At 65.3% G+C, this 55530-nt stretch carries 58 protein-coding genes (1 of these 58 only partly in view); 32 read left to right on the top strand and 26 right to left on the bottom strand.

What is annotated here, in order from left to right; all coding sequences use genetic code 11:
• The 9 genes from IC66_RS0112305 to IC66_RS0112345 form a co-directional block, all read right to left on the bottom strand.
• Positions 1 to 569: hypothetical protein (locus IC66_RS0112305; RefSeq protein ID WP_440588117.1), on the bottom strand; the 569-nt coding region annotated here is incomplete at its 3' end.
• 38 nt (positions 570 to 607) lie between these two features.
• A complete protein-coding gene (gene scpA / locus IC66_RS0112310) occupies positions 608 to 2764 on the bottom strand; it encodes a methylmalonyl-CoA mutase (protein ID WP_038947823.1) in 2157 nt (718 codons plus the stop codon).
• Between the two features lie 22 nt (positions 2765 to 2786).
• Positions 2787 to 3251 carry a GFA family protein gene (locus IC66_RS0112315; protein WP_028142936.1) on the bottom strand — a complete coding sequence of 155 codons (465 nt, stop codon included), beginning with the start codon at positions 3249 to 3251 and terminating at the stop codon, positions 2787 to 2789.
• Positions 3248 to 5119 (bottom strand): methylmalonyl-CoA mutase family protein, encoded by a 1872-nt coding sequence (locus IC66_RS0112320; protein WP_038947824.1) that lies wholly within the window; start codon positions 5117 to 5119, stop codon positions 3248 to 3250. Before IC66_RS0112320 ends, IC66_RS0112315 begins: the two co-directional genes overlap by 4 nt.
• A gap of 81 nt (positions 5120 to 5200) precedes the next feature.
• A complete protein-coding gene (folK, locus tag IC66_RS0112325) occupies positions 5201 to 5692 on the bottom strand; it encodes a 2-amino-4-hydroxy-6-hydroxymethyldihydropteridine diphosphokinase (RefSeq protein ID WP_028142938.1) in 492 nt (163 codons plus the stop codon).
• A complete protein-coding gene (gene folB / locus IC66_RS0112330) occupies positions 5692 to 6060 on the bottom strand; it encodes a dihydroneopterin aldolase (protein ID WP_027533885.1) in 369 nt (122 codons plus the stop codon). Before folB ends, folK begins: the two co-directional genes overlap by 1 nt.
• Positions 6057 to 6917, bottom strand: coding sequence for a dihydropteroate synthase (folP, locus tag IC66_RS0112335; RefSeq protein WP_028142939.1), 861 nt, complete (start codon positions 6915 to 6917; stop codon positions 6057 to 6059). The genes folB and folP overlap by 4 nt, the downstream gene beginning before the upstream one ends.
• 265 nt (positions 6918 to 7182) lie before the next feature.
• A complete protein-coding gene (locus IC66_RS0112340; protein ID WP_028142940.1) occupies positions 7183 to 7590 on the bottom strand; it encodes a DUF4332 domain-containing protein in 408 nt (135 codons plus the stop codon).
• Positions 7591 to 7616: 26 nt separating this feature from the next.
• Positions 7617 to 7982, bottom strand: coding sequence for a hypothetical protein (locus tag IC66_RS0112345; RefSeq protein WP_018315753.1), 366 nt, complete (start codon positions 7980 to 7982; stop codon positions 7617 to 7619).
• A 351-nt stretch (positions 7983 to 8333) separates the two neighbouring features.
• Between IC66_RS0112345 and IC66_RS0112350 the strand changes: the two genes are divergently transcribed.
• The 3 genes from IC66_RS0112350 (at position 8334) to IC66_RS0112360 (ending at position 12831) form a co-directional block, all read left to right on the top strand.
• Positions 8334 to 9956, top strand: a complete 1623-nt coding sequence (locus tag IC66_RS0112350) for a helicase HerA-like domain-containing protein (RefSeq protein WP_028142941.1) — start codon at positions 8334 to 8336, stop codon at positions 9954 to 9956.
• Positions 9957 to 10082: 126 nt separating this feature from the next.
• Complete coding sequence (locus IC66_RS0112355; RefSeq protein WP_028142942.1) at positions 10083 to 11411, top strand: glycosyltransferase family 87 protein; 1329 nt, start codon at positions 10083 to 10085, stop codon at positions 11409 to 11411.
• Between the two features lie 25 nt (positions 11412 to 11436).
• Positions 11437 to 12831 carry a M20/M25/M40 family metallo-hydrolase gene (locus IC66_RS0112360; protein ID WP_028142943.1) on the top strand — a complete coding sequence of 465 codons (1395 nt, stop codon included), beginning with the start codon at positions 11437 to 11439 and terminating at the stop codon, positions 12829 to 12831.
• A gap of 235 nt (positions 12832 to 13066) precedes the next feature.
• Here IC66_RS0112360 and IC66_RS0112365 read toward each other — a convergent pair whose 3' ends face one another.
• Both IC66_RS0112365 and IC66_RS0112370 read right to left on the bottom strand, forming a co-directional pair.
• Positions 13067 to 13846: a class II aldolase/adducin family protein gene (locus tag IC66_RS0112365; protein WP_028142944.1), complete on the bottom strand. Its 780-nt coding sequence runs from the start codon at positions 13844 to 13846 to the stop codon at positions 13067 to 13069.
• Positions 13847 to 14032: 186 nt separating this feature from the next.
• A complete protein-coding gene (locus IC66_RS0112370) occupies positions 14033 to 15682 on the bottom strand; it encodes a glycosyltransferase family 39 protein (RefSeq protein ID WP_038947825.1) in 1650 nt (549 codons plus the stop codon).
• Positions 15683 to 15994: 312 nt separating this feature from the next.
• Here IC66_RS0112370 and IC66_RS0112380 point away from each other — a divergent pair, with 312 nt between their 5' ends.
• Together IC66_RS0112380 and IC66_RS0112385 are read left to right on the top strand one after the other, a co-directional pair.
• The gene (locus IC66_RS0112380) at positions 15995 to 16888 is read left to right on the top strand and encodes a hypothetical protein (RefSeq protein WP_038947826.1); all 894 of its coding nucleotides are present in this window, start codon (positions 15995 to 15997) and stop codon (positions 16886 to 16888) included.
• Between the two features lie 136 nt (positions 16889 to 17024).
• Entirely contained in the window at positions 17025 to 17441 is a 417-nt protein-coding gene (locus IC66_RS0112385) for a MucR family transcriptional regulator (protein WP_028142947.1), read from the top strand.
• 120 nt (positions 17442 to 17561) lie between these two features.
• Here the strand turns inward: IC66_RS0112385 and IC66_RS0112390 are convergent, their stop codons facing one another.
• Together IC66_RS0112390 and IC66_RS0112395 are read right to left on the bottom strand one after the other, a co-directional pair.
• Positions 17562 to 17990 carry a SufE family protein gene (locus IC66_RS0112390; RefSeq protein WP_028142948.1) on the bottom strand — a complete coding sequence of 143 codons (429 nt, stop codon included), beginning with the start codon at positions 17988 to 17990 and terminating at the stop codon, positions 17562 to 17564.
• 67 nt (positions 17991 to 18057) lie between these two features.
• Positions 18058 to 18492: a DUF5330 domain-containing protein gene (locus IC66_RS0112395; protein WP_038947827.1), complete on the bottom strand. Its 435-nt coding sequence runs from the start codon at positions 18490 to 18492 to the stop codon at positions 18058 to 18060.
• 411 nt (positions 18493 to 18903) lie between these two features.
• On the opposite strand from IC66_RS0112395, the gene IC66_RS0112400 reads away from it, so the two are divergent.
• The 4 genes from IC66_RS0112400 (at position 18904) to IC66_RS0112415 (ending at position 22226) form a co-directional block, all read left to right on the top strand.
• The gene (locus IC66_RS0112400) at positions 18904 to 20769 is read left to right on the top strand and encodes a sensor histidine kinase (protein WP_038947828.1); all 1866 of its coding nucleotides are present in this window, start codon (positions 18904 to 18906) and stop codon (positions 20767 to 20769) included.
• Positions 20762 to 21472 carry a peptidoglycan-binding domain-containing protein gene (locus tag IC66_RS0112405; RefSeq protein WP_038947830.1) on the top strand — a complete coding sequence of 237 codons (711 nt, stop codon included), beginning with the start codon at positions 20762 to 20764 and terminating at the stop codon, positions 21470 to 21472. The genes IC66_RS0112400 and IC66_RS0112405 overlap by 8 nt, the downstream gene beginning before the upstream one ends.
• Before the next feature lie 146 nt (positions 21473 to 21618).
• A complete protein-coding gene (locus tag IC66_RS0112410) occupies positions 21619 to 21828 on the top strand; it encodes a hypothetical protein (protein ID WP_028142952.1) in 210 nt (69 codons plus the stop codon).
• Positions 21829 to 21881: 53 nt separating this feature from the next.
• A complete protein-coding gene (locus IC66_RS0112415; RefSeq protein WP_028142953.1) occupies positions 21882 to 22226 on the top strand; it encodes a DUF1491 family protein in 345 nt (114 codons plus the stop codon).
• A 203-nt stretch (positions 22227 to 22429) separates the two neighbouring features.
• Here IC66_RS0112415 and IC66_RS0112420 read toward each other — a convergent pair whose 3' ends face one another.
• Positions 22430 to 23407, bottom strand: coding sequence for a DUF2336 domain-containing protein (locus tag IC66_RS0112420; protein ID WP_038947831.1), 978 nt, complete (start codon positions 23405 to 23407; stop codon positions 22430 to 22432).
• A gap of 253 nt (positions 23408 to 23660) precedes the next feature.
• Between IC66_RS0112420 and IC66_RS0112425 the strand changes: the two genes are divergently transcribed.
• On the top strand, positions 23661 to 23849 hold the full coding sequence (locus tag IC66_RS0112425; protein ID WP_018315770.1) for a hypothetical protein: 189 nt from the start codon (positions 23661 to 23663) through the stop codon (positions 23847 to 23849).
• 15 nt (positions 23850 to 23864) lie between these two features.
• Positions 23865 to 24626, top strand: coding sequence for a hypothetical protein (locus tag IC66_RS0112430; protein WP_038947832.1), 762 nt, complete (start codon positions 23865 to 23867; stop codon positions 24624 to 24626).
• A gap of 44 nt (positions 24627 to 24670) precedes the next feature.
• Here IC66_RS0112430 and IC66_RS0112435 read toward each other — a convergent pair whose 3' ends face one another.
• Positions 24671 to 25588 (bottom strand): LysR substrate-binding domain-containing protein, encoded by a 918-nt coding sequence (locus IC66_RS0112435; RefSeq protein ID WP_049801714.1) that lies wholly within the window; start codon positions 25586 to 25588, stop codon positions 24671 to 24673.
• 133 nt (positions 25589 to 25721) lie between these two features.
• Here IC66_RS0112435 and IC66_RS0112440 point away from each other — a divergent pair, with 133 nt between their 5' ends.
• The 5 genes from IC66_RS0112440 to IC66_RS0112460 all read left to right on the top strand — a co-directional run bounded on the left by IC66_RS0112440 (position 25722) and on the right by IC66_RS0112460 (position 31428).
• Entirely contained in the window at positions 25722 to 26483 is a 762-nt protein-coding gene (locus IC66_RS0112440) for an SDR family NAD(P)-dependent oxidoreductase (RefSeq protein ID WP_038947833.1), read from the top strand.
• A 17-nt stretch (positions 26484 to 26500) separates the two neighbouring features.
• Complete coding sequence (locus IC66_RS0112445) at positions 26501 to 27346, top strand: transketolase (protein ID WP_038947834.1); 846 nt, start codon at positions 26501 to 26503, stop codon at positions 27344 to 27346.
• Positions 27343 to 28353, top strand: coding sequence for a transketolase family protein (locus tag IC66_RS0112450; RefSeq protein ID WP_038947835.1), 1011 nt, complete (start codon positions 27343 to 27345; stop codon positions 28351 to 28353). The genes IC66_RS0112445 and IC66_RS0112450 overlap by 4 nt, the downstream gene beginning before the upstream one ends.
• A 160-nt stretch (positions 28354 to 28513) precedes the next feature.
• A complete protein-coding gene (locus IC66_RS0112455; protein WP_038947836.1) occupies positions 28514 to 29539 on the top strand; it encodes a TRAP transporter substrate-binding protein in 1026 nt (341 codons plus the stop codon).
• On the top strand, positions 29536 to 31428 hold the full coding sequence (locus tag IC66_RS0112460; protein ID WP_038947837.1) for a TRAP transporter large permease: 1893 nt from the start codon (positions 29536 to 29538) through the stop codon (positions 31426 to 31428). Before IC66_RS0112455 ends, IC66_RS0112460 begins: the two co-directional genes overlap by 4 nt.
• Before the next feature lie 18 nt (positions 31429 to 31446).
• Here the strand turns inward: IC66_RS0112460 and IC66_RS0112465 are convergent, their stop codons facing one another.
• The 3 genes from IC66_RS0112465 to IC66_RS0112475 form a co-directional block, all read right to left on the bottom strand.
• Positions 31447 to 32028 carry an amino acid synthesis family protein gene (locus IC66_RS0112465; RefSeq protein WP_038947838.1) on the bottom strand — a complete coding sequence of 194 codons (582 nt, stop codon included), beginning with the start codon at positions 32026 to 32028 and terminating at the stop codon, positions 31447 to 31449.
• Between the two features lie 7 nt (positions 32029 to 32035).
• A complete protein-coding gene (locus tag IC66_RS0112470) occupies positions 32036 to 32899 on the bottom strand; it encodes a fumarylacetoacetate hydrolase family protein (RefSeq protein ID WP_038947839.1) in 864 nt (287 codons plus the stop codon).
• A 92-nt stretch (positions 32900 to 32991) separates the two neighbouring features.
• Positions 32992 to 33693: a GntR family transcriptional regulator gene (locus tag IC66_RS0112475; protein WP_038947840.1), complete on the bottom strand. Its 702-nt coding sequence runs from the start codon at positions 33691 to 33693 to the stop codon at positions 32992 to 32994.
• Between the two features lie 112 nt (positions 33694 to 33805).
• Between IC66_RS0112475 and IC66_RS0112480 the strand changes: the two genes are divergently transcribed.
• The 7 genes from IC66_RS0112480 to IC66_RS0112510 all read left to right on the top strand — a co-directional run bounded on the left by IC66_RS0112480 (position 33806) and on the right by IC66_RS0112510 (position 42465).
• Complete coding sequence (locus IC66_RS0112480) at positions 33806 to 34798, top strand: zinc-dependent alcohol dehydrogenase family protein (protein WP_038947841.1); 993 nt, start codon at positions 33806 to 33808, stop codon at positions 34796 to 34798.
• Between the two features lie 16 nt (positions 34799 to 34814).
• Positions 34815 to 35717 (top strand): VOC family protein, encoded by a 903-nt coding sequence (locus IC66_RS0112485; RefSeq protein WP_038947842.1) that lies wholly within the window; start codon positions 34815 to 34817, stop codon positions 35715 to 35717.
• A 72-nt stretch (positions 35718 to 35789) separates the two neighbouring features.
• Positions 35790 to 36791, top strand: coding sequence for a tripartite tricarboxylate transporter substrate binding protein (locus tag IC66_RS0112490; RefSeq protein ID WP_038947843.1), 1002 nt, complete (start codon positions 35790 to 35792; stop codon positions 36789 to 36791).
• A 131-nt stretch (positions 36792 to 36922) separates the two neighbouring features.
• Complete coding sequence (locus IC66_RS0112495) at positions 36923 to 37288, top strand: hypothetical protein (protein ID WP_028142969.1); 366 nt, start codon at positions 36923 to 36925, stop codon at positions 37286 to 37288.
• 101 nt (positions 37289 to 37389) lie between these two features.
• Positions 37390 to 37782, top strand: a complete 393-nt coding sequence (locus IC66_RS0112500; RefSeq protein WP_038947844.1) for a FixH family protein — start codon at positions 37390 to 37392, stop codon at positions 37780 to 37782.
• Positions 37783 to 37861: 79 nt separating this feature from the next.
• The gene (locus IC66_RS0112505) at positions 37862 to 39280 is read left to right on the top strand and encodes an efflux RND transporter periplasmic adaptor subunit (RefSeq protein WP_038947845.1); all 1419 of its coding nucleotides are present in this window, start codon (positions 37862 to 37864) and stop codon (positions 39278 to 39280) included.
• On the top strand, positions 39277 to 42465 hold the full coding sequence (locus IC66_RS0112510; protein WP_038947846.1) for an efflux RND transporter permease subunit: 3189 nt from the start codon (positions 39277 to 39279) through the stop codon (positions 42463 to 42465). The genes IC66_RS0112505 and IC66_RS0112510 overlap by 4 nt, the downstream gene beginning before the upstream one ends.
• A gap of 23 nt (positions 42466 to 42488) precedes the next feature.
• Here IC66_RS0112510 and IC66_RS0112515 read toward each other — a convergent pair whose 3' ends face one another.
• Both IC66_RS0112515 and IC66_RS46195 read right to left on the bottom strand, forming a co-directional pair.
• A complete protein-coding gene (locus IC66_RS0112515) occupies positions 42489 to 43565 on the bottom strand; it encodes a Cj0069 family protein (protein ID WP_028142973.1) in 1077 nt (358 codons plus the stop codon).
• Between the two features lie 262 nt (positions 43566 to 43827).
• A complete protein-coding gene (locus IC66_RS46195) occupies positions 43828 to 44001 on the bottom strand; it encodes a hypothetical protein (RefSeq protein ID WP_157158048.1) in 174 nt (57 codons plus the stop codon).
• On the opposite strand from IC66_RS46195, the gene IC66_RS0112520 reads away from it, so the two are divergent.
• Together IC66_RS0112520 and IC66_RS0112525 are read left to right on the top strand one after the other, a co-directional pair.
• The gene (locus tag IC66_RS0112520; protein WP_028142974.1) at positions 43985 to 44218 is read left to right on the top strand and encodes a hypothetical protein; all 234 of its coding nucleotides are present in this window, start codon (positions 43985 to 43987) and stop codon (positions 44216 to 44218) included. The two genes, IC66_RS46195 and IC66_RS0112520, sit on opposite strands and share 17 nt — an antisense overlap.
• Positions 44219 to 44255: 37 nt before the next feature.
• Positions 44256 to 45143: a DUF1259 domain-containing protein gene (locus tag IC66_RS0112525; RefSeq protein WP_038947847.1), complete on the top strand. Its 888-nt coding sequence runs from the start codon at positions 44256 to 44258 to the stop codon at positions 45141 to 45143.
• Positions 45144 to 45174: 31 nt separating this feature from the next.
• Here IC66_RS0112525 and IC66_RS0112530 read toward each other — a convergent pair whose 3' ends face one another.
• The 5 genes from IC66_RS0112530 to IC66_RS0112550 form a co-directional block, all read right to left on the bottom strand.
• Positions 45175 to 45582: a GFA family protein gene (locus IC66_RS0112530; protein WP_028142976.1), complete on the bottom strand. Its 408-nt coding sequence runs from the start codon at positions 45580 to 45582 to the stop codon at positions 45175 to 45177.
• Between the two features lie 122 nt (positions 45583 to 45704).
• Positions 45705 to 46106: an arsenate reductase (glutaredoxin) gene (gene arsC, locus IC66_RS0112535; RefSeq protein ID WP_028142977.1), complete on the bottom strand. Its 402-nt coding sequence runs from the start codon at positions 46104 to 46106 to the stop codon at positions 45705 to 45707.
• A 16-nt stretch (positions 46107 to 46122) separates the two neighbouring features.
• Positions 46123 to 47178 carry an ACR3 family arsenite efflux transporter gene (gene arsB / locus IC66_RS0112540; RefSeq protein ID WP_028142978.1) on the bottom strand — a complete coding sequence of 352 codons (1056 nt, stop codon included), beginning with the start codon at positions 47176 to 47178 and terminating at the stop codon, positions 46123 to 46125.
• Between the two features lie 2 nt (positions 47179 to 47180).
• The gene (locus tag IC66_RS0112545) at positions 47181 to 47708 is read right to left on the bottom strand and encodes an arsenate reductase ArsC (RefSeq protein ID WP_028142979.1); all 528 of its coding nucleotides are present in this window, start codon (positions 47706 to 47708) and stop codon (positions 47181 to 47183) included.
• Complete coding sequence (locus IC66_RS0112550; protein ID WP_038947848.1) at positions 47701 to 48063, bottom strand: ArsR/SmtB family transcription factor; 363 nt, start codon at positions 48061 to 48063, stop codon at positions 47701 to 47703. Before IC66_RS0112550 ends, IC66_RS0112545 begins: the two co-directional genes overlap by 8 nt.
• 126 nt (positions 48064 to 48189) lie before the next feature.
• On the opposite strand from IC66_RS0112550, the gene IC66_RS0112555 reads away from it, so the two are divergent.
• The 5 genes from IC66_RS0112555 to IC66_RS0112575 all read left to right on the top strand — a co-directional run bounded on the left by IC66_RS0112555 (position 48190) and on the right by IC66_RS0112575 (position 52979).
• Entirely contained in the window at positions 48190 to 48507 is a 318-nt protein-coding gene (locus tag IC66_RS0112555) for an ArsR/SmtB family transcription factor (RefSeq protein ID WP_038947849.1), read from the top strand.
• A gap of 49 nt (positions 48508 to 48556) precedes the next feature.
• Positions 48557 to 49918: an NAD(P)-binding domain-containing protein gene (locus tag IC66_RS0112560; protein ID WP_038947850.1), complete on the top strand. Its 1362-nt coding sequence runs from the start codon at positions 48557 to 48559 to the stop codon at positions 49916 to 49918.
• Positions 49915 to 51102, top strand: coding sequence for an MFS transporter (locus IC66_RS0112565; RefSeq protein WP_049806520.1), 1188 nt, complete (start codon positions 49915 to 49917; stop codon positions 51100 to 51102). The genes IC66_RS0112560 and IC66_RS0112565 overlap by 4 nt, the downstream gene beginning before the upstream one ends.
• A 55-nt stretch (positions 51103 to 51157) precedes the next feature.
• The gene (locus tag IC66_RS0112570) at positions 51158 to 52336 is read left to right on the top strand and encodes an MFS transporter (RefSeq protein ID WP_049806517.1); all 1179 of its coding nucleotides are present in this window, start codon (positions 51158 to 51160) and stop codon (positions 52334 to 52336) included.
• Between the two features lie 217 nt (positions 52337 to 52553).
• Positions 52554 to 52979, top strand: coding sequence for a hypothetical protein (locus IC66_RS0112575; protein ID WP_028142985.1), 426 nt, complete (start codon positions 52554 to 52556; stop codon positions 52977 to 52979).
• Positions 52980 to 53124: 145 nt separating this feature from the next.
• Here the strand turns inward: IC66_RS0112575 and IC66_RS0112580 are convergent, their stop codons facing one another.
• Positions 53125 to 53838 (bottom strand): Crp/Fnr family transcriptional regulator, encoded by a 714-nt coding sequence (locus tag IC66_RS0112580; protein ID WP_038947853.1) that lies wholly within the window; start codon positions 53836 to 53838, stop codon positions 53125 to 53127.
• 806 nt (positions 53839 to 54644) lie between these two features.
• On the opposite strand from IC66_RS0112580, the gene IC66_RS0112585 reads away from it, so the two are divergent.
• Both IC66_RS0112585 and IC66_RS0112590 read left to right on the top strand, forming a co-directional pair.
• Positions 54645 to 55112: a phasin family protein gene (locus IC66_RS0112585; protein ID WP_240536376.1), complete on the top strand. Its 468-nt coding sequence runs from the start codon at positions 54645 to 54647 to the stop codon at positions 55110 to 55112.
• Positions 55113 to 55321: 209 nt separating this feature from the next.
• Positions 55322 to 55530, top strand: the 5' portion of a protein-coding gene (locus IC66_RS0112590; RefSeq protein ID WP_028142988.1) for a hypothetical protein. It continues 7 nt past the right edge of the window; only the first 209 of its 216 coding nucleotides appear in the window; its start codon is at positions 55322 to 55324; its stop codon lies beyond the right edge, outside the window.

Genomic DNA, 55530 nt, shown 5'->3' on the forward strand with positions numbered 1-55530 from the left:
GGCGCGACGCCCTTGAACCATTCGTCAGTCGCGGTCTCGCCGGCATCGCGCTTTTTCTTCTCGGTGCGGAGCGAGGCGATGATGGCCTTCACCATCGCCTTCATCGTCGCCCCGTTATCGGCGGTCTCGGTGAAGAGCGGGCGGATCGAGATGCGCTTGTTGTCGGCCTTGTCCCACAGGATCGTATCCACGTTCGAATTGGGATGGGCGCCATGGGTGTTCATGTAGTCGTTGCGGAGGATGCTGACGTAGCGGTCGGCGACGACCGAGCGGATCTCATATTTGCGCTCGAAATCCCAGCCGCCGTCCTTGAAGAACTGCGGATCGGCTTTGCGCGAGGCGGCCGCTTCGGCGGCGTTCTTGTCGAGCCATTTCTTGCCCTCGGCCAGGCAATCCGCCGCCAGCGCCGCATCCGCCTTGATCTTGTCGTCGAGGAACACGCGGGCCTCGATGCTCTTGGTCTTGATGACGGCGTCTGGCTTGGGGTCGGCGGCGTGGGCGGGACCGAACAATGCGCTGCAAACTGCGGCAGCAGCGAGCGCGCGCATGAACGTGGGCGCGAAAAACATCACGCAAATTCCTTCTTGTCGGGAAGTAGACGGCGAAGCTATTCCGCCGCCTCGCTATGCCCGAGCCGCGCATTCAGCTTGCGGATCAGCTCCTCGGCGGCGTCCGCAATCACGGTGCCCGGCGGGAAGATCGCTTCGGCGCCGGCGGCATAGAGCGCGTCGTAGTCCTGCGGCGGCACCACGCCGCCGACGATGATCATGATGTCGTCGCGGCCCTGCTTCTTCAGCGCGGCCTTCAGCTCCGGCACGGCGGTGAGATGGGCCGCGGCGAGCGAGGAAACGCCAAGGATGTGCACGTCGTTCTCGACGGCCTGTCGCGCGGCCTCGTCGGCGGTCGCAAACAGCGGCCCGATGTCGACGTCGAAGCCGATGTCTGCGAATGCCGACGCGATCACCTTCTGGCCGCGGTCGTGGCCGTCCTGGCCGATCTTGGCGACGAGGATGCGCGGACGGCGACCCTCGGCTTCCTCGAAGGCATCGATCAGCGCCTGAACCTTCTCGACCTGATTGCCCATGCTGGACGCCTCCCGCTTGTAGACGCCGGTGATGGATTTGATCTCGGCGCGGTGCCGGCCGAACACCTTCTCCATCGCGTCCGAAATCTCGCCGACGGTTGCTTTCGCTCGCGCCGCGTCGATCGCGAGCGCCAGCAGATTGCCGTTGCCTTCGCCGGCCGAGCGCGTGATCGCAGCGAGGGCGGCATCGACGTCGTTCTGGTTGCGCTCGGACTTCAGCCGCGTCAGCTTGTCGATCTGCAGCCGACGAACATTGGTGTTGTCGACCTTCAGAATTTCGATTTTGTCCTCGTCGGTGGGCTTGTACTTGTTGACGCCGATCACCGCCTGCTTGCCGGCGTCGATCCGGGCCTGCGTCTTGGCCGAGGCTTCCTCGATGCGCAGCTTCGGCAGGCCGGCCTCGATCGCCTTCGCCATGCCGCCGAGTTCCTCGACCTCCTGGATGTGGCCCCACGCTTTCGCCGCGAGGTCGCGCGTGAGACGCTCGACATAATAGGAGCCGCCCCAGGGGTCGATGATGCGGGTGGTGCCGCTCTCCTGCTGCAGGAACAGCTGGGTGTTGCGGGCGATGCGCGCCGAGAAATCGGTCGGCAGCGCCAGCGCTTCGTCGAGCGCGTTGGTGTGCAGCGACTGGGTGTGGCCTTGTGTCGCCGCCATCGCCTCCACCGTCGTGCGCATCACGTTGTTGAAGACGTCCTGCGCTGTCAGCGACCAGCCCGAGGTCTGGGAATGCGTGCGCAGCGACAGTGAGCGCGGGTCCTTCGGGTTGAACGGCTTCAGAAGCTTTGCCCAGAGCAGGCGCGCGGCGCGCAGCTTGGCGACTTCCATGAAGAAGTTCATGCCGATCGCCCAGAAGAACGACAGCCGCGGCGCGAAGCGGTCGACATCCAGGCCCGCGGCAAGGCCGGCGCGCAGATATTCGACGCCGTCGGCGAGCGTATAGGCGAGCTCGAGGTCCTGCGTCGCGCCGGCCTCCTGCATGTGATAGCCGGAGATCGAGATCGAATTGTATTTCGGCATCTTCTGCGAGGTGTAGGCGAAGATGTCCGAGATGATCCGCATCGAGGGCGCGGGCGGGTAGATGTAGGTGTTGCGCACCATGAACTCTTTCAGAATGTCGTTCTGAATGGTGCCTGAGAGCTTTTCCGGCGGCACGCCCTGTTCCTCGGCGGCCGCGACGTAGAGCGCGAGGATCGGCAGCACCGCGCCGTTCATGGTCATGGACACGCTCATCCGGTCGAGCGGAATCCCCGCGAACAGCGTGCGCATGTCGTAGATGGAATCGATGGCGACGCCGGCCATGCCGACATCGCCGCCGACGCGCGGATGGTCGCTGTCATAGCCGCGATGGGTGGCGAGATCGAAGGCCACCGAGAGGCCCTTCTGTCCGGCCGCCAGGTTGCGGCGGTAGAACGCGTTGGAATCCTCCGCCGTGGAGAAGCCGGCATACTGCCGGACCGTCCAGGGCTGGTTGACATACATGGTCGGGTAGGGCCCGCGCAGGAACGGCGCGATGCCCGGATAGGTCTCGAGGAAATCGAGCCCGGCGAGATCGGCCTCGCCATAAGCGGGCTTCACTAAGATGCCCTCGGGCGTCAGCCACGGTTCGGCGCTGCCTGACGGCGCGGCGGTCGTGGCGCGCTCGAAGGCGACATCAGCGAAATTGGGAATGCGGCTCATGTTTCAACCATATCCTAGGCGCTCAATCGTGATCCGGATGCTGATGGCTGACGATGGTCGCCATCTTCTCCGGTCCGTAATTCTGTTGCGTGGTCTGGCTCGGCAAATTGGCGATGCCGACCACCCAGCCGAGACGGGATTCGGTGCCGAACTGTCGCGTCGGAATGATCTGGTCAGGACGGTCGAAGGCGCCGGTCATGATCTCGATCCGGTCGCCGCCGATGCGGCCGAAGCTAAGCGGCGTGCCGCAGCCGGCGCAAAAGCCGCGTTCGGCGATCGACGAGGAGCGGAAGAACGACGGCTGCCCCTTGGTCCAGGCAAAGTCCGTCTTGTTGATGTCGGCAAAGGAAGCGAACGGCGCGCCGGCCGCCTTCTGGCACATGCGGCAGTGGCAGATCGAAATCCTGGTTGGCGCCGTCGTGACGCCAAAGCGCACGGCCCCGCATTGGCAGCCGCCGCTGAGAACTGGTTTGCCTGGTTCGGTCATTTCTGCTCCATCCGTCGATAGGCGTCTTGCAATGTCGCAAGCGCATCGCCTCCGGCGAAGACAAAACCCGTGACGCCGGCGGCCCGCAGCGCCGCCTCGGTCTCGCTCGGGCGGCCTGCCAGATAGATATGTCCCCCGCCGGCCGTTTGCAGGGCCTTCGCTGCAGCTTCGGCGTGTTCCGCATAGACCTTGTCACTGGAACAAAGACAGGCAAGCTCGGCGCCCGAAGTCTTGAAGGCGGCGGCGAGCTTGGCCGGATCGGCAAAGCCCTCGCTGTCGACAGCCTGGATGCCGCCGGCCTCGAAGAAGCTCTTGGCGAAAGTCGCGCGCGCCGTGAAATCGGCGGCCGTGCCGAGATTGGCCAGGAACACTTTTGGCCGCGCACCACGCGACTTGAGTGCTGCATCCGACTTGTCGCGCAGCGCCTCGAACGGTTCCGCCAGCCGGATCGGCGGCAGCGCATCGAACTTGTATTTCTGTTCCCCGTAAGGCGCGAGCGCAACCGGCGTTGCCTTCAGCACCGTGGCTTCGCTCTCGTGCAGGTTCGGAAACTCGCTGGCGCCGGTCAGCACGTCGCGGCGCTTTGCGATGTTAGCGTCACGCGCTTTTCGCGCGGCCGCGACCTTGCTCTGGAATACGCCTTGCTGAAGCGTGGCGAAGGCGCCGCCGGCTGTCTCGCTCTCCTGGAACAGCGCCCAGGCCGCCTCGCAAAGCTGCGCGCTCAGCGTCTCGATGCCGCCTGCGCCGGCGGCGGGATCAGAGACCTTGGCGAGGTTGCTCTCTTCCAGCAGCAGGGCTTGCGTGTTGCGCGCCACGCGGCGTGCGAACGGGTCGGGCAGGCCGAGCGCCAGCGTGTGCGGCAGCACGGTGATCGCGTTGGCACCGGCAAGCCCTGCCGCGAATGTCGCGATGGTCGCCCGCAGCATGTTCACATAGGGATCGCGCTGCGTCAGCATGCGCCAGGCCGTATCGGCGGCGATGAACAATGGCTTGGGCGTCAGCCCGCACGCTGTTTCGATACGCGCCCACAACAGCCGCAGCGCGCGGAATTTGGCCATGGTCAAAAACTGGTCGGCATCCGCGGCAAGCCGCGCATAGACCATGCCTTGCGCGGCGTCCAGCGGAATGCCGGCGCCTTCGATCGCGCGGAGATAAGCGACGCCGCAGGCGAGCACGAAGGCGAGCTCCTGCACCTCGGAGCCGCCGGCATCGTGGATCACGCGTCCGTCGGCGGACGCGAACGGTCCCTTGAAGCCGAGCCCGGCGAGGCCCTTGATCGCGCCGGTGACGGCGGGAGCGATCTCCTCCCAGGTATAGGGGCTGTGGCCCCACACCGCGCCGGCCGCGAGCGGATCGAGGCCGAAGCGAATGTTGCAGGCGGCGGGATCGAGGCCATTGCTCTTCACATATTCCGCGACGTGGATCGCGGCCATCCGCGATTGCGGACCGATCTCGAGATCGAGGCCGATGCCGGCATCGAGATGGATGTCCTTCAACACCTTTGCTACGGCCTCGGCCGACGGTTCCAGACCGAAACCGCGAGCACCATTGGCGCCGGCGAACACCAGCGCGAGCCCCGTCGCGCCGTTCTCCAGGTCCTGCAAAGCCTGCGCATTCGCGAGCGCCGCATCGGGATGGTCGATCCGCTGCACGATTTGCCAGGGCGCCGCCGCCGGCCGTCCCATCACGGGCGCAACGCCCTTGGCGCGCGGATAGAGCGGTTCGATCTTGATTCCGTCGTAGGTCTTGCCGACCAGCTTCTCGAACGGCGCGCCCTTCAGCACGCCGTCGACCAGCTTGCGCCAGTCCTCGACGCTCGCCTTGGGAAAATCGGCCGCCAGCGGCAGGTCGTCGGTCACGGAGGTCATGCGGCCAAGGGCTCCCAAACGTATCGTTATTCGCAGGCGAAATTGCCACGGCGGGCCGCCCCTGCAAACGGTTGTTTTTGGTTAACCGGTATCCGGAAGCCGCTCAATGCCTTGCGTCGAGACGCTGGCGAGCCCGTCACGCACTGGAATGCCCGAGATCACGCGGTCCGGCGCGATTTCGGCCAGCGGTACCAGCACGAAAGCGCGCTCGAACAGGCGCGGATGCGGCAGGGTCAGATCCGGCTTCTGCAAGCTGACATCGTCATAGGCGATCATGTCGAGATCGACCGTGCGCGGGCCCCAGCGCCGCTCCTTGTCCCGCGTGCGGCCGAATTTCTGCTCGACCTTCTGCAGCACGAACAGCAGAGCGTGCGGATCGAGGCCGGTCTCGATCTCGATGCAGGCATTGATGAAGGGAGCCTGCTCCTCGTCGCCCCACGGCGGCGTCGCATAATCCGAGGATCGCGCGATTAGCGCAGCTTGCGCCATGCCGCAGATATGGGCGATCGCCTTGGCGAATGTCGCGCGGACATCGCCGACATTGCCGCCGAGTGCGATCAGCACGCTTGCCATCAGGGGTGCCGCGAGCGCGTCAGCATGATGCCGACGTCGTCGAAGATCGCGGCGATCGGCGCATGCGGCTTGTGCACGGTGATCTTCACGGCGCGGATGCGCGGGAAGTGCGACAGGATGGCGTCGGCCACCGCGCCGGCCGCGCGCTCCAGGAGCTTGTAATTGGTATTCTTGAACGCCGCCGTCGTCGTCGCCACGACGTCGGCGTAGGACACCGTGTCGGCGAGCCGGTCGCTGCGCGAGGGCTCCGACAGGTCGGTATAGAGTTCGAGATCGATGACGAAGCGCTGGCCGACTTCGGTCTCGTGATCCATCACGCCGTGGCGGGCGTGGATCGACAGGCCGGTGACGAAGATCGTATCGGTCATTGCTTGCCCTCGATTGCGTTCGCTACCCGCAGCGCCTGCAGGGTCTCGGCGACGTCATGAGTCCGGATGATCTTCGCGCCGCGTTGCGCGGCGATCAGATGCGCGGCGATCGAGCCGGCGAGCCGCTCCTTCGGCTCCGACGGCGACACCGAGGCGATGAAGCGTTTGCGCGAGGCACCGACGAGGATCGGCAGGCCGAACATCTCGAATTCGCGCAAGCGTGCCAGCGCGGTCATGCTCTGCTCGGCGGTCTTGCCGAAGCCGATGCCGGGATCGAGCACGATTTTTTCGCGCGCGATGCCGGCCTTTGCGGCGATGTCCAGCGAGCGCAGGAAGAACGTCTTCATGTCCGTGATGATGTCGATGGCGGGATCGGCGTCGTCGCGGTTGTGCATGACGATGACGGGAACGCCTCTTGCGGCCACCAGCGGCGCCATCGCGGCGTCGCGTTGCAGACCCCAGACGTCATTGGCGATCGCCGCGCCCTGGTCGAGCGCATAGGCCACCACCTCCGCCTTCATGCTGTCGATCGACACGGGCACGCCGAGGGCCACGACGCCCGCCAGCACCGGCTTGAGCCGGGCCAGCTCGCTTTCCGCCGTGACGGCCTTCGCACCCTTGTAGGGCCGGGTGGACTCGGCGCCGATATCGATGATGTCGACGCCATCCGCGATCATCGCCCGCGCCCGCGCGAGCGCCTGCTCGGGCCCGATGAACTCGCCGCCGTCGGAGAAGGAATCCGGGGTGATGTTGAGCACGCCCATCACCGCCGGGATCGGTCGTTCCAGCAGTTTCCGCAGCGCATCTGGCCCGGCCGAGCCGGCCGGCGGGACGGATGGGGAGGGCGAGGCATTCATGTGGGTGGCTTTGCGCGGTCGGCGAGGGGGAGTCAAGGCGGGATGGCGGTGTCGGCGGGCGGCATCGATATTGTGGCACTCTCGCGCATCACCCCAGCTGTCGTCCCGGCGAACGCCGGGACCCATACCCCCAGGGTAAAGTTTGGCGAAGACTCGTAGTCCGGTACTGCCACCGTCTGTGACCGATAGATTCCGCGGTATGGGTCCCGGCGTTCGCCGGGACGACACCGAAAAGGTGGCGCGGGAATCCGTTCTCGAAAGACCCCTAATACGTGATCTTCGGCGGCAGCTTCTTCGCCTTGGCGATGATGTCGCCGACCGACTTCTCCGAAGGCAGGATGCGCAGCAGCTTCTTCTTCTCGTTGGCGTCGCGCATGCTCTGGGCGAGCCTTGCCGGATTCCGATAGGCGAGCTCGCGCACGGTGGTGACGCCGGCGGCGCGGACCAGGCCGACCTTGGCCCGGCCCATGCCGGGGATACGCATGTAGTCGGAGACGTTGGCCCATTCCAGCAGCAGCTGCTCGCTGATGCCGGTCTTGGCGGAAAGCGCTTTGCGGCCCTTCACCGTGCCGGCCGCCTCGAGCAGCCCGTCGGTGGTGCGGATACCTTGCGCCTTCAACTTGTTGGCGGCAAAGACCGACAGGCCCTCAATCTCGGAGATCGGATATGTCATGATACTCGATATGAATTGCCAAAGCTTCAGGCGAACTGGCTGAGGCCTGGCGTCCCCGCAACGATCTTGCCCATCTGATCTGCTCCGATTTTGTCTCGGCCGAAGCGGAAAAGTTCACGGGCGACGTTTTGAATTTCGGACATGCCGAGCCCCAGGCCCATCAGGCGCGTGCCGACCGCCATCAAGCCGCCGCCCATCAGCCGCGACAGTCCGCCGCCGCTCCTGGATGCCTCGATCGCGGCTTCCGCTCCAGGGATCTGGTCGATCAGGGCCTGCACGCTATCGGAAGGACCCTCGTTGCGGAGGAAGCCCAGGATAATGCCGACGCTCTTTTCAGCGACAGCACTATCTATGCTGGCGTTTGTCGCCAGCCGCCCGATCAGCTCGTCCATAAGGCCCGCCCCTCAGCCGGTTTGCTTGCCGGAGTATTTCTTTCGAAAATGATCTTGAGCCGGTGTGATGTGAAATTCAAGCGATGAACGCACGCGCCGTGGCGATTCACCTTCGAACGCGCGAAAGGTGTTGCAGCGGTGCAAGAGCGGAGATGGAATCGGCGAAAAATTGCCGCGTTGCGAACAGCTCGTTCCTACTTTCGGCTGATACCGTCCGTCTGTTTCCGACAATGTCGCATGCTTGGAGCGCGTTGAACCGTTTTAATCGGTGCGCGACATGCGTTAAACTACGGAACTGGAGCATTCGAGTTTCGGTACGCGAAACCCGGCAAGAAGAGATCAGAGAGAATAATGACCGCACAGGACAGCAAGCTCGGCGATACCGACGACAAGATCTTCGTCGGCAAGGGAGAGGAGCAGGCCTGGCTGACGCTGGCGCTCGCCAATCGCCACGGCCTCGTCACAGGTGCAACCGGAACCGGTAAGACTGTGACGCTGCAGGTGATGGCGGAAGGATTTGCGCGCGCCGGTGTTCCGGTCTTCGCCGCCGACATCAAGGGCGACCTCTCCGGCATCTCCGAGGTCGGCGAAGCCAAAGACTTCATCGTCAAGCGCGCCTCCGGAATGGGGCTGAATTTCCAGCCCGATCAGTTCTCGACGGTGTTCTGGGACGTGTTCGGCGAGCAGGGCCATCCGGTGCGCGCGACCGTCACGGAAATGGGGCCGCTTCTGCTCGCACGCATGCTCGACCTCAACGACGTGCAGGAAGGCGTGCTCAACGTTGCCTTCCGCGTCGCCGACGACGCCGGGCTGACCCTGATCGACATGAAGGATCTGCGCGCGCTGCTCGATGCCATCGTGCCCGATAGCGGGAAGAAGGGGGCGGACGCGGAGGAGGATCCGCTCGCAGCCATCCGCAAGGCCGCGCAGGGGTTCGGCAACGTCACCAAGGCCACCGTCGGCACCATCCAGCGCCAGCTGCTGGTGCTGGAGAACCAGGGCGGCACCAAATTCTTCGGCGAGCCGGCGCTGACGCTGAAGGACTTCATGAAGACCGACCGCGACGGCCGCGGCATGGTCAACATTCTGGTGGCCGACAAGCTGCTCCAGAACCCCAGGCTTTACGCGACATTCCTGCTGTGGATGTTGTCGGAGCTTTTCGAGGAGCTGCCCGAGGCCGGCGATCTGCCCAAGCCGAAGCTCGTGTTCTTCTTCGACGAGGCGCATCTGCTGTTCAACGATGCGCCCAAGGCGCTGATGGACAAGATCGAGCAGGTGGTCCGCCTGATCCGCTCCAAGGGCGTCGGCGTCTACTTCGTGACGCAAAACCCGGTCGACGTCCCCGACCGCGTGCTCGGACAGCTCGGCAACCGGGTGCAGCACGCACTGCGCGCCTTCACCCCGCGGGACCAGAAGGCGGTCGCCGCTGCGGCCCAGACCTTCCGGCCCAACCCGAAGCTCGACACTGCCAAGGTGATCATGGAGCTCGGCAAGGGCGAGGCGCTGGTGTCCTTCCTCGAGGGCAACGGCACGCCGGCGATGGTGGAGCGGGTGATGATCCGGCCGCCGTCGGCTCGCATCGGGCCGATCACGCCGGACGAGCGCAAGGCGATCATGGCTGCGAGCCCGGTGAAGGGCAAATACGACACCGCCGTCGACGAAGAATCCGCCTACGAGATGATCCAGAAGCGCATTGCCGGCACGGCGGCCACCGCGGACGGCCCGGCTGGCGGAAATGGCGGCGGCCTTCTCGGCCAGATCGGCTCGATCGTCGGCACCATCTTCGGCACCAACGTCAAGCGCGGCCGCCTGTCGACCGGCCAGGTCATTGCGCGGGACGTGACGCGATCGGTCACCAACCAGGTGATCGGCGGGATGGCCGCCAATATCGGCAAGTCGGTCGGTGGCCAGCTCGGCGGCTCGATCGGCCGTACGCTGGTTCGCGGCGCGCTCGGCGGATTGCTGCGGCGGTAGGCAGGCCGCTTTGGGCAATTCCGCTTGCCGTTGCCCGAGGCCACCACCGGTACAATTTCAGGTGAGGGGCTCTCCAAGCCTGCGCCGGTCTGCTACGTCCTGTTCGCCGCCGCACAGGACCACTCCGTGACCCCGCCCGCCCCGTTAGCCAAGCCTGACGCGCCCCGACACCTGTCGCTGCGCGCGCCGCTGGATCTGCTGTTTCTGTTCTGCTGCGTCCTGCTCGCCGCCGACGTGCTCGTTCCCGAGATCTTCGGCAGCGGCAAGACCAAGGATTACCCGCTGTGGCTGTGGGCCGGGCAGCAGGTCCTGCAGGGTGAGCCACTCTATCCCGCCACGGCCGTCGAGTACTTCGAGTTCATCTATCCGCCGTTGCCGGCGATCCTGCTGGCGATCCCGAGCTGGTTCGGCAAGATCCCGCTCTATGTCGTCCTGTCGATCCTGAACGCCGTAGCGTGGTGGTACACCGGGACGTTCTCCCAGGTCATGGCCGGCTCGGGGCGCAGCCCCGGCCGCTGGCTGGAGGCGCTGCCCGCCGTCGTCACCGTGCCCTTCGTGTTCGACATGTTCGACCTCGGCCAGCCGAACCTCGTCCTGCTGGCCATGATGCTCTACGGTTTCTGGAGCTTGCGGCACCAACGTCCCTGGCTTGCGGGCTTCATGTTCGCGCTCGCCGCTGCCATCAAGGTGTTTCCGATCGCGGTCCTGCCGTATCTGGTCTGGCGGCGGAAATGGGCGGCGGCCGCCGCCACGGTCGCCTTCACCGGCATCCTTCTCTATGTGGTGCCGGCGCCGATCCGCGGCTTCGAGCGCAACGCGGCCGAGCTTGCGACCTGGTATCAGGGCATGGTCGGAACGAGCTCGGAAAAGGGCTTTGGCCAGCGTGACGAGCAGAACTGGTCGTGGGTCAACCAGTCCCTCATCGCCGTCACGCACCGCCTGGTCCGTCCGATCAACTTCAATCTGGAGGATCCCGGCAAGCCGCCGCGCACGATGAACATCATCGACGTCGACTACAGGACGGCGAACTGGATCGTGCTGGTGCTGTCGGCCTTGCTCGGGCTCGGCTTCGTCGCGATCATGCCGCAGCAAGCACGGCGAACGGCGCGCTCGGATGCGGAGGAGCTCGCCATCCTGTTCTGCCTGATCACGGTGGCCTCGCCTTTGGCACGGCAATACTACTTCATGTGGCTGTTCTTCCCGATGACGGTGCTGATGCATCGCGCCGCCTTCGACGAGCGGGCGAATGTGCGTCTCGGAACCTGGCTCGCGCTCGGCGCGGCCGGCATTCTCATGCTGCTGGCGCTGCCGTGGTTTCCAACTGTCCTCCAGGCCTGGGGCAACAATCTCCTCGCGACCGCCGTACTTGCAGGTAGTCTTGCATGGCACATCCGGCATCCGCCCGTTGCGGCTGGCTCCGAGCCTGCGACGGCGCTAAAACCCGGTACCTCTTGAGACTCGAATGTCAGGACCCACAACCATGGCCAATGCGCAGCTTCAATCCGTGCTCGACCACATCGACAAGGATTTCGACAACAGCCTGGAGCGCCTGTTCGCGCTGCTCCGGATCAAGTCGATCTCCGCCGATCCGGCCTTCGCCGGGGATTGCAAGGCGGCGGCCGAGCATCTCGCCAAGGACATCGCGAGCCTCGGCGTCGCCACTGAAGTGAGGCCGACGGCCGGGCATCCCGCCATCGTCGGCAAGACCGGTGCCGGTGGACGGCCGCATGTGATCTTTTACGGCCATTACGACGTGCAGCCGGTCGACCCGCTCGATCTCTGGCACCGTCCGCCGTTCGAGCCCGTCGTCACCGATCATGCCGACGGCCGCAAGATCATCGTCGCGCGCGGCGCCGAGGACGACAAGGGCCAGGTGATGACCTTCGTCGAAGCCTGCCGCGCCTGGAAGAAGGTGACGGGCTCGCTGCCGGTCGACATCACCTTCCTGATCGAAGGCGAGGAGGAGGTCGGCTCGAAGAATTTCGTGCCCTTCATTGAGGCCAACAAGGACGAGTTCAAGGCCGACTACGTGCTGGTCTGCGACACCGGCATGTGGGACCGCAACACGCCGGCGATCACGACCTCGCTGCGCGGCCTGCTCTACGAAGAGCTGAAGATCACCGCCGCCAATCGCGATTTGCATTCCGGCGTGTTCGGCGGCAGCGCGATGAACCCGATCCGGGTGCTCACCAAAATTCTGGGCGGCCTGTTCGACGACGACAACCGCATCACCATTCCCGGCTTCTACGACGGCGTGAAGGACCTGCCGCCCGATATCCTGGAGCAGTGGAAGAAGCTCAATCTGACGCCGGAGATGTTCCTCAAGCCGATCGGCCTGTCGATCCCCGCTGGCGAGAAGGGACGCCTGCTGATCGAGCAGGCCTCATCGCGCCCGACCTGCGACGTCAACGGCATCTGGGGCGGCTATATCGGCGAGGGCTCCAAGACGGTGATCCCGTCGCATGCTTCGGCCAAGGTCTCGTTCCGCCTGGTCGAGGGGCAGGACCCGCAAAAGATCCGCAAGGCGTTCCGCGACTACGTGACGGCGCGCATTCCCGGCGACTGCAAGGTCGAGTTCGGCGACCATTCCGCCGCGCCCGCTGTCGCGCTCGACTGGAACATGAAGCCGCTCGCCGCCGCCAGCAAGGCGCTGACGGAGGAATGGGGCAAGGAGACCGTGCTGATGGGCTCCGGCGCCTCGATCCCGATCGTCGCCGACTTCAAGCGCACGCTTGGCCTCGACTCGCTGCTGGTCGGATTCGGATTGGACGACGACAACATCCATTCGCCGAACGAGAAGTACGATCTTCGCAGCTTCCAGAAGGGCATCCGCTCCTGGGCCCGCATCCTCGCGGCGCTGGCGGAGGTGAAGTAGGGCACGGGGCCGTAGGGAGCTGCATTAGGGTGGGCAAAGGCGCGAAGCGCCGTGCCCACCAATCTCTCAGTGATTATGAAAGAACGTGGGCACGCTCCGCTTTGCCCACCCTACGGCTCTGTTGTCGTGGCGACCACCGCCCCAAAATAAAAACGCCGCCCGGAATTGGGCGGCGTTTCATTCCAAAAGGCGTAGAGGTTCGTTGGGCGCTACCCTACACCAAATCCCGAAAATCTCAAGACCGGTAGCCCGGAAGCTCGCGGTCGAGCTTGCGCAGCAGCGGCGGCCACACGAGGTTGGTGGCGCGCAGCTCGGCGCGGTCGCGGTTGGCGAGCAGCTCGGTGTTCTTGTCGATAGCAATATCGTCGACCGGATAGACCGGCGTGCCGAGCGCGCGCGTGCGCACCTGCATCGAGCAGGCGCGCTCAAGGTGATACATGCGCTCGAAGGCGGAGGCGACCGAGCGGCCGACGGTGAGCGTGCCGTGATTGCGCAGCAGCATGTGGTTGTGGTCGCCGAGATCCTTCTGCAGCCGCGGCCGCTCGTCGTGATCGAGCGCGATGCCTTCATAGTCGTGATAGGCGAGGTCGTGGGTGACGAGCTGGGCGGTCTGGTTCAGCGGCAAGAGGCCCTCCGCGCTGCTCGACACCGCGGTGCCGTCGAGGGTGTGGAGATGCAGCACGCAGATCGCGTCCTCGCGCACCTCGTGGATCGCCGAATGGATGGTGAAGCCCGCCGGGTTGATGCTGTATTCGCTCTCGGAGAGCTGGTTGCCGTGCAAATCGACCTTGACGAGGCTCGAGGCGGTGATCTCGTCGAACATCAGCCCGTAGGGGTTGATGAGAAAATGATGGTCGGGGCCGGGCACGCGCGCGGAGATGTGGGTATCGACCAGATCGTCCCAGCCGTACAGCGCGACAAGGCGGTAGCAGGCGGCGAGATTGACCCGTTGCTGCCACTCAGCCTCCGTCATATCAGACGGCACTTCCTTCAGGCGCGCTTCCGCTGGCGACATGGCTGATCTCTCCGAACATCGTTGTTGCGGGGAGGGAGCGTAGTACCGCTCGTGGCAAGCAGCAAGGCGCGACAAGCGCGCGGCAGTCAAGCGCAGCCCGCATGAGCGGAACGACATGCGGGGCCGCTCTGAGGGGGATTCCGGATGTCGCTTTCGCTCATCCGGGCTTCGCCCTAGAGAAAATTATTACGGCGCCGGGATCGAGAGCAGGCTGGAAATGCTGCGGCCGCGGATGTCGTAGACGCGGGCGAACACCACGTCGTCGCGCTTGATCTCGACCATCACGGGCGCGGTAAGGCCCTTGCAGTAGAACTCGCCGAGCGTCATCGCGAAATCGGCCGCGTTGGAATCCCAGCCGATGGTGAAGTCGGGCCCGAGCGCGACCTGGGCAGGGCGCTGCGGACCGCAGACCGCGACCTTCCATTTGCGATTGGTCGGCGGCACTTCCTGGCGTTCGACGATCTGCTCGCGCAGCTCGTCCGAAGCCTGCTTCAGCGCGAGACCCCAATAGTCCAGCATGAAGCGGTCGTCGGCGCCGCGCACGGTGCCGGCGATATGGTTGAAGTGGGTGTACTGATAGGGATGCAGCCGGATCATCTCGGCGAGCGAGAGCGCAAGGCCAAAGCAGAACGTGGCGAGCACGACCGGCTGCCAGGTGCGGTGATTGGCGCGCAGGCGCTCCATGGCCCACGCGAAAGCGACGCCGCCGAGCACCGCCAGTGGCGGGATCACGAACACGAAATGGCGGATGCCGTTGTACAGCGCCGGCCGCTTCACCATCGCGATCGCGAGCGGCAGGGTCGCAGCCAGCGTCAGCATCAGCATGATGGTCTTGCGCCGCGCCGGCACCTCGCTTCGCGGCAGCATGGCGAAGGTGCTGACCACGGCGCCGGCCATCAGCACCAGCATCACCTCGGGCAGCTGCAGCGCGAACAGCGTCGGCAGATAGGACCAGGGCATGTCCGGCACGGACACGATCGCGCCGTCGAACATCTCTTTCCACGGCTTCTCGAAGAAGTGCGAGAAGTAGGTCAGCGCCTCGAAGGGATTGCCGGGCTCCATGATCGACCACGGCCAAATCAGGCCCATCACGAGGTAGCCGAACGCCAAGCCGGGCAGCAGCACATAGACGACATGGGCGAAGCGGCGGACCGACTCGCGCAGGCCCTCGCTGCGCAGTTCCTCCAGGAACAGCGGGACGAAGCCGAGCACGGCGTAGACCAGCGCGAGCCCGCCGAGAACGCGGCAGCCCAGTGAAAGGCCGGCACCCAGGCCGACGATCAGGATCGTGCGCGGCGACGGCTTGGGATATTCCTCGGCGAGCCGGACCAGGCCGAGCATCAGGATGATCATGGCCACCGCGAAGGGTGCATCCTTCGGATTCATGAACATGTGGCCGTAGAAGATCGGGCACAGCGCGAGCAGCAGCAGCGAGGCAAGACCGGCAAGGGGCCCGCCGATGCGACGGCCGAGCCGCCACGTCACCGCAAGTCCGACCACGCCGACAATGGCGCCGACCAGACGTCGCGTCTCGAACAGCTCGAGCGGAATGATTTTGTGCAGGAGGGCCGCGACCATGTCGAAGCCGCCGCCATACATGTAGAGATTGGCGAAGGAGAGCGCCGCAGTATCCTTGAAGCCGGAACCGAACATGCGCAGCAGCAAATCGGCATATTCAGCGTGGGTGTAGTCGTCCCAGCCGAGGCCGTAGTCGCGGAACGTCAGGCCTGCAACGACCGCGACCGCGGCCAGCACCAGCATGGCGAGATCGTCGCAAGTCCGTTCGACCGAGCGCCGCAGAGGCGTGTCGATCGCCGAAGTCGTGATGGATGTCATGGCTATCGGTGCCCCGGAATCCCCTCTTGGCCCTGCTGGTGCGCGCGGGCCTGTTCCCCGGACTCCCTATAGCGCAGTTCCATTACCAAGTAATTGGGCATTATGGCTAAATTCCTGATGCGACGCAGCAATTCCGGTTACTTGAGAGCAGTCTAAGCAGTAGCGAGCCGTAGCTGAAGGGAATGTGAATAAGTCCCTGATTTCCTTCCCTTTAGGAACGCTACCGACGATTCCTCGTTGGCGTGGAACACCGGATGACGGTATCGTGGCGTAGCGGTTGTCGCGTGTGGATGGCGACCGGGGGTGAGTTCGATGAATCTGGCATTGTTGATCGCGGGGATTTTCGCCGTCGTGGCGGGCTTCCTTTCGATCCTGTTTGGCTTCTCCGTCAGGGAGTTCAGCCTCGGCAGCCCCCTCATAATCTCGGGCACGATCGCCGTCTGCTCCGGAATGTTACTGGCCGGCCTCTATGTCGTGGTCACGGAACTGAAGGGCCTCGCGCGTCGGCTGGCCGGTGCGCCGTCCGAGGTTCGGGTCAGGCCCGTGCTGCCGGGCCTCGCCGCATCAGGCGCTGCGCCCGAACCGATGCCTGCCGCTGCGGCGGCAAGGATCGAGGGAAGGGCCGAAGGAAAGATCGAGCAGCCACCGCCGCCACCACCTGCTGCAGGCCCGCCGCCGTGGCAGAGCGAAGCTGCCGCGCGCGAGCGTCCGCGCGTCGAGGCTCCGCCGGTGCCGGAAGCTCCAACGCCGCCCGCGGCTCCGGAAGCGCCGCGCCGGCGCAACCTGTTGTTCGCATCGACCTCGCGCAAGGAGCGGGAGCGTGCGGAGGCGAAGGCCATCGAGGACGCGCCGCCGCAGCTACCTGCGGAGCCCGGTGAGGCCCTGGATACTCCGCCTGCAAGCTTTGACGATGCCTGGCCGAAGCCGGACCGCATGCGTCCGTCGGAGCCGCCGGCCGCCCTGCGCCGGCCGCCGCCGCGCTCGCCATCGACCTTTGCGGAGGCCGCTCCGCCGCCTGCACCCGAGCCGCCGCCCCCACCACCACCCGTCGAGCAGGCGCCCGTGACCGTCCTCAAATCCGGCATCGTCGACGGCATGGCCTATTCGCTCTATTCCGACGGCTCGATCGAAGCGCAGATGCCGGAGGGCATGATGCGCTTTGCGTCGATCGACGAGTTGCGTGCCCATCTCGACCAGCGGTCCTGAGCTCTGCCGCGCAGCAGTCAAGCGCCGCAATCGTCGTCGCCTCGTCAGTCCCTTGTTTCAGCCGAACGTATTGTTGACACGGAAAGGTTCGGCGTCGTCTATCCCGTGAAGCGCAAGGTGCAGAGAGGGCGGGCCCATGTCGGATGCCGGGGCTAAGAATTTCATCGAGCTGACGGCGAGCATCGTGTCGGCCTATCTCGGCAACAATCCGACGCCTGCGGCGGAGATTCCGAACCTGATCAGCCAGGTGCATGGCGCATTGGTGCGGGTGTCGTCAGGCCGCACCGAGACCGCGCCGCTCGAGCCGGCCAAGCCGGCCGTCTCGCTGAAGAAGTCGATCGCGCCCGACTATCTGGTCTGCCTGGAAGACGGCAAGCGCTTCAAGTCGCTGAAGCGCCATCTGCGCACGCAGTACAACATGACGCCGGAGCAATACCGCGAGAAATGGGGCCTGCCGGCCGACTACCCCATGGTCGCGCCGAACTATGCGGTGGCGCGCTCGCAATTGGCCAAGCAGATGGGCCTCGGACAGCAGCAGCGGAAGCGGAAGTAGACCAGGCTTCGGATCTCGTAGGGTGGGCAAAGGCGCGCGCTTGCGCGCCGTGCCCACGAATTCTCTCCAGTCACACGCAATCGTGGGCACGCTCCGCTTTGCCCATCCTACGAGAGCATCTCACGACGCTTCCGCGAGCGCCTCTTTCGCATCGGTCTTGATGCGCTCGACCATCGAGCGCAGGCCGTTGGAGCGCTGCGGCGTCAGATGATCGCGAAAGCCGAACTCGTTGAACACGGCGATCGCGTCGGTATCGATGATCTCCTGCGGCGTGCGGCCGGAATAGAGCGAGAGCACGATCGCGACCAGCCCGCGCACGATATGCGCGTCGCTGTCGCCGCGATATTTCAGGATCGGCGCGCCATGGCCGCGGTCGACCAGCTTCTGCAGCCAGACCTGGCTGACGCAGCCGTTGACCTTGTTCTCGGCGGAGTGTTCCGCCTCCGGCATCGGTTCCAGGGTGCGGCCGAGCTCGATGACGTACCGGTAGCGGTCGTCCCACTCGTCCAGAAGCTCGAAATTGTCCCTGATTTCGTCGATCGTCGTCATGTTGGCCCGTGTTCCCGTTAGGGCCAATATAAGGATGCGAGGAGATGAAATCGATAGGGTTTGGGCGCTAATTCGCCGCCGCCGGGCCGCGCCATTCCAGCGCGAGGTCGTCCTGGCTCAGGGTATCGCGCGGTGCCTCGGTCGATGCGGCATCGCCTTCGCCGGCCATCGCGATCGAGCCGGTATGGTCGGGCGCCTTCTTGTCGTTCTTCTCGTTCTTGTCGTTGGAGATCTGTTCTTTCTTGTCGTTGATGATCTGGTAGATCTTGCGCGCGCCGTCCTGGGCGCGCTGGCCGATGATGGTCGCGGCCTGTCCGCCGACCTCGCAGGCCGCCGGCTGGCGCTTGCAGAACTGGGTCATGTCGGAGACGGCCGCGGTCGCAGCCTGCACCGCGTCGGCGGCACCGATCTGGGGCAGCTTCTCCGATTCGGGCGTCTTGTCCCTGGGCAGGAGCACCAGCACCAGCCCGAGCCAGAATGTGATGCGGAGCAGAAAGCGCATCTTATCGACCTGTTCGTTAGATCCCGCCCGCGGCGATGGTCCGCGCGCGTTTCGACCTAGCAACTCTCGATAAATCGCAAGTGATTGCCTTGAGCTTAATTCGCGGAAAATTTACGCAAAATTCTTCGAGATCGACGGTGTCGTAAATTTTCGATTGACGCCGGCGCCCGTGATTCCGCTGGCATGCGTATCCACCAATTCGAAACCATGCCGGGATGTGTGAAACCCTGTGTTCACCATCCTCGCCGAAGACGTCGCCAAATCGTCTAAAAAGCCCCGCGATGTCTCGGCGTCCGGCCGCACACCGAGCCGCCTTAGCACTCGTTTAAGGTCGCTCTGACACGGTGGCTCAACGACAAGGAGGCGTTGCGGCACGTCTTCCAAAGACGATTGAGCCGAAGCGCGAGACCCGTGACAGTTTTGAGTATCATCCGCGATTGTCTCGATGCACTGCTGCATCCCTCCGCGCGTTACGATGCGCTGATGCGGGCGCGTCATCGTGCCTTCATGGCGCCGCGGCTGCTCGGCAGCCTGGCCGCCTTTGCCGCATTCCCGGTCTATCTCGCCATGCGCGGCGCGCCGAGCGCGGTCGAGGTCGCCGCGTTCGCCTGGCTGATCGCGCCGATCCTGCTGTCCTGGTTCCTGTCGCGCACCGGCCGCTATGAAGGCGCCCATGTGCTGTCGTCGCTGGCGCTCGCCGGCCTGATCATGGCGGTCGCGGGCACCACGGGCGGCATCGAATCATTCGCCGCGGTCTGGCTGGTCGTGGTTCCCCTCGAAGCCGCGCTGTCGGCCTCGCGCCGCGTCGCGGCCTTTGCTTCCTTGCTCGCGCTGTCCTGTGCGGGACTCCTGATTCTCGTCGGCCAGCTCGGCTGGCTGCCGGTTGCAGACACCAGCACTGCTGAACGCGGCGTGCTGATGGCGTGCGGCGTCGTCTCGGCGACGCTCTATGCCGCCGGCCTTGCCTTCGGCGCGGAATCGCTGGCGCGCACCAGCGTTGCGCTGCTGTCGCGCGAGGAGGAGCGCTATCGCCTGCTCGCCCGCAACATGAGCGACGTCGTCTCGCGGCATCAGCGCAACGGTGCGGTGCAGTTCATCTCGCCGGCGGCGGAAGCCATGCTCGGCATGCCGGTGGCGCAACTGCTGGGGCATGGCCTGTTCGACCGCGTCCATGTCGCCGATCGCCCGGCCTATCTCACCGCGCTCTCCGATGCCGCGCGCGGCGACGTGCGCAGCATCGAGTTCCGGCTGCGGCGTGAGCCCGACGGCTCGGAGCGCGGCCAGGTCGATTTCCTCTGGGTCGAGATGCGCTGCCGCCCGCTCGACCGGGATATCGGCCACAATTATCACAGTGACGTCACGCGCGAGGCCGAGGTCGTCGCCGTGATGCGCGACGTCACCGACCACAAGCTGTCCGAGCAGGCGCTGGATCAGGCGCGCAGCGCCGCGGAAGCTGCCGATGCCGCCAAGACCCGCTTCCTCGCCACCATGAGCCATGAGCTGCGCACGCCGCTGAACGCCATCATCGGCTTCTCCGAGATGATCGCGCAGGAGCAGACCCTGATGCTGGGTGCGGCCCAGCGCCAGGAATACGCGCAGCTCATCAACGATTCCGGCCAGCACCTGTTGTCGGTCGTCAACGGCATCCTGGACATGTCGAAGATGGAGTCGGGCAATTTCGAGATCGCGTCCGAGCCGTTCGCGCCGCGGGCCTCGCTGTTGCATTGCTGCAATCTCTTGGCGCTGAAGGCGCGGGAGAACGGCATCGATCTCATCACCGATGCGCCGCAGGATCTGCCCGTCATGACCGGCGATCCCAGGGCGTTCAAGCAGATCGTGCTCAATCTCGTCGCCAACGCCATCAAGTTCACCGAGCGTGGCGGTCAGGTCTCCGTGACCGCTTCGGTGTCGGGTTCGCAGCTGACGCTGCGCATCAGCGATACCGGCGTCGGCATCACGCCCGACGATCTCAAGCGCATCGGCGCGCCGTTCTTCCAGGCGGGCAAGACCTATCAGCGCCGTCACGAGGGAACCGGTCTCGGACTTTCGATCGTGAAGAGTCTCGTGGCGTTGCATCTCGGCGAATTGACGGTACAAAGCAGTTTGGGAGAGGGCACCGCCGTCACCGTCAGGCTGCCGCTCGTCTACACGCCGCCGCAAGTCAAGCCGGTCGAAAGCAAGGTCGCGACGCTGACGCCGGTGCTGCGCCAGGATCTTCAGGACCAAACTCACGACCAGTCTCAGGACCAACCCGCTCTGGTGAAGAAAAGTGCCTAGGAAGTCTACCAAGGACGAAGCCGCTCCGCGCCGCCGTGGCGCCAAGGCCGCGGTTGTCGATGTCGAGACCGAGCGCAACCTCGTGATGCGCGTGCTGCTGCACAGCCCCAAGGACACGCTGGCCGGTCTCGTCGCCGTCGCCGCGATCGGCGCGATCGTTGCCAATGCGCTGTTCCTGCAGACCGGCCGCCATCCGGCGCCGATGTTCGGCACCGTGATCAATCTTCCCGCACCGTCCTCCGTGGCGCTGTCGAACCCAATGCCGCGGCCGCGCCCGGTCGGCGCCGATACCTCGCCGCTGGAGCCGCGCGCGACGGAGTTCCGCGCCGAGCCGAAACCTGCCGAGCGAGCCGCCGAGAAGCCGCCGGAGAAACCCGTCGAGGCGACCGCATCGACGCCGCGCGCGGGCAGTGATCCCATGACCAATCTGGTCAAGGCGACGACCTCGACGCCGCCGTCCGCCATGCGTCCGCCCGCGCCGATTCCCGTGCCGCAGAGCCCCGCCGCCCGGCGTATCGCCGGCGTTCAGCGCGCGCTGTCCGAATATGGCTACGGGAATTTGAAGATCACGGGCACGATGAGCGGCGAGACCCAGTCCGCGATCCAGAAGTTCGAGCGCGAGCACAAGATGCAGGTCACCGGCCAGTTGTCCGACCGGCTGCTGCGCGAGCTCGGCGCCGCGATCGGCCATCCCGTCGAATAACCCCACCGCCCGCTGTCATTGACGTCGATCAATTCCGGGCATCGCGCGCCGCCGCGCCCCCGCGCGGGCGATTTGCTTGGGATCAATGACGGCCGACGGCTTCGGGGAACATGATCGCTCATCTTCAACGAAGAAGAGAGGTTGTCATGTTCAAGGTCTCGGTTCTGGTCTGGATCATGCTGGGTACGGTGCTGGCGGGCGTCAGTCTGATCGTCGTGCTGATGGTGCCGAGCTTCGCCGCCGACGCGATCAGGAACATCCCCTATGCGGTCGCCGTGGGATTCGCACTTGCGATGCCGCTGTCATACCTCGTCGCACGCCAGATCAACGGCGGGCAAGGTGTAAGCAAGGCGTGACAATCGGACGCTGATACTGGCGGTGCGCGTCACGCTGGCCTATCGTTCGACTCATGCGTTTGAAATCCAACATATGGGTGGCGGCTTACCTGCGCCGGTGCCAGACCGAGGGCGTGTTCGGCGCGGTGCGCCGTCGCGGTGCCGAGGAGGCGGGCGCGGTGTTCGTGAAAGTGTCGCTGCTCGACGGCCATGCGATGCTGTACGCGCCGGCGCCGCAGACCTCTTACGACGACGGCCGCCCCGTCGATCGCTTCTTCGTGCCGGTCGCGCAGCAACCTCTGCCCGAGCACACGATCGAGGAGCGGCTGACGAAGGAAATCCGCTTCGATCCGGACGCCTGGATCGTCGAGACCGAGGATCGTGCCGGACGGCATTTCCTCGAGCTTGCGAAGGCGTAGCTGTGTCCCGGACAAGCGGCGACGCGCCAGCGTTGCCGTGCAGAGCCGGGACCCATAAGGCTGCATCAACGAAGGCGGAGAGATGGGCCCCGGCTCAGCAGCGCATCGCCGGAGGGGCGCTGCGCTGCGTCCGGGGCACGACTGCGCGCTGCGCTCGCAATGACGAGCTTGGACGACGCGGGATCTCCCTCAACGCGAGTCGTTCAACGCTCCGACGACCCGTCGGTGCCGGTGCGGCGCGGTGGCATTGCGCCGGGCTGCACGCCCGGCCGGGTCTGGCTTGCGCCCGCGCGGGCGCGCTGGCGTTCGCCGTCGTGCAGTGACGACTGGTACTTTGCGCGGGTGACGGCGAGCGTCGAGCCGCGCCAGGCTGCCAGCATCACCAGCGCCGAGCGGTCGTTGAGACGATCGTAGAGCCGCGATAGCCGGTAGACCTCGTTCACGGACGTGCCGATCTCCGGCTTGAAGAACAGCAGGATGCGCTGGAAGTTGGGGCTCGGCATGTCGAGCGCGCGCGCGGCGACCGCGAGCGCCTCGCCGCCGGCATCGTCGACGATCTGGGCCGCGACGCGCGAGGGCAGGATCAGGCTGTCGCCGAGCTCGAGGGTGAAATTCTCGACGTCGCCCGCGATCGCCGCCATCTCCAGGATCTGAATCGCGCGCTTGGCGCGCACGGTCGGAATGCGGGGCGCGGCCTTCAGCGGGGTCTGCGCCAGGTTGTGCAGGATCAGCGCGCGCTCGGAGGCGCCGGCGCGGAAGAACATGTCGTGGATCTCGGCGGCGTCCTTCGGCTGCATCGCCATGTTCGCGGCCATGCGCAGCTCGGCGTCGGTCGGCGTGCGGGCCGGCGAGGGGGCTTGTGCGGGCGTGGGGATTTCACGCGCCAGTGGAACCCTGCGGCCTTCATGTGCGGCAACCAGCCCGAGCTTCTGGAGAACCGGGACGGGCGTCGACGGATAGATCGCGAGCTTGGCCTTGATGGCCGCGCGGGTCGCATCGTCGACCTGGTCGATCAGCCGCGTTGCAAGCTCGGTGAACTGGCGCTGCTCGTCGTCACTGTGGATGCGGGTCTGCACATAGAGGTCGGTCAGCACGCGCAGCAGCGTCGGCCGAACATCGACGCCTTCGCGACGGGAGAGCGACATCAGCCCGTCGAATCCGGGAAACAGCGACTGGGTCATGGAGAGATACGCGACCTGGAAGAGATACTGCCCGCCAGCCTATCGCAGGCTCCTTTAAAGGCTCGTTAAGGAAAACGAGGCGTGAAGCCGAACGCTCGATTTGGAGCGATCTCGTGCCGCAACGGGACGTCGCGGGCGGCCCGTGCGGTTACGGTCCGACCGCGACGTTTACACCCCGTTAACCATGAACTGATCTTAATGAATGCATGTTGCATGAGCGCGCTCGGTCGCGCGGCAATTGAAGAGAGCTGACATGGGGACCATCATTGAATTTCCGGCCGGTCGCCGGGTGGGCTCGTCGGGGGATGTCGCTCCGCGCGCGGACATGGGAACGATCCTGATCCTTCCCGTCATCCGTATCGAGCGCGAGGCAGACGAAACCAGCGGCGATCACGGGCCGGAGCAGGGCACAGCGCCGGGGCGCCGTCGTCGCCGTCGCTGATTCCGGGCTCTTGCAATGCCGGACACCATCCGCCAGATCCGGTCTGTCCGATCGGCCGTGCTGCTCACGATGCTTGGCGCTGCGCTCGGTGCCTGTAGCGGCGGCGATTTCGGCCGCACCCGCGCCGACATGCGCAGCGACGACATGCATCGCTGGCTCGGCGAGGAGGTCACCTCCAGCGTCGGTCTGAAACCCTCGCAATTCCAGCTCACCGACGAGGAGCGCCAGCTGCGCGACCTCGCCTATCCCATGATCGAGCCGCCGCTGTCGCGCCCCGCCTGGAAGAGCGTGTTCGGCGACTACAAGGCGATGCCGTCACCCTGGCGGCAGAAGATCGTGTTCGACCGCACCATGTACGGCCGCACGCTGATCGACGAGCCGCACCGCTCGCATTCCTCGCGCTATGCGCAGCTGATCGAGGACGTCCGCAACGACATCACCCGCTTCGAGCCGTTCTTCGCATCCGCGATCCGCGTCATCGACCTCGACAGAAAGCGCAACGCCAGCATGGCGCGCGTCTCCGCGCTCTCGCCGAGAGAGAGGGACGACGCGGTCGCGCGGATGCAGGAGAACTCGCTGATCGTGCAGTGGGTGCAGCAATGTCTGGAGCAGCGCATCTCGTCCTATCGCTGGGCACTGGAGCGCCTGGTGATCCAGGCCCCCGACGGCATGGCCGCCGATGCCGACCGCCTGATCGGCGAGCTCGCCGCCCAGACCGCCAATCCGCCGGTCCAGGCACAACCGCCCTATGGGCGCGCGGTGGTTTCGAAGGGCTGAGCAGAAAAGACGCTTCGGCGGCACGTATTGAGCGGTCGGAGCCGTCAGCCCGTCGACTTGACTCTCGATCGGCTTGAAGCCGGGCCGGCAACCGCGACCTCCCGCGTGATCCACTCGGCGAAGACGCGGATCGGTCGCCGCTGCTGGCTCGCGCGCGGGAACACCAGATGGTGGCCGATATAGCGGATGTCGACGGAGCGTCCGGCGAGGGGGGCAACCAGCCGCCTTGTGGCGATCTCGCGTTCGGCAAGCCGGGTTGACTCCAGCGTCACGCCGAGGCCGCTCGACGCCATCGCAATCGCCAGGAAGCTGCGATCGAAGCGCATGCCATGAATGGCAGGCGCCTCGAGCCCGTTGGCGGTGAACCATTGGTGCCACTGCACCTGCTTCACTTCCGAGCGGATCAGCACCTGATCGAGCAGGTCCTTCGGCTTGCGGATTTTCTTCGCGAGCTCGGGCGTGCAGAGCGGCGTCACGGTCTCTTCGCCGAGCGGAATGACCTCGACTCCCTCGGCTCTCGGCTGCCCGTAGACGATGTCGATGTCGAAATCGTCGTTGCTGAACCGGGCATATTCCGTGCTGGCGGCGAGCCGGACCTCGAGCTGGGGCTCTGCGGCCATGAAGCGGGCAAGGCGCGGGGCGAGCCACTGCGCGGCAAAGCTCGGCGCGCAGTGCACTCTCAGCAATTGCGGGCCGCGGCCCGCGACCTCTTCGATCCCGCGGCGCAGATTGTCGAAGGCGGCGCCGGCATGACGCATCAGGTTCTCGCCCGCCGGCGTCAGACGGACGGCGCGGGCGCTCCGCTCGAACAATATCGTGCCCATCGCGCTTTCGAGCTTGCGGATGGCGTGGCTCACCGCGCTCGGCGTCAAATGAAGTTCGTTCGCCGCATCCCGGAACGAGCCGGTGCGTGCGGCCGCCTCGAACGCGCGGATGGATGATATCGGAATACTGGACAGCAGCATCCGACGAGTGAACCAAATTCACCTATGCAAGACAACAGCGCGTTTGTCGGAAACGAGGCAGGGGCATAATCAACGGGTCAAGAACAGTGGCGCCGTCGGTGCCGGCAACAGCCATTCAGGGAGGATCACAATGCTGCTACGCGGCAAGACAGCCATCATCACCGGAGCGGCCTCGCCGCGGGGCATCGGCCTTGCAACGGCCCGCCGCTTTGCGGCCGAAGGCGCCCGGGTCGCCATTCTCGACATCGACGGTTCAGCCGCGGAAGCCGCCGCGCGCGGACTCGAATCCGGCACTGGCGAGCCGCATCTTGGCCTCGCCTTGGACGTCACCGACAAGCAGGCCTGCATCAAGACCGTTGAAGCGGTCATCGCGAAATTCGGTCAGATCGACATCCTCATCAACAATGCGGGCGTGACGCAGCCGGTGAAGCTTCTCGACATCACCCCTGAAGATTGGGACCGTATCCAGGACGTCAATTTGAAGGGCATCCTGTTCCTGTCGCAGGCGGTGATCCCGCATATGCGCAAGCGCAGGAGCGGGTCGATCGCGTGCATGTCGTCGGTCTCCGCCCAGCGCGGCGGCGGCATCTTCGGCGGACCGCATTACTCGGCAGCCAAGGCCGGCGTGCTCGGCCTCGCCAAGGCGATGGCCCGCGAATTCGGGCCCGACGGTATCCGCGTCAACTGCGTGACGCCGGGCCTGATCGGCACCGATATCACCGCGGGCAAGCTCACCGACGAGATGCGGACGAAGATCCTCGAGGGCATACCGCTCGGCCGCCTCGGCGAGGCCGCCGACGTCGCGGGCATCTACACCTTCCTCGCCTCGGACCTGTCGGCCTACGTCACCGGTGCGGTCATCGACGTGAACGGCGGCATGCTGATCCACTAGGCGAGGAGGAGATATACATGGCAAAACCGACACTCCCGAACGCGCCGACGCTGGCACAGCGCGCCCGCAATATCCGCCGCAACGCCTTGCTGATGGGCGAGGTCCAGGGCCAGGGCTATATCGCCCAGGCGCTCGATATCGCCGACGTGCTGGCGGTGGCCTATTTCCACGCGATGCGCTTTCGCGCCGAGGATCCGGTCTGGGAAGGCCGCGACCGTTTTCTGCTCTCGAACGGGCACTATGCGATCGCACTTTATGCGGCGCTGATCGAGGCCGGGATCATTCCGGGGGCGGAGCTCGCGACCTATGGCTTCGACGAGAGCCGTCTGCCCATGTCGGGCATGGCCTCCTACACCCCGGGAATGGAGATGTCCGGCGGCTCGCTCGGCCTTGGCCTCGGCATCGCCGTCGGCATGGCGCTCGGGCTGAAGCGCAAGAATTCGGCGGCGCGAATCTTCACCCTGTTCTCCGACGGCGAGCTCGACGAGGGCTCGAAATGGGAAGCCATCATGTCTGCTGCCCATCACAAGCTCGACAACATCATCGCAATCGTCGACGTCAACAATCAGCAGGCCGACGGTCCCTCCAAGCAGATGCTCGGCTTCGAGCCGCTGGTCGATAAGCTCGAGGCCTTCGGCTGGTTCGTGCAGCGCGTCGATGGCAACGATCTCGACGCAGTGGTGGGGGCTTTCGATGCCGCGACGGCGCATGCCGAGCCGAAGCCTCGCATGATCGTCGCCGACACGTTGATGGGCAAGGGCGTTCCCTTCCTGGAGCAGCGTGAGAAGAACCATTTCATTCGCGTCGAGCCGCATGAATGGCAGCTCGCGCTGTCTGCACTGAACGCGGGAGACCAGTCATGAAGTCCGCCGGATCGACCCCCTCGGCAAAGCCGCGCCTGACCACGTCGGCCATGATCGCCTCGATCGCAGCGGAGGGCCAGCGCACCAAGCCCGCGCCCTTCGGCCACGCGCTCGTCGAGCTCGCCCGCAGCCGCGAGGACGTGGTCGGCATGACCGCCGATCTCGGCAAATACACCGACCTGCACATCTTCGCGCAGGCTTTTCCCAATCGTTACTACCAGATGGGCATGGCCGAGCAGCTGCTGTTCGCCGCAGCCTCGGGGCTCGCCGCCGAAGGCTTCATGCCGTTCGCGACGACCTACGCGGTGTTCGCCTCGCGCCGGGCTTACGACTTCATCCACCAGACCATTGCGGAAGAAGACCGCAACGTGAAGATCGCCTGCGCGCTGCCCGGCCTGACCTCGGGCTATGGACCCAGCCACCAGGCGGCCGAGGATCTCGCCCTGTTCCGCGCGATGCCGAACATGACGGTGATCGATCCCTGCGATGCGCACGAGATCGAGCAGGTCGTGCCGGCGATCGCCGCGCATCGCGGACCGGTCTATATGCGCCTGCTGCGCGGACAGGTGCCGCTGGTGCTCGACGAGTACAATTACCGGTTCGAGCTCGGCAAGGCTGCGTTGCTTCGTGACGGTGGCGACGTCCTGATCATCTCCTCGGGCATCATGACCATGCGCGCGCTGGAGGCGGCCCAGGCCTTGTCGGACGACCGCATTGATGCGGCTGTCCTGCACGTTCCGACCATCAAGCCGCTCGACACCGAAGCGATCCTGCGCGAAGCGGGCAAGCCCGGCCGCCTCGTCGTCGTCGCCGAGAATCACACAGTGATCGGCGGGCTCGGCGAGGCCGTGGCGACGCTGCTGATGCGCGCGGGCGTTCATCCCGCGTTCCGGCAGATCGGACTTCCCGACGAGTTTCTCGCCGCCGGCGCGCTGCCGACGCTGCACGACCGCTACGGCATCTCGACCGCGGAAGTGAAGCGGCAGATCAAGGAGTGGCTGCGCTAGCAGCCCGTCTTCCCGATCCACGACGGACATGCTTCGTCGCGCCGCTGCGAAGAACGACGGCTGCTGTCCAATGCCGGCGCATCGAGAGCCGGCCAGCAGCAACACGGGCGGTGAAGAGCCGCCTTTGCATCAACCAATCCATGCTCGACAGGAGGAAACGATGACCTTGCGCAAGCCGATAACTCTCAGCCGCCGCAAGTTGCTCATGGCCGGCGCCGCCGTGCCGCTATGTGCCATTCTCACCCGCCCGGCCTCGGCCGCGGAATTCACCTACAAGCTTGCGACGGGGCAGGATCCGACGCATCCCGTCAACATCCGCGCCAAGGAAGCTGCCGACCGCATTCGCGAGGCGACGAGCGGCCGGCTCGAGATCAATCTGTTCCCGGCGAACCAGCTCGGATCGGATACCGACCTGTTGACGCAGGTCCGCAACGGCGGCGTCGAGTTCTTCAACCTGTCCTCGCTGATCCTCGCGACGCTGGTGCCGGCCGCAGGCATCGTCAACCTCGGCTTTCTCTTCACGAACTATGACGCGGTCTGGAAGGCGATGGATGGCGAGCTCGGCGCCTATATCCGCGCGCAGATCGCGCGCACGCCGATCATGGCGGTGTCGAGCCCCTGGGATAACGGCTTCCGCCACGTCACGTCGTCCGGCCGCGAGATCAGGACGCCGGACGATCTCAAGAACTTCAAGCTGCGCGTGCCGGCCGCTCCCAATCTGACGTCGTTGTTCCAGGCGCTCGGGGCAGGCCCCGCGCCGATCAATTTCAACGAGGTTTACTCCGCGCTCCAGACCAAGGTGGTCGACGGTCAGGAAAATCCGCTGCCGATCATCGCGACGGCCCGGCTGTACGAGGTGCAGAAGACCTGTTCCCTGACCGGGCATGTCTGGGACAATTACTGGATCCTCGGCAACAAGCGCGCCTTCGAAAAGCTGCCGAAGGATGTGCAGCAGATCGTGACACGCGAGCTGGATCGCTCGGCCAAGGACGAGCGTGCGGACGTCGCCAAGCTCAGCGAGTCCTTGCGCTCCGACCTGACCGCCAAGGGCATGCAGTTCATCGACGTCGACCGCGGCGCATTCCGCCAGGCCCTGGCGAAGACCAGCTTTTACGCCGACTGGAGGGCCAAGTTCGGCGATGAGGCCTGGAGTCAGCTCGAGAAAGCGGCGGGCAAGCTGTCATGACCGCGATCAACCATATGCCTGGGATCGATCAGGGCGCCGCGGGTGCGGCGCCTCAATCCGGTGTGCACCGCTGGGCCGTCGCGGCCAACAGGGTGCTTGGTCATGTGGTTGCGATCCCGGCGGCGCTCCTGGTGCTCGCCGAGATCGTCGTTTTGTCGGCCGGCATCGTCGGACGATATGTCTTTCACGCTCCGATCATCTGGGTGGATGAGCTTGCCGGCATCCTGTTCCTGTGGCTCGCCATGCTGGGATCGGTGATCGCGTTCCAGCGCGGTGAGCACATGCGGATGACGGCCATCATCGGCATGCTCCGTCCCGACGCACGTGCCTTCCTGGACGTCGTTGCCGCCGCGGCATCGCTGGCATTCCTGCTGCTGGTGGTCCACCCTGCCTACGAGTTCGCGGCCGACGAGGTGTTCGTCACGACGCCGGCGCTCGAAATCGTCAACAGCTGGCGGGCTGCCGCGTTACCCGTTGGCATCGGATTGATGCTGGTCGCGGCGGTCCTGCGGCTCGCCCGCATCTCGAGCCTGCGCAGCCTGCTCGCGGCTGGGGCGCTCGTCGCCGGCATCATCGCCGCGCTCGTCCTCATCGCGCCGGTGTTGAAACCGCTCGGCAATCTCAACCTGCTGATCTTCTTCGTGGTCATCGTCGGCGCCATGGTGCTGGCGGCGGTGCCGATCGCCTTTGCCTTCGGTCTTGCCACCGTCGGATATCTGGCGCTGACGACGAACACGCCCGATGCGGTCATCATTGGTCGCATGGACGAAGGCATGAGCCATCTGATCCTGCTGGCCGTGCCGCTCTTCGTGTTCCTCGGCCTGCTGATCGAGATGACCGGCATGGCGCGGGCCATGGTCGGCTTTCTCGCCAGCCTGCTCGGCCACGTGCGCGGCGGCCTGCATTATGTGCTGGTCGGCGCAATGTACCTGGTGTCGGGCATCTCCGGCTCGAAGGCGGCGGACATGGCCGCCGTGGCGCCGGTGCTGTTTCCGGAGATGACCAAGCGCGGCGCCAGGCCCGGTGATCTCGTGGCGCTGCTCGCGGCGACCGGGGCCCAGACCGAGACCATTCCGCCGTCGCTCGTCTTGATCACCATCGGCTCGGTGACGGGCGTGTCGATCGCGGCGTTGTTCACCGGGGGGCTGCTGCCCGGCATCGTGCTCGCCATCGGTCTCTGCGCCGTGGTCTGGTGGCGATACCGGGGCGAGGACCTGTCGCATGTGAAGCGGGCCACGGGGAGGGAGATCGGCCGCGCCTTCGTCATTGCCATCCCGGCAATGGCGCTGCCCTTCGTCATCCGCGCCGCGGTGGTCGAGGGCGTCGCCACCGCGACCGAAGTTTCGACCATCGGCATCGTCTACTCGGTGCTCACCGGGCTCCTGATTTATCGTCAGTTCTCCTGGCGCCGCCTCTACCCAATGCTGGTGGAGACCGCGTCATTGTCCGGCGCGATCCTGCTGATCATCGGCGCTGCGACAGGGATGGCGTGGGCTCTGACGCAATCGGGTTTCTCGGCCTCGCTTGCAAAGTTCATGACGGCGCTGCCGGGCGGAACGCCTGTCTTTCTCGGCGTGACGATCCTCGCCTTCGTCATTCTGGGCAGCGTGCTGGAAGGCATCCCCGCCATCGTCCTGTTCGGGCCGCTATTGTTTCCGATCGCCCGCCAGGTCGGCGTGCACGAAGTGCACTACGCGATGGTCGTCGTGCTCGCGATGGGTATCGGCCTGTTCGCCCCGCCATTCGGGGTCGGCTATTACGCGGCCTGCGCCATCAGCCGCATCAGTCCCGACGAGGGTATCAAGCCGATCGTCGGCTATATCGTGGCCCTGCTGATCGGCACGCTGATCGTCGCGGCGATCCCGTGGATCTCGACCGGCTTCCTGTGACGCGGAGACGGGCGGCGCTCAGCGCTGCCCGTCATGCACGGAGATCTCCGACGCCTCGAGGCCGCCGATGCGGGCATGCGGGCGGCCGCCGGTCGCCATCACGAGGCCGAAGGCGATCTCGTCGCGCCGCGGCGCGTCCCACAGCGTCATCTCCGCGGTGCCGAAATGGCTGCGGACATAGGCGGCGTGGATGTGGCCGAGCGGCACCATCAGGCGCGTGCCCGGACCGCCGATGGTCTTCGCCGCCGGCACGATTGCTTTGGGTTGACCCAGCACCTCGCGCATGCCGTGACCGCCGGCTTCATGCCAGACGGCGCCATGCTCGAGCTCGCCGTCTTCGCCGACGATGATGCCCTTGCCATAGGCTTCGATCCGCGGCGCACCGCCGAGCTGTGCGATCAGCGCGCCAGCGAGCTCGCGTCCGAGCTCACGCAAGGCCGCCTGGAACGGCATCAGATCGGGCTCATAGCGGCCGGCGAAGGGATTGCGGATCACCGCGACGGCGGTTCCGACCAGCAGCGGCTTCTCCAGCCGTGGGCCGCGCTCATGCCAGATGGTCTCGACGCTGAGCGCGGTCTTGCGAATATCGTAGGACGACATGCTGAAGCTAGGCCTCGTCCACGACGGGATTGCTGAGCACGCCGATGTTCTCGATCTCGACCTCGACCACATCGCCCGGCTTGAGGAAGATCGGCGGCTTGCGGGTGAAGCCGACGCCGGCCGGCGTGCCGGTGGCGATGACGTCGCCGGGGACGAGATCGAAGATCGTCGAGCAATATTCGATCAGCCGCGGGATCGAGAAGATCAGCATCGAGGTGTCGGAGGACTGCACGGTCGCGCCGTTGACGCGCGTCTCCAGCTTGAGTTTCGTGGGATCGCCGATCTCGTCCGGCGTGACCAGCCACGGTCCGAACGGGCCGGTGCCGACGAAGTTCTTGCCGGAGGCGATCTGCTGGGCGTGGCGCTGCCAGTCGCGCACGCTGACGTCGTTGTAGATCGAATAGCCCGCGACATGATTCCATGCATCAGTCTGGCTGATATGACGGCCGCCCTTGCCGATGACGACGGCGAGCTCGCCCTCCCAATCGAAATTGTCCGAGACCTTCGGCCGGATCACCGGCGCGTTGTGCGCAACCTGGGAACGCCAGACCCGAAGGAAGATCGGCGGAAATTCCGTGATCTCGCGCTTCATGCCGAACGCCACGGCTTCGTTGTGGTGGTCGAGATAATTGCGCACGGCGCAGACGATCTTCTCGGGCCGCGGGATCACCGGCAGGTATTTGATGTCGCTCAGCGCCAACGTGGGCTTGTGCCCGGCGACGATCGCCTCGCGCTTGGCGTAGTCATCGCTGCCGAGAAAGTCCGCGAGCGTGGGGTACTGGGGCAGGGCGCGGCCCAGATCCACCACGCGGTTTTCGACAACGGCGCCCCAGCTTTCCCGATTTCCATCCAAGAACGACAGCAGCTTCATGATTTCGCCCTAACGATTTCGATTTTCGATCTGATGTATTGTTTTCGAAAATTAGGCCGGGCGCAAGCCCGCCGCGTGAAAATGCAGGTCGCCTATTCGGCGTCGAGCAGATGGCCGGCGTATTTGGCGACGTTGTCGGAGGTCGAGCGGATATGGGTCTCGATCAACTGCACGGCGAGATCCGCGTTGCGCGAGATGGCGGCCTGCATGATCGCCTGGTGCTCGCCGGCCTTGTCGCGCGGGCGCGGCCTGAAATTGGCGGAGAGATGCCGGTAGCGTTCGGCACGGTCGAACAGCTCGGCGCGAATGGCGAGCAGCGTCGCCGAGCCGGAGGCGGAGACCAGGGCCTGGTGGAACTGGCGATGCGCGATCTTCCACTCGGGATCGCGCAGGGGATGCTCGGGATCGCGCTGCTCGATCCGCTTCAATCGGTGCAGTGTGGAGATCACGGCGATTTCCCAATCGTCATCGCCCCGCTCGATCGAGCGGCGGATCAATTCCACCTCGATCAGCACCCTTGCATCGGTGACCTCCACCAGATCCTGGCGGCTGACCGGCGCCACGCGAAAGCCGCGCTGCTCCTGGGCATCGACCAGGCCTTCGGCGGCGAGCGCGGTCAGCGCCTCGCGCAGCGTGGTAAAACTGGCGCCGAAGCGTTCGCGCAGCACGTCGAAGCGCAGCGGCTCGCCGGGCGGAAGGGCGCAGGCAATGATCTCCTCGCGCAGCCGATGCGTGATGTCGGCGGCGATGGTCTTGCCGAATTCCTTGCGGGGGCGGACGGCGCTCTCGGGCATGGGACCTGTCGCTGAATCGATGCCTCAACATGCCGCGCTAACGACCATCTTGCAATAATTTTCGTAAACGGTATGATTTTCGAAAATATGGTCCCAGGGAGCGCGTGAAGTCATGAGGGCGGTGCTGGTGCGTCAGCCGGGTGGGCCGGATGCACTCGAATTGGTCGAGCTTCCGGTGCCTCTGCCCGGAGCCGGCCATGTTCAAATCCGGGCCGAGGCGTTCGGGGTCGGTCAACCCGACGTGCTGATCCGGCGCGGCGTCTACAAATGGATGCCGCCGCTGCCGGCCAATCCCGGCAACGACGTCGCGGGGCGCATTTCCGCGCTCGGGTCCGGCGTCGAGGGCTTTGCCATCGGCCAGAAGGTGCTGCTGAGCGCGCGCGATCTGTCCCAGCGCGGCGGCTGCTATGCCGACGTCGTGGTCGCGCCCGCGGATGCCGTTCACGCGCTGCCGGACAATGTCGATCTGCAAGCGGCCGTGTGCTTGTCGAACTACCAGGTCGCTTACGCACTGCTGCACGAGTGCCGCCATCCCCGCGCGCCCGCAAGCGCGCTGGTGATTGGAGCTGCCGGCGGCGTCGGCACGGCGCTGGTGCAGCTGGCCAAGCTTGCCGGGATGACCGTCATCGGCACGGTCTCGACTGAAGAGAAGGCCGCGTTCGCCAGGGCGAACGGCGCCGATCACGTCATCTTCTACCGGAGCGAGGATGTCGTGGCGCGCACCCGCGAGCTGACGGATGGCGAGGGCGTCGGCCTCGTGCTCGATCACGTCTGCGGGCCCGAGTTCACCTCTTATCTCGGCGCGCTCGGCAAATGGGGCACGCTGCTGTCCTACAACGCCTTCGCCGGTTTGCCGGAAGAAAATCTGATGGCGGCGATGCGCGATCATCTCGACATCTGTCCGGCGATCCGCTGCTTCTCCTTCCACATCTACGACCACGATCGTGACGGACGCCGTGCCCTGATGCGCAGCGTGATCGAGGCCTTGAGCCGCAATGCGATCAAGCCGGCGATCTCGGCGGTACTGAGGCTCGACGAAGTCAGCAAGGCGCATACGTTGCTGGAGCAGGGCTCCGCGCTCGGCAAGATCATCATGATTCCATGAGGGGATGGACCGCACGATGACACAAGCACCCATTGCACGCTTCACCCGGCTGCGACACGCGACCTTCACCTCGCCCGATCCGGAGCGGCTGCTCGACTATTATCGCGGCGTGATCGGACTTGGCCTCGTTGCCCGCGACGGAGACCGCATTTTCCTCGCCAGCGATTCCGAGCAGCTCTCGCTCGTGATCGAGCCCGGCGATGCGCTACTTAGCAGCATCGCCTTTGAGATCTCCCCGGAGGTCCAGATCGAGGCGCTGGGCGCCGCGCTGAAGCAGGCGGACTTACGGCCCGAGCTTCGGAGCGATCCCCTGCCTGGTGTGTCCCGGCTGCTGTCGTTCACGGATCCAGAGGGCACGCGCTTCGAGCTGATCCAGAGCTGGACGCCCACGCCCGCGCAGGAGCGGATCGGCGCCCTCGCGGTCGCCAAGCTCGGCCATGTCGCGCTTCGCACGCCCGATCCGCGCGCGGCCTCGGAGTTCTATGCCAAATTCATGGGCCTGCGCGTCTCAGACTGGATCGAGGATCGCTTCGTCTTCATGCGCAGCGGCTTCGAGCATCACACGCTCAACTTCGCCCGCGCCCCGGTCCGCAGTCTTCATCACTTCGCGTTCGAGCTGCGGGGCCCCGACCACATGCATCGGGCCTGCGACCATCTCGCGCGTCACAAGCTCCCGGTGCTTTGGGGACCGGTGCGTCACGGCCCCGGGCACAACACGGCGATCTATCACCGCAATCCCGATGGGCATCTGGTCGAGTTGTTTCATGACCTCGACCGGATGGTGGACGAGGAGCTCGGCTATTTCGAGCCGCGTCCCTGGCATCGCGATCGTCCGCAGCGGCCGAAGGTATGGGTCGGGCTGCCGCGCGACGTCTGGGGCATGCCGCCATCGCCTGAATGCACGGAGTTTGCGCGCTAGCGAATTCAATTCGACCTGAACGACGCCGCGCGCGTTGCGGCCAACGACATGACAATTGAGGGAGAAGCATCCATGCGAGGGATGAAGCGGCTTGCTGCGGCCATTTTTCTGCTCGGCGTCTTTCTTGGCGTTTTTCTCGGCGGTTGTCTGGTGACCGGCCCTGCATGGGCGGACAATTATCCGTCGCGTCCGATCCGCCTGCTGCATGGCTTTGCCGCCGGCGGCGCCGCCGACACGCTGTCGCGAATCATCGCCGACGGGCTGTCGAAGAAGCTCGGGCAGCCGATCATCGTCGAGGCCAAGCCGGGCGCCGGCGGCAACATCGCGGCGGATGCGGTCGCCAAGGCGGCGCCCGACGGTTATACGCTCGGCCTCGTCACCGGCGCGCACGCGATTTCCGCGGCGACCTACAAGAGCCTCGCCTATCAGCCGGCCGAAAGCTTCGAGATGATCTCGACGCTGGTCTACTACGCGCTCGTCATCGCCGTGCGCAGCGACTATCCCGCAAAATCGCTGGGTGAGCTCATCGCCATGGCCAAGGCCAAGCCGGGTTCACTCAGCTTCGGATCGGTCGGCTTCGGCAGCACGCATCATCTTGCGGGAGAATTGCTCAACGCCACAGCCGGCATCGAGATCGTGCACGTGCCGTATCGCGGCGATTCGCAGTCCACCACCGCGCTGCTCGGTGGTGACGTTCCCGTCATCGTCGGCACGCCCGTGCTGCTGGCCCCGCAGATCCAGAGCGGCGCGATCCGTGGCCTGGCGGTGACCTCGCCGACGCGCACTGCGTTGCTGCCCGATGTCCCGACCGTGCAGGAAGCCGGCATCAAGGGCTACGACGTGCGCACCTGGGCTGGCCTGCTGGCGCCCAAGGGAACGCCGTCCGCCATCATCGCCGCGCTCAATGCCGCGACGCTGGACGCACTCGGGGATCCCGAGCTCAGGCAGCGTCTGGAGACCGCCGTCGGCGGCGAGGTCCGCGGCAGCTCGCCGGAGGAGATGAAGAAGCTGATCGAGACCGAGATCGCCAAATGGACCGGCGTGGTCGAGCGCGCGAAGATCCCGAAGATCTGACCCGGGCCGGCGGCAGGGTCGGTACCGGCCGGCCCTGGTCACGAATGCTTGATCCGGATCAACAAGCGCCACCGGCACTGGGATATGCTACGAGAGTTACGCTGCGACCTTGATAAGGTAACTCGATAAAGATGCGCCTCGTCCGTACCATCCTGGCATTCGCAATCGCCATATCCCTGGCGATGCTGCCCGTTGGCGCGTCCGCATCCGGGCTTGCCATGTCGTCGGACGATATGCCGGCGACCATGCAGATGGGCAGCGACGCCGGGATGGCGATGGACGATTGCTGCCCCGACATGAAGGGGACGCCCTCCCAGACTATCGGCTACAAATGCGGGATGGGTTTCTGCTGCGTCGGCGGCACCATCGCGCTCGATGCCATCAGGCCCGTCGTCTTCGGGCATTTCGCCGTAGCGGTGAGCACGATCGCCATCCCCGAGGATCAGGTCGTCTCCGTCCGCGGCAGCAGTCCTCCCTTCCGACCTCCTCGAATCTGATCTCGCAACAGCCGAACGCGCGCAGCACGTTTGCGCGCGACGACAACTGACGTGCGCGCTTCATGCGCCACGGCGAAAAATCAGATCATGAGGACAGGACAATGCTTTCCAAATTCAGCACCGCGGCGCTCGCCGCCACCCTTTCGCTTGCCGCCTCCGCCGCGATGGCGGGCCCCAGTGACTACGCCTTCGAGCCCGTCACTGCGCAAATGAAGAAGGGCGACGACGTCACGCTCTCGATTCGCCTGACCAACAAGCAAACCGGCAAGCCGGTGGCGGACGCCGTCATCTTCAAGACCCGCGTCGACATGGCCCCGGACGGGATGGCCGAGATGGAATCGGCGGTCGCGCCGCTTCCGTCGCAGGAGCCGGGCGTCTACGCCTTCCGGACGGACCTGCCGATGGCCGGCCGCTATCAGGTGACGCTGTCGGCGAAAGTGCAGGGCGAGCCCGAGACCGTCACCGGCAAGGTGATCGTCACGGCGACCAAGTGAGCGTGCGGACGCTGCTTGCGGCGTCCGAATTTTCTCCTTCCCCTCACATGGACGCGTGCCAAGCGCGCGAAGACACACCATGAAGACGCTGCGTCTCCTGACACTTCTCGCGCTGGCCGGTGGCCTGGCCGTGGGCGCATACTGGTCCTCGCACGGACGCTGGTCCGCTCATGCCGAGGCGACCCCGGCTGCAGCTCAAGCGGACCGAACTCCGCTCTACTATCGTGACCCCAGCGGCGCGCCACTCTGGTCCGCTAGTCCGAAGCAGGACGACCGTGGCCGGGATTATCTGCCGGTCTATGAAGACGGTCAGGCGCCTGCGACGGCACCAAAGCCACCGCAGGCGACTTCCTGGCGAAAAATCCTGTACTACCGCAACCCCATGGGCCTGCCCGACACCTCGCCGGTGCCGAAGAAGGACCCGATGGGGATGAACTACGTCCCCGTCTACGAAGGCGACGAGGCCGACGACGGCACGGTCAAGCTCTCGCCGGGCAAGATCCAGCGCACCGGCGTGAAGTCCGAGCCGGTCGAACGACGGACGATCCGCGTCACGGTCAAGGCACCCGGCACGATCCAGCTCGACGAGCGCCGCGTCTCTGTCATCGCGATGCGCGCCGAAAGCTTCGTGCAGAAGGTCGCCGACGTCACCACCGGCACGCGTGTGAAGGCGGGCCAGCCGCTGATGGAGATCTACAGTTCGGCGGTTGCGTCCGCCGCGGCGGAATATCTTGCGACGATCACCTCCAAGACGGTGGGCGGCGTCGAGATGTATGGCCGCGGCTCGCGGCAACGGCTGGTCAATCTCGACGTGCCCGAGCAGGTCATCGCCGAGATGGAGAAGACGCGCCGCGCGCCCGTCACCATCCATTGGTCGGCGCCGCGCGACGGCATCGTGCTCGAGCGCAACGCGATCGAAGGCATGCGCGCCAATCCCGGCGACGTGCTGTTCCGGATTGCGGATACCTCGGTCGTCTGGGCCCTCGTCGATATCGCCGAACGCGATCTCGGTCATATCGCGGTGGGGCAGTCCGTGGCGGTGCGCGCGCGGAGCTTTGCCGGCCGCATCTTCAGCGGCAAGATCGCAATCGTCTATCCGCAGGTGAACCGCGACACGAGGACGGTTCGCGTCCGGATCGAGCTTGCCAATCCCGATGCGGCGCTGCTGCCGGACATGTATGTCGATGCCGAGATCGACACGGCCGACGCCGCGCCCGTGCTGGCGATCCAGGATAGCGCGGTGCTCGACACCGGCACGCGGCAGGCCGTCCTCGTGGACAAGGGGAAAGGGCGCTTCGAGCCGCGCGAGGTGAAGCTCGGCCGGCGTGGCGGCGGCTACATCGAGGTGCGGGACGGGCTTGCCGACGGCGAGGCGGTGGTCACATCCGCCACCTTCCTGATCGATGCGGAAAGCAATCTGAAGGCCGCGCTCAAGGGTTTTGCGGAAGGAGCGCCTCAGGCGTCCGATGCGGGCCATGCGGCGGGAGAGCGCAAATGATCGCCCGCATCATCGCCTGGTCGGCGCGCAATCTGCTGCTGGTGCTGTTCGGCACCGGTTTTGCGGCCGCCGCCGGTCTCTATGCGCTGATCCACCTGCCGCTGGATGCGATCCCTGATCTCTCCGACACCCAGGTCATCGTCTACACCGAATATCCCGGCCAGGCGCCGCAGGTGATCGAGGACCAGGTCACCTATCCCTTGACGACGGCGATGCTGACCGTGCCGAAATCGAAAGTCGTGCGCGGCTTCTCCTTCTTCGGCGCCTCGTTCGTCTACGTGATCTTCGAGGACGGCACCGACATCTATTGGGCGCGCTCGCGCGTCCTGGAATTTTTGAACGGCGCGGCTTCGCGGCTTCCTGCCGGCGTCACCCCGACCATCGGTCCCGACGCCACCGGCGTCGGCTGGGTCTACCAGTATGCGGTCCTGTCGAAGGAATTGAACCTGGCGGACACCCGCACGATCCAGGACTGGAATCTGAAGTTCGCGCTGGCCAAGGCCGAAGGCGTCGCCGAGGTCGCCAGCATCGGCGGCTTCGTCAAGCAGTACAACGTGGTGCTCGACCCGCAGCGGATGCGCGATCGCGGCATCAGCATGCAAAAAATTCGTGAGGCGATCCGCGCCAGCAACGCCGATGTCGGCGGGCGCACCGTCGAGCTCGCCGAGTTCGAATACGTCATCCGCGGCAAGGGCTATATCAAGAGCATCAACGATCTCGGCAACATCGTGCTGAAGACCTCCGGCGGAACGCCGGTGCTGCTCCGCGACGTCGCCAATGTCGAGCTCGGACCGGACGAGCGCAGGGGCATCACCGAGCTGAACGGCGAGGGCGAAGTCGCCAGCGGCATCGTGCTGCAGCGCTTCGGCGTCAACGCGCTCGACGTCATCGAGAACGTCAAGAAGCGCTTCAAGGAGATCGCGAGCAGCCTGCCGAAATCGGTCGAGATTGTCCCGGTCTACGATCGCTCGAACCTGATCTACGCGGCCATCGACACGCTCAAGCACACGCTGTTCGAGGAGAGCATCGTCGTCGCGCTGGTCTGCATCGTGTTCCTGCTGCACGTCCGCAGCGCGCTGGTCGCGATCCTGATGCTGCCGGTCGGCGTGCTGATGGCATTCGGCGCCATGAAGCTGCTCGGCCTCGGCTCCAACATCATGAGCTTAGGTGGCATCGCGATTGCGATCGGCGCCATGGTCGATGCCGCGATCGTCATGATCGAGAATGCCCACAAGCACCTCGAACGCGCCGAGCCCGGCCAATCGCGCGTGCAGATCCTGATCGATGCCGCCTCCGAAGTGGGGCCTGCGCTGTTCTTCAGCCTGCTGATCATCACCGTGTCGTTCATGCCGATCTTCACGCTGGAATCGCAGGAGGGGCGGCTGTTCAGCCCGCTGGCGTTCACCAAGACCTTCTCGATGGCCGCCGCTGCCCTCTTGTCCGTCACGCTGGTGCCGGCGCTGATGGTGATCTTCGTCCGCGGCCGGATCGTCCCGGAGAGCCGGAATGTCATCAATCGTTTCCTGATCTGGATCTACCGGCCCGTGATCAAGGGCGTGCTTCGCGCCAGGACGCTGGTGATCCTGGCCTGCCTCGCAATCCTCGCCGTCACGACATGGCCGGCGCGGCAGCTCGGCACCGAGTTCATGCCGGCGCTGAACGAGGGCACGTTGCTCTACATGCCGACGACGCTGCCCGGCATCTCCGTGACCAAGGCGGCCGAGTTGATGCAGACGCAGGATCGCATCATCAAGTCGTTCCCCGAGGTCGCCTCCGTCTACGGCAAGGCGGGACGGGCGGCGACCGCGACCGATCCGGCACCGACCGAAATGTTCGAGACGGTGGTCAATCTGAAGCCGAAAGAGCAGTGGCGTCCCGGTGTCACCCTCGACAGCCTGATCGCGGAGATGGACAAGGCGCTGCAGTTCCCCGGCGTCTCGAACGCCTGGACCATGCCGATCAAGGCCCGCATCGACATGTTGTCGACGGGCATCCGCACGCCTGTCGGCGTCAAGGTCATGGGCACCGACCTCGTCGAGATCGACCGGCTGGCGCGGCAGGTCGAGCGGGTGATCAAGACTGTCCCGGGCACGTCGTCGGCCTACGCCGAGCGCGGTATCGGCGGCTACTATCTCGAGATCGTCCCGGACCGCGAGGCGCTCGCGCGCTACGGCATCCTGATCCAGGACGTTCAGGACACCATCGCGGCCGCGCTCGGCGGCCAGACGGTCACGACGACCGTGGAAGGCCGCCAGCGCTTCACGGTGAACATGCGCTATCCGCGTGACCTGCGCGACAATCCCAAGGCGATCGCGAGCGATATCCTGGTGCCGATGCCGGCGGGCGGCGCCGTGCCGCTCGGCGAGGTCGCCAAGGTCGAGCCGGCGCGGGGGCCGACCTCGATCCGGACCGAGAACGGCCAGCTGGCGACCTACATCTATGTCGACATCCGCGATCGCGACATCGGCAGCTACGTCGCGGACGCGCAACGCGCGGTGACGGAGAGCATCCAGTTTCCCGCCGGCACCTATGTCGTCTGGAGCGGCCAGTACGAATATCTCCAGCGCGCGGCGGCGCGCCTCAAGATCGTCGTGCCCGTCACGCTCACGATCATCTTCCTGCTGCTCTACCTGAACTTCAGGGCGCTGACCGAGACGCTGATCGTGATGCTGTCGCTGCCTTTCGCGCTGGTCGGCGGCATCTGGATGATGTGGTGGTTTGGCTTCAACCTGTCCGTCGCGGTCGCCGTCGGCTTCATCGCGCTCGCCGGCGTTGCTGCCGAGACCGGGGTCGTGATGCTGATCTACCTCGATCACGCGCTGGCCGAGATGAAGGCGAGGCGCGACGCCGAGGGCGGGGTCTTCACCCGGCGCGATCTCCATGACGCCATCATGGTGGGCGCGGTCGAGCGCGTCCGGCCCAAGATGATGACGGTGGTCGCCATCATGGCGGGCCTGCTGCCGATCATGTGGAGCACCGGCGCGGGATCCGAAATCATGCAGCGCATCGCGCTGCCGATGATCGGCGGGATGATCTCGTCGACATTGCTGACGCTGATCGTGATCCCGGCGATCTTCGGGCTGGTGAAGGGGCGGGGGCTGCCTGATGGCGAGCAACCGGCGCTCGCCGACCAGCCTGCCGTTGAAACGGAGAACGGCATGCGCGCTCCGCAAGCCGCCGAATAGGATCGCGAGACGTCGTCCGGCTCTCAGCCGGACCGTGCCTCCTGGCTCCGCAGCAGGCGGTGCGTCACCGTTCGTGCGATCGCCGCCGGCGCTTCCTCGGGGATCGCAAAGCAGGAGCTCGCGTTGATCTCGCACAGCACGTAGGTGTCGGCGCCCGCCGCATCCGGCGGCCCGTACAGGAAATCCGCATCCCAGATCACCGGCAGTGACAATTCATCGATACCGAGCGTTTCCATCATCTGCGGCGTCCATTCGTCCTCCATCGACCTTCGCAGCGCCTGGAACGGCGGAGCATCAGGCCCGTGCATGATGCGCGGCCCCGGTTGCGCCTCGGGCGCGTCGGGGCCTTCCGGCGGCGGCGGGATCAGGGCCTTGATCACTTGGTGCCCAAAGCCCGCGACCCTCGCGCCGCTCATGTAGCAGCGGATCATCCCGTCGGGCAGGCGAGGTTGAAACGCCTGGTCGATGATGCAGCCGCCCCATCCGAAATACGGCTCGCAGCGCGCCACCAGCTCGTCGAACCTGATGTCCTCGGGCCGGCTCCCGCGCTGGGCATGGAGTACACGAACCGTCTCGTTCGTGTGCGGAAGCGCTTCGACCTTCCAGACGCCCTGGCCGCCATTGCCGCGATTTTGCTTGAGCACGCGAGGGCCGTGCGCGCGAAGGCGCGAGGGAAATTCGGCGCGGAACGCCGCGGCGCTGTCATAGCGATGCGTGTCGGCGCCCCAGCCGAGGTGACGCGTGCGGTAGAGCACCTCCTTGACGCCCATCTTCAGGATCACGTCGGGATGGGCGCTCACCCACGGTCCCTGCGCCGCGACGTCGCGCAGCAGGGGATCGAGCTCGGCGCGCGTCTTGCCCTGGTGGATCGGATCGACCCAGACCAGCACGCCGTCAGCCGCGAGCAATTGGTCGCGGACTGCGTCGGCAAAGCTTTCGTCGTAGATCACGGGGTGCGCGTCGATGCCGAGGGCGGCGAGGGCCTCGAAGACGCGGACGAAGCGGCTGTTTTGCGCCGTCGTGTCGCGGCACGCGGCGGCATCGCCGCGTGAGAGGATGGCCAGTGTTTGGCGGGGGGAAGGGTGTCGTTCGGTGTCCATGCGCAAGCTCCACGAATGGCGTGCTGCGCAGAGCTTGGACCGGGGTCTCACGGGGAGTCTGCTTCGTCCCCACGTGACCAACCCTAATGAGATCGTCCGGTCGTTTCAAGATGCCGGTTGGTGCGGTTCCGTTCCGAGTGAACTCTTCGTGACGCGCCTCGGCCATGCGCGTGTTGACAGCTGGGCCACCCGGGTTTCTATTCGACGTGACGGGGATTTGCGATCTCCCCGCGAGGCGACATGCCCAAGCATCGCGTCCTGATCACCAAGGGCGCAGCATGTCATCGTTTCCCAATCTCATCAGACAAATCGTAATTTTCCATTCGTGCGCGGCGTCGGCGCCGAAGCGCGTTGGCGTCGTCTCGTCGCGCCGCGCCGAAAACGACTTCACCTGGGGCAGGAGACGCCAGGAGAATGTCATGCGGACAAAGGTCATCTTTCACACAATCCTCTTTCTGGCGATCGCCAGCGGGCTGTCGAGCGCACGCGCTCTGACACGAGAGGAGGTCGTCGCCAAAATCCAGGCGGCCGGCTACACGCAGGTCAGCGACATCAAATCGACCGCCGAGGGCACGACCGCAAAAGCCGTGAAGAACGGCAAGGACGTGCGGCTCGTCGTCGACAGTGCCGGCCAGATCAAGGAGCAGAAGTGAGACGCTGACGGCTGAATCCAGCTTGAGGAGCAGAGCAATGCGAAAGACCATCTCGGCGCTGATCGGCGTCAGTGCCTGCCTCATCGCGGGCGCTCATGCGCAGGATCTCGATTGGAATAAGGTTGACGAGACGCTGGGCCGCAAGCCCGCCGTTGCGGACGATGTCCACCGCTACGGCTTTCCCCGCACCGATCTCACCGTGACCCTGGACGGGGTGACGATCAAGCCGGCGCTGGCGCTCGGCGGCTGGCTCGCGTTCAAGCCCGCGCATGGCGGTGCCATGGTTATGGGCGATCTCGTGCTCCTCGAGACCGAGATCAATCCCGTGATGGCGAAGATGATCGCGAGCGGTCTGGAGATCACCGCCGTGCACAATCATCTGCTGCGCGCGAGCCCGGCGACGTTTTACATGCACGTCGCCGGACACGGCGATCCCGTCAAGCTGGCCTCGGCGATCCACGATGCGCTGGCCGAAAGCAAGACTCCCTTGACGGTCGCGGCGCCGGCGGGCCCGCCGCCTGCCATCGACCTCGACACCGCCAAGCTCGATCAGGTCATCGGCGTCAAGGGGCAGGCCAACGGCGGCGTCTACCAGTTCAACGTCAAGCGGCGCGACCCGATCACGGAGGACGGCATGCTGCTGACCCCCGTCTGTGCGATGGGCGTTGCGATCGCCATCAACTTCCAGCCGACCGGAGGAGGCAAGGCCGCCATCACCGGCGATTTCGTCCTGACCAGCGACGAGGTGAACCCGGTCATCGTGGCGCTGCGCACGCACGGCATCGAGGTGACGGCGCTGCACAGCCACATGCTGGACGAGCAGCCGCGGCTGTTCTTCATGCATTTCTGGGCCAACGACGACGCGGTCAAGCTGGCGAATGGCCTGCGTGCCGCGCTGGACAAGACGGCCAGCACGAGGAGCTGATGCGGAGCTGTGCCGGCATCGCCTCTCGCCGCTACGGCTGGGGAGGATAGCGCTCGAACGCCGGCAGTTCGTGCGCATGCTCCATCCAGCGAAGCCGCTCGGCGACCTGGATGTGCATCGTCGCCGGCACGACCTCGGGATCATCGTAAGTCGCACTCTGGATGTCGATGACCCCCGGCAGCATGTCGGCATTGATATAGAACAGGCCGGTGCCGCAATGGCCGCAAAAGTGCCGCCGGCCGTGTTCCGAGGAATTGTAGATCTTGGGCTCGCCCTTGGTCACCTTGAGTGCGCTCTCCGGATACATCGTCCAGCCGACGACCGGAGCGCCGGCGTGAAGCCGGCAGTCGCGGCAGTGGCACAGCGCATGCACGATCGCGTCGCCCTCGACCTCGTAACGGATTGCGCCGCAGTGACAGCCGCCGGTGATGGTGCTCATGCGTTCCTCCCGATGGATCGATCTTGCCGATCGATAGCTCTCGAGAGGTGCGGCTTCAACGCTGCAAGCGATTTGAAGTTGCGTCCTACTGTCGCCTGACAGCTGCTGCCATCGGAGCCGGCTCAGCGCGCTCCGACCACTTCGCCGTCTTCCTTCACGAACCGGCCGACCGGATGATCCAGCAGATCGATGACCGCTTCCGAGGGCCGGCACAATCGCGTGCCCTTCGCCGTCACCACGATCGGGCGGTTGATCAGGATGGGATGCGCGAGCATCTGATCGATCAGCTCGTCATCGGTCCATTTGGGATCATCGAGGCCGAGATTGCGAAACGGCGTGCCCTTCTCGCGCAGCAGCGCGCGGACGGAAATGCCCATAGCCTTGACGAGCTCGAGCAGCTTCTCGCGGGACGGCGGCGTCTTCAGATATTCGATGACGACGGGCTCGGCGCCGCTCTGCCGGATCATCGCCAGCGTGTTGCGCGAGGTGCCGCAGTCGGGGTTGTGGTAGATCGTGACGCTCATGGTCGGTCTCCATGCCTCACCGGTGGGCTTCCAAGGCCGTCGGGACTTTGCCAGCGCCGGCCTCGTACCAGCCCCTTGTCGCCTTGACGATGCGGACGACGGACAGCATCACCGGGACCTCGACGAGAACGCCGACCACGGTCGCCAGCGCAGCGCCGGAGTCGAGGCCGAACAAGCTGATCGCGGCGGCGACCGCCAGCTCGAAGAAGTTGCTCGCGCCGATGAGAGCGGCCGGAGCCGCAACGCACCAGGCCACGCCGAACCGCCGGCTCAGCCAATAGGCGAGGCCCGCATTGAAATAAACCTGCACCAGAATCGGCACGGCAAGGATGGCAATGACGAGTGGCTGCCGGACGATCTGCTCGCCCTGGAAGCCGAACAGCAGCACCAATGTGGCGAGGAGCGCAACTAGCGACACAGGCTGCAGCATCCGCATGGCGCGGTTGAAGCCGTCGTCGCCTCCGCGCAGCAGCACCTTGCGCCACAGCTGAGCAACGATTACGGGAACCACGATATAGAGCAGAACGGAGAGCAGCAGCGTGCCCCAGGGGACACTGATCGAGGCCACGCCAAGCAGCAGTCCCACCAGCGGCGCGAACAGGAACACCATGATCACGTCGTTCAGGGCGACCTGGCTCAGCGTGTAGTGAGGCTCCCCCTCGCACAAATTGGACCACACGAACACCATCGCGGTGCAAGGCGCCGCCGCCAGCAGGATCAAGCCGGCGATGTAGGACGAGATCTGGCCGGACGGCAGCCACGGTGCGAAGAGGTGGCCGATGAAGAAAGAGCCCAGCAGCGCCATCGAGAACGGTTTTACGGCCCAATTGATGAAAAGGGTGACGCCGACGCCGCGCCAATGCTTCCGCACCTCGCCCAACGCGCCGAAGTCGATCTTCAGCAGCATGGGCACGATCATCAGCCAGATCAGCACCGCCACCGGCAGGTTGACCTTGGCGACCTCGGCGGCTGCGATCGCGCCGAAGAAACCGGGCATGACGTGTCCCAGTGCGACGCCGACGACGATGCACAGTGCAACCCACAGAGTGAGGTATCGTTCGAAGATGCTCATTGTCACGCCACGTCGCTTCTGCCTGACGTCGCGCCGTCGGAGCGGCCGATCTCGCGCAGCCTGGTGCCGAGCGACAGCTTGTCGATGCTCCTCAGCGGCAAGTTCACGAAGGTGTCGATCCGGTTCTTGAGATATCGGAACGCAGTGACGAACGCCGCCTGCTTCTCCAGCTCGGAACCTTCGGCCGCGGCAGGGTCCTCAATGCCCCAATGCGCCGTCATCGGCTGGCCCGGCCAGATCGGGCAGGCTTCTCCGGCCGCGTTGTCACAAACGGTGAAGACGAAATCCATCACGGGCGCATCGGCGCTCGCGAATTCCAGCCAGCTTTTCGAGCGTAGCCCGTCGACAGGGTAGTCCGTGCTCTCAAGCGTGCGCAGCGCAAGCGGATGCACCGCGCCCTTTGGCGCGCTGCCGGCGGAGAAGGCCCGAAAGCGGCCGGCGCCGTCTTTCCAAAGGATCGACTCGGCCAGGATGGATCGCGCCGAATTGCCGGTGCACAGAAACAGCACATTGTAGATTTGGTCAGGCACGGCTTCGCTCCTTCCGTTTTGGCGAGCAGCAGGCTTGCAGTGTCTCGACGACGGGATCGCAGACCTCCGGCCGTCCGCCGCAGCAATCGCGCAGCAGGAAGAGCGTGACGTCGCGGAATTCGCCGAGATTGGCGCGGTAGACGATCGAGCGGCTGTGCCGCTCGGAGGAGACGAGGCGTGCCCGGGTCAGGATCGCCAAATGCGCGGACAGCGTGTTCTGGGGAACTTCCAGCAGACGGGCGAGGTCGCCCGCTGCAAGGCCTTCGGGCTCGTGCCTGACCAGCGTCCGGAATGCCTCCAGGCGGGTCGGTTGGGCCAGTGCGGCGAGGGCGAGGACGGCTTCTTCGTTTTCCATATATCCAGATCTATGGAAATGTTGCCGGGCCGTCAATCTGAATCTGATTCATGCCGGTCGGAACAAAATTCGAATATTCTAGAAATACGGTTTGACAACCGGCGTGAACGAGCGCAGCCTGGCACCATGAAGATCGCCGACGCAGCAGCACGTCTGGAGGCCCTGGGCAATCAAACCCGGCTTCAAATCTACCGGGCCCTGGTTCGGGCCGGGCATTCGGGCATGCCCGTCGGCCGCCTGCAGGACAAGCTGAAGATTCCGGCCTCGACGCTGTCGCATCACATCAAGACCCTGGTTGCGGTCGGGCTGGTCAGCCAGGTCAGGGAATCGACGACCCTGATCTGCCACGCAAACTTTGACGCGATGCGGGGCTTGGTGGATTTCCTGGCCTCGGAGTGCTGCGCGGACGAAGTCGGATGCAAGAATACACAAACGGCGTCCTGATTTTTCGGGCGAATTATTCGATGATTCTAGAAAGATGGGAGAAGTCGGAATGAACGCCAAGACGGTTGCCATCATCGGAGCCGGGCCTGTTGGCCTCGCTGCAGCTGCGCATGTGCTCGAGCGCGGTATGTCTCCGATCGTGCTCGAGGCCGGGCCCGAAGCCGCCCACGCGGTCCGTCAGTGGCAGCATGTCCAGCTGTTCTCGCCGTGGGAATACAATGTCGACAAGGCGGCGGCGCGGCTGCTCGCGCTGACGGGGTGGAATTCACCAGACCCTCACGCCTATCCGACCGGCGGCGAGCTGATCGACCGATATCTCACCCCGCTCGCAACGCGCACGCCGCTGCGTGAGGCGATCCGGACGTCGAGCCGGGTCACGGCGATCAGCCGCGCCGGCTTCGACAAGGCGAAGACGAAGGGCAGGGAGCAGGCGCCGTTCGAAATTCGCTATCAGAATGGCAAAGGCCCCGAGGTGCTTCGCGCCGATGCCGTCATCGACGTGTCAGGCACGTGGTTCTCTCCCAACCCCGCCGGCAGCAACGGTTTGCCCGCGATCGGCGAACGCGAACGCGCCGGCCGCATCGCCTATGGCATGCCGGATGTGCAGGGCACTGAGCGCGCCAGATATGCCGGCAAGACCGTTGCCGTGCTCGGTGCCGGCCATTCCGCTTTGGGCACTCTGATCGATCTCGTGCGGCTCGCGGGCGAGGTATCAGGCACGCAAGCGATCTGGCTGTTGCGTGGCACCGATCCCGCAAAGGCGTTCGGGGGCGGCAGCAATGACAAGCTTGCCGCGCGCGGCGAGCTGGGCTCCACCTTCGCCGCGCTCGTGGCAGCCGGAAAGATCAGGGTCGAAACAGACTTCGGCGTCACGCATCTGTCGGACTCCGAAGGCCGTCTCAGGATTTCGGCAGGCAGCTGCTGCGGTGCGCAGAGTGTGGTGGCCGACGAACTGATCGTCTCTACCGGCTTCCGTCCCGATCTTTCGTTCCTGTCCGAGCTGCGGCTGCGGCTCGATCCGGCGATCGAGGCTCCGGCCGCGCTCGCGCCCCTGATCGATCCCAACGAGCATAGCTGCGGCACGGTTCGGCCGCACGGGGCGCGCGAGCTCGCGCATGACGAGCCGGGCTTCTATCTCGCCGGCATGAAGTCCTACGGCCGTGCGCCGACCTTCCTGATGATGACGGGATACGAGCAGGTCCGCTCGATCGTCGCCGACATCGCCGGCGACAAGGCGGCTGCGGCACGGGTCGAGCTCGTGCTGCCGGAGACCGGCGTCTGCACGCGCGGCGGTGTCGAGACGGCGGGAGCGGGATGCTGCGGCGGGCCGGCGAAGGAGGAGCCGTCAGCCTGCTGTGCTGACGATGAAACCGCCAAGAAGGCAGGTCGCGCGGGGTGCGGCTGCTCATGACGCAGGTCCCGGCGGACCGGGTGGCCGGTCCGCTCGCCATTGTCGTCGCACTCGGAACCGCGCAGACCATTGCGTGGGCGTCGAGCTACTATCTCCCTGCCATCCTGGCCGCGCCGATTGCGCGCGATCTCGGTCTTGCGCCGACCTATGTGTTCGGCGCGCTGTCGGGAGCGCTCGTCGTCTCCGGCCTGCTCGGGCCGCGCGTGGGGCATGCCATCGATACGTTCGGAGGGCGCGGTCTGCTTGCCGTTTCGAACCTCGTCTTCGTGGCAGGCCTGCTCCTCCTGTCTGTGGCTCATGGCATTGCGGTGCTGGTTGCGGCCTGGGTGTTGCTCGGGATCGGCATGGGCATGGGCCTTTACGAAGCGGCCTTCGCGACGCTTGCGCGCATCTCCGGCAGCAACGCGCGGCGAACCATCACCGGCATCACCCTGATCGCGGGTTTCGCCAGCACGCTTGGCTGGCCCCTCACGACGTGGCTGGCCTCCGAGTATGACTGGCGCGTCGCCTGCCAGGTGTGGGCGGCGATCCATCTCTGCCTGGCGTTGCCGCTCAATCTGTCGCTGCCGCGCGCCGTTCCATTGGACCAGCAGCCGCGACCGGATCCTGGCGCGAGCCAAAGATCCGGACGGCAGAGCGAGACGTTCGCGATGGTGCTGCTGGCTTACATGTTCGCGGCGGCAAGCTTCGTCAGCTCGGGTGTCTCGGCCATTCTGCCGACCATGCTGGTTGCGTTCGGCGCGACGCCGGCGCAGGCCTTGCTCGCAGGAGCCCTGGTCGGGCCCGCGCAGGTCGGTGCCCGCCTGCTGGAAGCAGGATGGCTCGGCCGGTTTCATCCGCTGTTGTCGGCGCGGCTCGCCATGCTCATGAATCCGATCGGGGTTGTTGCATTGGTCGCGGGCGGCCCCTTCCTCGCATCGACTTTCACGGTGCTCTATGGCGCGGGCAACGGCATCATCACCATTGCCCGCGGTACGCTTCCCCTGGCGTTGTTCGGGCCGGCGGGCTTCGGCAGACGGGTCGGCATGATCTCGTTGCCGTCGCGGGCCACCGGCGCGCTCGCGCCACTCGCGCTCGGGCTGATGGTGGAGCATTTTGGCAGCAGCGCGCTATGGATCAGCGCGCTGGCTTCTATCTCCGCGTTTTTTGCGCTTCTGTTGCTGCGTGCAGACCAGACGAGATAGGGACTGAGGGGAGGCGAGCATTCGGAGCTTGAGCGGGGGGGCGCTGATTGCGGTGATGTGTATCGGCCAGCTCGGCAATCTGCTGCCGCACGTCACGCTGTCGGCGAATTTGGCGCAGCATCTGATGCCGGCTTGGGGGCTGTCTGCCGCCGAAGGCGGGCTGATGGCGAGCGGCTATGCGTTCGGCTACATGCTGGCGGTGCCGGTGCTGACGACGCTGACCGATCGCATCGACGCGCGGATCGTGCTGCTGTGGGGCTCCATCGTTAGCGGACTTGCGACCATGGCCTTCGGCATTTTTGCCCAGGGGTTCTGGTCGGGCACACTGATCTGGTCGCTCGCAGGATTGGGCTTCGCCGGCGCCTACATGCCGGGGCTGAAGGCGCTGACGGACCGGTTGCCTGCCGGCGACACCTCGCGGGCGGTGACGCTGTACACCTCGAGCTTCTCGGTCGGCGTCGGCCTGTCGTTCCTGGTTGCGCAAGTCCTCGCCGATCGCTGGGGATGGCGGACCGCGTTCTACGTCACCGGCGTCGGCCCCATCGCGATGGTGGTTGCGTGCCTCCTGATCGAGGGCCGCCGGCCTGTCCCGAAGACGGGGCGGCTGCTGAATTTCGCGCCTGTCTTCGCCAATCGCGAGGCGCTCGGCTACATCCTCGGTTACGGCGCGCACTGCTTCGAGCTCTATGGCATTCGCACCTGGCTGGTCGGGTTCTGGACCTTCGTCGTTGCGCATCAGGGCGGGCCGTCCTGGATGACGCCCGTGCTGATGAGCTTCTGCTTCGCGGTGATCTCGATGCCCGCAAGCATCCTCGGCAACGAGGCCGCCCTGAAGTTCGGACGGCATCGCGCCATCACGGTGGTGATGATCGCGTCAGCCAGCGTCGCGCTCGTGATCGGCCTCAACGCAACGGCACCGGCATGGGTGCTCGCGCTGCTGCTGATGCTCTACGGCCTGACGGTGCCGGCAGATTCGGGTGCGTTGACCGCAGGGATGTCGGCCGCGGCAATCTCCGAGCATCGCGGCGCAACGCTGGCCCTGCATTCCACGGTCGGCTTCGGCTTGTCAGCCGCCAGCGCGTGGGGAACCGGCGTCGCACTCGACATGGCCGGCGGTCCGCAGAGCGCGAGCGGCTGGCTGCTGGTGTTCATCGTTCTGGCAGCCGGAATCGCGCTGGGGCCGCTGGCGCTGCTGTGGTCGCGGCGGGACCATGCCGGCAAGCAGCCATCGTGAGCCCACTTGCTTCGGCATAGAAGCCCTACGCCGGATTGTTCCCCGCGGGCGTGACGACTTTCGATGGTGGCGCTCCGCCATCGCCGGCGCCGCGGCTTCGCCAGGGGATCTGCAGTCTCGGTTGTCCACACCCACGACCCGCAGTATCGAATTGCGCGCTCAACCTACTAGCGATCGATAATTTGCCAGCGCGGTCGGGCGCAGCTTTGATGACGGCATGAGCACCAAATCACGCGAGGTCATCTGGAGCGGCCGAATTCTGGGTGCGGAAATTTCGGCCAAGCACGCGCGCGAGGAGGCCAAAAAGGCCGTTCGCGAGGCCGACCGCGCCGAAGCCGAAGCCTGGTCGGTCCGCATGGAAGGTTATGGTGGTCCCTCACAGCCCTCGCCGACGATCGGCCAATGCCTCAACGGCGGCATGGGCTGGCTCGAGGTCGAGTGCAACAGGTGCAAGGCGCGTGCGAGCCTGCCGCTCGACGCAATCCGCCGTCCCCGCGATACGCCGATCTGGAAGCTGGAAGCCTCGCTCAAGTGCCGGTCATGCCGAAAGGGACGTTCCGCGCCGCCCGTCCACATGATCAAGCTGACGGCCACGCGAAGCATCACGCCGTACAAATGGGTGCATCCGACCGAGGAGAGATAGTCAGACGCTGCGACGACAACAGCCCGCGCGCCTTGTCGACCTCTGCCCCTGGCGCCGGATGTCTATCCTCGCTTTGGCGTCGGCACTTCGGGCTAAACCGGTCATCGTCACGGTCAAATGTGCCTCGGCAGAACCAAACGCGAGTTCAGGCTGGATCGATAGAAAAGATATCGTCGACTTCGAGACGCATGGTGTCGCGGCATTCGCACGCCGCCGCTGCGAGCCGCGATGGGTCGATCTCGATTTCGCCTCGCCGTTCAGATCTGATCGCTCCGGAAGCACGCAGATTGCGCATCAGGAGCGTCACCGTCGTCCGTCGCACACCCAGTATTTGCGAAAGCGTCTCCTGCGTGAGCGGGAGGACGTCGTGGTCGACGCGGTCGTGAAGATGGAGCAGCCAGCGTGCCATGCGGGCTTGGACCGGATGCAGCGCATTGCAGGCTCCGCCGATTTGTAGCTGTATCAGCATCGCCTTGAAGTGAAGCTGGACAGCGTGGCGGATCGCGGGGCTACGGCTAAAAGCCGCGTGGAATCGCGATACGGGGATCCGCGAGGCGGTGCCGGCTGCACGAACGACGGCGGTAACGGCCGCAGGGGACGGCCCCAGAACGGAAAGGGTGCCTACTGCTCCCTCGCGCCCTATCGCAACGCTGGCGACCGTCTGCCCGTTCGCCATGTCGATCATCACCGAAATGGCCCCACTATGAGGGAAGAGGACGTGCTCGGTCTGGTCACCCGCCCGCGAGATGACCGCGTCCCGATCGAGCGCGACCATCTCCAGCTCGGATGCTAGCAGACTGAAATCTGCCACCGGTAGGGCTGCGAGAAGTCGGTTACCAATTCCGCTGGGATGCGTCACCGTAGCCCACCGCGAACCGCATTTCGAGCGGCACAGGACGGCAAACTCGAACTTTGTTTGAAACCGCGTACGCCTCGCGCTCCGAAATCGAATCCAGCCGCGGAAGCTCTCAGTTTCAAAAATAAAACTCCGAAACACGCGGCCGCGAGGCGACGTTTTGTCTTACGCCATCATTCAGGACTTAGATTCAAGCGCTGTGTGGCACAATTGCAAAATGCGTATGGGTAACACCATAGGGGTTCCAATTTCCGGGGCGCGGCAAACGCTGCGGTGAGAGAGTTGCGCGAACCATGCCCTTCACCGCGATCGGCGCGATGATGAGCACAAGCTACTGAAGGGGCCGTTCAGGAACTCCGCCAGCACACTCCGCCGGTTTCGTTTGGTCCGAAAGTAGCCCGTGAGCGATAGGCAGGGTGAAGCAGAAGGGTAGCGGCTCGAGGCTTGCAAGCTACCGTCGCCGGCACGTCGCGTGATGTCCGTTCTTGCGCAAACGTAGCGCATCCCAACGCAGCTAGCGCGAAGCTCCTTTGCAAGGCTTGCGCTGAGGAAGGAACTTCCTGCCCCTTGCGGTTTCCCTGTTATGCACAGTCACTCCCCGACATACCTTCGTCTGTGTTGACAATCCCAAAAAAAGTTTGAGCGAGAGTCACAAACCGAACCGACTTCCCGCTTCTCGCAGCACAAAGTCGTGCCGGGTCGGGGCTGGATCAAGGCTCATCCAAAATCTGATCGAACACGGAGCGTGAGCTCTCGTGACGCAAGCGAGCGTTGCGAGGAATGCTTTCGCTTGAGAAAGGAAATGTTGCGTGACTGAAAGCCAAACGAAACTGCCGCCGAACGGAACGAACGTTTTCGCGATGCCATGGTTGGATTTCTCGAAGGTCATGTTGCCTGGCGTGGGGCGCGAGCTTGCCGAGCAGGGCCTCGCCCGCGCACGGGAAGGCTGCGAGAAGATCAAGGCCGCATCGGAAGAGATGACGCAGACGCTGCGTGAGACCTATTCGAGCAATGCGAGATGCACGACCGACTACGGGCTCAAGGTGTTCGAAATCTCAAACGCCAATGCCGCTTCTGCGCTCGATTTCTTCGTCCATCTGTTCGGCAGCAAGTCCGCGACCGATGCCTATACATTGTCGGCGGCGCACGCGCGCAAGGCTTTCGACACCGCCTCTGACCAGAACAGGGAGTTGTGGGGGCTTGCCCAGAAGCTCGCGACGGAAACGGGTGAGCCGATCAGGAAGCACTTCACCAGGGTCCTCCACCCAGGCGGCTAAAAGCGCGTTCAATTTCACATTCGGATTCGTTTGAAGAGGAGATCCGGCTGGTTGGATCACGCCCAACTGAGCGAGCACGCCCCACTGCCCCATGCTCGACCAACAAGGTGCGCGATGCCTATCAGGCCTCGCACCGACGAGAGGCGCATTCCAACCGGCCGGTGCTTTTCTGCAAACCACAACAAAGACAAATCGCAAGGGAGGGCAACATGGGAATGGTCATGGTCAAATGTCCACAAACCGGACACGCGATTCCCACCGGCATCAAGACTGATCGCGAGAGCTTTGGACGCCGCGCGGTGTTTTTCTCCCGCACCCGGTGTCCGATCTGCCGCACCGATCACGCGTGGTTCGCGCGGGAAGCCTGGGTCGACGAACCGGCCACCCGCACCGCGAACTGGCGTCTGGCACCGGAATA

It is taken from the genome of Bradyrhizobium genomosp. III, from assembly GCF_000261705.1.
Taxonomy (GTDB): Bacteria; Pseudomonadota; Alphaproteobacteria; order Rhizobiales; family Xanthobacteraceae; genus Bradyrhizobium; species Bradyrhizobium ottawaense.

Bases quoted from the DNA above. Each gene is read 5' to 3' on its own strand.
- scpA (WP_038947823.1), bottom strand. From the start codon at position 2,764: ATGAGCCGCATTCCCAATTTCGCTGATGTCGCCTTCGAGCGCGCCACG.
- IC66_RS0112315 (WP_028142936.1), bottom strand. From the start codon at position 3,251: ATGACCGAACCAGGCAAACCAGTTCTCAGCGGCGGCTGCCAATGCGGG.
- IC66_RS0112320 (WP_038947824.1), bottom strand. From the start codon at position 5,119: ATGACCTCCGTGACCGACGACCTGCCGCTGGCGGCCGATTTTCCCAAG.
- folK (WP_028142938.1), bottom strand. From the start codon at position 5,692: ATGGCAAGCGTGCTGATCGCACTCGGCGGCAATGTCGGCGATGTCCGC.
- folB (WP_027533885.1), bottom strand. From the start codon at position 6,060: ATGACCGATACGATCTTCGTCACCGGCCTGTCGATCCACGCCCGCCAC.
- folP (WP_028142939.1), bottom strand. From the start codon at position 6,917: ATGAATGCCTCGCCCTCCCCATCCGTCCCGCCGGCCGGCTCGGCCGGG.
- IC66_RS0112340 (WP_028142940.1), bottom strand. From the start codon at position 7,590: ATGACATATCCGATCTCCGAGATTGAGGGCCTGTCGGTCTTTGCCGCC.
- IC66_RS0112345 (WP_018315753.1), bottom strand. From the start codon at position 7,982: ATGGACGAGCTGATCGGGCGGCTGGCGACAAACGCCAGCATAGATAGT.
- IC66_RS0112350 (WP_028142941.1), top strand. From the start codon at position 8,334: ATGACCGCACAGGACAGCAAGCTCGGCGATACCGACGACAAGATCTTC.
- IC66_RS0112360 (WP_028142943.1), top strand. From the start codon at position 11,437: ATGGCCAATGCGCAGCTTCAATCCGTGCTCGACCACATCGACAAGGAT.
- IC66_RS0112365 (WP_028142944.1), bottom strand. From the start codon at position 13,846: ATGTCGCCAGCGGAAGCGCGCCTGAAGGAAGTGCCGTCTGATATGACG.
- IC66_RS0112370 (WP_038947825.1), bottom strand. From the start codon at position 15,682: ATGACATCCATCACGACTTCGGCGATCGACACGCCTCTGCGGCGCTCG.
- IC66_RS0112380 (WP_038947826.1), top strand. From the start codon at position 15,995: ATGAATCTGGCATTGTTGATCGCGGGGATTTTCGCCGTCGTGGCGGGC.
- IC66_RS0112385 (WP_028142947.1), top strand. From the start codon at position 17,025: ATGTCGGATGCCGGGGCTAAGAATTTCATCGAGCTGACGGCGAGCATC.
- IC66_RS0112390 (WP_028142948.1), bottom strand. From the start codon at position 17,990: ATGACGACGATCGACGAAATCAGGGACAATTTCGAGCTTCTGGACGAG.
- IC66_RS0112395 (WP_038947827.1), bottom strand. From the start codon at position 18,492: ATGCGCTTTCTGCTCCGCATCACATTCTGGCTCGGGCTGGTGCTGGTG.
- IC66_RS0112410 (WP_028142952.1), top strand. From the start codon at position 21,619: ATGTTCAAGGTCTCGGTTCTGGTCTGGATCATGCTGGGTACGGTGCTG.
- IC66_RS0112415 (WP_028142953.1), top strand. From the start codon at position 21,882: ATGCGTTTGAAATCCAACATATGGGTGGCGGCTTACCTGCGCCGGTGC.
- IC66_RS0112420 (WP_038947831.1), bottom strand. From the start codon at position 23,407: ATGACCCAGTCGCTGTTTCCCGGATTCGACGGGCTGATGTCGCTCTCC.
- IC66_RS0112425 (WP_018315770.1), top strand. From the start codon at position 23,661: ATGGGGACCATCATTGAATTTCCGGCCGGTCGCCGGGTGGGCTCGTCG.
- IC66_RS0112430 (WP_038947832.1), top strand. From the start codon at position 23,865: ATGCCGGACACCATCCGCCAGATCCGGTCTGTCCGATCGGCCGTGCTG.
- IC66_RS0112440 (WP_038947833.1), top strand. From the start codon at position 25,722: ATGCTGCTACGCGGCAAGACAGCCATCATCACCGGAGCGGCCTCGCCG.
- IC66_RS0112445 (WP_038947834.1), top strand. From the start codon at position 26,501: ATGGCAAAACCGACACTCCCGAACGCGCCGACGCTGGCACAGCGCGCC.
- IC66_RS0112450 (WP_038947835.1), top strand. From the start codon at position 27,343: ATGAAGTCCGCCGGATCGACCCCCTCGGCAAAGCCGCGCCTGACCACG.
- IC66_RS0112455 (WP_038947836.1), top strand. From the start codon at position 28,514: ATGACCTTGCGCAAGCCGATAACTCTCAGCCGCCGCAAGTTGCTCATG.
- IC66_RS0112460 (WP_038947837.1), top strand. From the start codon at position 29,536: ATGACCGCGATCAACCATATGCCTGGGATCGATCAGGGCGCCGCGGGT.
- IC66_RS0112465 (WP_038947838.1), bottom strand. From the start codon at position 32,028: ATGTCGTCCTACGATATTCGCAAGACCGCGCTCAGCGTCGAGACCATC.
- IC66_RS0112470 (WP_038947839.1), bottom strand. From the start codon at position 32,899: ATGAAGCTGCTGTCGTTCTTGGATGGAAATCGGGAAAGCTGGGGCGCC.
- IC66_RS0112475 (WP_038947840.1), bottom strand. From the start codon at position 33,693: ATGCCCGAGAGCGCCGTCCGCCCCCGCAAGGAATTCGGCAAGACCATC.
- IC66_RS0112480 (WP_038947841.1), top strand. From the start codon at position 33,806: ATGAGGGCGGTGCTGGTGCGTCAGCCGGGTGGGCCGGATGCACTCGAA.
- IC66_RS0112485 (WP_038947842.1), top strand. From the start codon at position 34,815: ATGACACAAGCACCCATTGCACGCTTCACCCGGCTGCGACACGCGACC.
- IC66_RS0112490 (WP_038947843.1), top strand. From the start codon at position 35,790: ATGCGAGGGATGAAGCGGCTTGCTGCGGCCATTTTTCTGCTCGGCGTC.
- IC66_RS0112495 (WP_028142969.1), top strand. From the start codon at position 36,923: ATGCGCCTCGTCCGTACCATCCTGGCATTCGCAATCGCCATATCCCTG.
- IC66_RS0112500 (WP_038947844.1), top strand. From the start codon at position 37,390: ATGCTTTCCAAATTCAGCACCGCGGCGCTCGCCGCCACCCTTTCGCTT.
- IC66_RS0112505 (WP_038947845.1), top strand. From the start codon at position 37,862: ATGAAGACGCTGCGTCTCCTGACACTTCTCGCGCTGGCCGGTGGCCTG.
- IC66_RS0112510 (WP_038947846.1), top strand. From the start codon at position 39,277: ATGATCGCCCGCATCATCGCCTGGTCGGCGCGCAATCTGCTGCTGGTG.
- IC66_RS0112515 (WP_028142973.1), bottom strand. From the start codon at position 43,565: ATGGACACCGAACGACACCCTTCCCCCCGCCAAACACTGGCCATCCTC.
- IC66_RS0112520 (WP_028142974.1), top strand. From the start codon at position 43,985: ATGCGGACAAAGGTCATCTTTCACACAATCCTCTTTCTGGCGATCGCC.
- IC66_RS46195 (WP_157158048.1), bottom strand. From the start codon at position 44,001: ATGACCTTTGTCCGCATGACATTCTCCTGGCGTCTCCTGCCCCAGGTG.
- IC66_RS0112525 (WP_038947847.1), top strand. From the start codon at position 44,256: ATGCGAAAGACCATCTCGGCGCTGATCGGCGTCAGTGCCTGCCTCATC.
- IC66_RS0112530 (WP_028142976.1), bottom strand. From the start codon at position 45,582: ATGAGCACCATCACCGGCGGCTGTCACTGCGGCGCAATCCGTTACGAG.
- arsC (WP_028142977.1), bottom strand. From the start codon at position 46,106: ATGAGCGTCACGATCTACCACAACCCCGACTGCGGCACCTCGCGCAAC.
- arsB (WP_028142978.1), bottom strand. From the start codon at position 47,178: ATGAGCATCTTCGAACGATACCTCACTCTGTGGGTTGCACTGTGCATC.
- IC66_RS0112550 (WP_038947848.1), bottom strand. From the start codon at position 48,063: ATGGAAAACGAAGAAGCCGTCCTCGCCCTCGCCGCACTGGCCCAACCG.
- IC66_RS0112555 (WP_038947849.1), top strand. From the start codon at position 48,190: ATGAAGATCGCCGACGCAGCAGCACGTCTGGAGGCCCTGGGCAATCAA.
- IC66_RS0112560 (WP_038947850.1), top strand. From the start codon at position 48,557: ATGAACGCCAAGACGGTTGCCATCATCGGAGCCGGGCCTGTTGGCCTC.
- IC66_RS0112565 (WP_049806520.1), top strand. From the start codon at position 49,915: ATGACGCAGGTCCCGGCGGACCGGGTGGCCGGTCCGCTCGCCATTGTC.
- IC66_RS0112570 (WP_049806517.1), top strand. From the start codon at position 51,158: ATGTGTATCGGCCAGCTCGGCAATCTGCTGCCGCACGTCACGCTGTCG.
- IC66_RS0112575 (WP_028142985.1), top strand. From the start codon at position 52,554: ATGAGCACCAAATCACGCGAGGTCATCTGGAGCGGCCGAATTCTGGGT.